The 42,385-nt window shown below is 43.5% G+C and carries 36 protein-coding genes, 4 tRNA genes and 1 pseudogene; 21 read left to right on the top strand and 20 right to left on the bottom strand.

What is annotated here, in order from left to right; genetic code table 11:
- A pseudogene (locus tag I3257_RS10035) lies at window positions 1–212 on the bottom strand (hypothetical protein); the annotation flags it as partial.
- 302 nt (window positions 213–514) lie between these two features.
- Between I3257_RS10035 and I3257_RS10030 the strand changes: the two are divergent.
- Together I3257_RS10030 and I3257_RS10025 are read left to right on the top strand one after the other, a co-directional pair.
- Window positions 515–1,162 (top strand): DNA-3-methyladenine glycosylase, encoded by a 648-nt coding sequence (locus tag I3257_RS10030; RefSeq protein WP_238049661.1) that lies wholly within the window; start codon window positions 515–517, stop codon window positions 1,160–1,162.
- Between the two features lie 53 nt (window positions 1,163–1,215).
- Complete coding sequence (locus I3257_RS10025) at window positions 1,216–1,527, top strand: YqfO family protein (protein ID WP_201552464.1); 312 nt, start codon at window positions 1,216–1,218, stop codon at window positions 1,525–1,527.
- A 9-nt stretch (window positions 1,528–1,536) separates the two neighbouring features.
- Here the strand turns inward: I3257_RS10025 and I3257_RS10020 are convergent, their stop codons facing one another.
- The 3 genes from I3257_RS10020 to I3257_RS10010 form a co-directional block, all read right to left on the bottom strand.
- Complete coding sequence (locus I3257_RS10020; protein ID WP_238049660.1) at window positions 1,537–1,908, bottom strand: hypothetical protein; 372 nt, start codon at window positions 1,906–1,908, stop codon at window positions 1,537–1,539.
- A gap of 295 nt (window positions 1,909–2,203) precedes the next feature.
- Window positions 2,204–2,866, bottom strand: coding sequence for a hypothetical protein (locus I3257_RS10015; protein WP_238049659.1), 663 nt, complete (start codon window positions 2,864–2,866; stop codon window positions 2,204–2,206).
- 758 nt (window positions 2,867–3,624) lie between these two features.
- Window positions 3,625–3,828, bottom strand: coding sequence for a CsbD family protein (locus tag I3257_RS10010; protein ID WP_045443240.1), 204 nt, complete (start codon window positions 3,826–3,828; stop codon window positions 3,625–3,627).
- 505 nt (window positions 3,829–4,333) lie between these two features.
- On the opposite strand from I3257_RS10010, the gene I3257_RS10005 reads away from it, so the two are divergent.
- On the top strand, window positions 4,334–5,023 hold the full coding sequence (locus I3257_RS10005) for a TetR/AcrR family transcriptional regulator (protein ID WP_201580759.1): 690 nt from the start codon (window positions 4,334–4,336) through the stop codon (window positions 5,021–5,023).
- A gap of 251 nt (window positions 5,024–5,274) precedes the next feature.
- Window positions 5,275–7,488 carry a molybdopterin oxidoreductase family protein gene (locus I3257_RS10000; RefSeq protein ID WP_238049658.1) on the top strand — a complete coding sequence of 738 codons (2,214 nt, stop codon included), beginning with the start codon at window positions 5,275–5,277 and terminating at the stop codon, window positions 7,486–7,488.
- Between the two features lie 83 nt (window positions 7,489–7,571).
- Here I3257_RS10000 and I3257_RS09995 read toward each other — a convergent pair whose 3' ends face one another.
- A complete protein-coding gene (locus tag I3257_RS09995) occupies window positions 7,572–8,897 on the bottom strand; it encodes a D-amino acid dehydrogenase (protein WP_238049657.1) in 1,326 nt (441 codons plus the stop codon).
- Between the two features lie 74 nt (window positions 8,898–8,971).
- A complete protein-coding gene (locus I3257_RS09990) occupies window positions 8,972–9,745 on the bottom strand; it encodes a folate-binding Fe/S cluster repair protein (protein WP_238049656.1) in 774 nt (257 codons plus the stop codon).
- A gap of 325 nt (window positions 9,746–10,070) precedes the next feature.
- On the opposite strand from I3257_RS09990, the gene I3257_RS09985 reads away from it, so the two are divergent.
- The 3 genes from I3257_RS09985 to I3257_RS09975 all read left to right on the top strand — a co-directional run bounded on the left by I3257_RS09985 (window position 10,071) and on the right by I3257_RS09975 (window position 13,857).
- Window positions 10,071–10,424 (top strand): zinc ribbon domain-containing protein YjdM, encoded by a 354-nt coding sequence (locus I3257_RS09985; protein WP_238049655.1) that lies wholly within the window; start codon window positions 10,071–10,073, stop codon window positions 10,422–10,424.
- A 111-nt stretch (window positions 10,425–10,535) separates the two neighbouring features.
- Window positions 10,536–11,837, top strand: coding sequence for a glutamate-1-semialdehyde 2,1-aminomutase (gene hemL, locus I3257_RS09980; RefSeq protein WP_045443249.1), 1,302 nt, complete (start codon window positions 10,536–10,538; stop codon window positions 11,835–11,837).
- 280 nt (window positions 11,838–12,117) lie between these two features.
- Window positions 12,118–13,857: an AMP-binding protein gene (locus I3257_RS09975; RefSeq protein WP_238049654.1), complete on the top strand. Its 1,740-nt coding sequence runs from the start codon at window positions 12,118–12,120 to the stop codon at window positions 13,855–13,857.
- 19 nt (window positions 13,858–13,876) lie between these two features.
- Here I3257_RS09975 and I3257_RS09970 read toward each other — a convergent pair whose 3' ends face one another.
- A complete protein-coding gene (locus I3257_RS09970; RefSeq protein ID WP_238049662.1) occupies window positions 13,877–14,215 on the bottom strand; it encodes a DUF962 domain-containing protein in 339 nt (112 codons plus the stop codon).
- 472 nt (window positions 14,216–14,687) lie between these two features.
- Between I3257_RS09970 and ppx the strand changes: the two genes are divergently transcribed.
- From ppx to tilS, 3 genes are all read left to right on the top strand, one after another.
- Complete coding sequence (gene ppx / locus I3257_RS09965) at window positions 14,688–16,214, top strand: exopolyphosphatase (protein ID WP_238049653.1); 1,527 nt, start codon at window positions 14,688–14,690, stop codon at window positions 16,212–16,214.
- 226 nt (window positions 16,215–16,440) lie between these two features.
- Entirely contained in the window at window positions 16,441–17,244 is an 804-nt protein-coding gene (locus I3257_RS09960; protein ID WP_238049652.1) for an acetyl-CoA carboxylase carboxyltransferase subunit alpha, read from the top strand.
- A gap of 217 nt (window positions 17,245–17,461) precedes the next feature.
- Window positions 17,462–19,051, top strand: coding sequence for a tRNA lysidine(34) synthetase TilS (gene tilS / locus I3257_RS09955; protein ID WP_238049651.1), 1,590 nt, complete (start codon window positions 17,462–17,464; stop codon window positions 19,049–19,051).
- Between the two features lie 50 nt (window positions 19,052–19,101).
- On the opposite strand, the gene I3257_RS09950 is transcribed toward tilS, so the two are convergent.
- Window positions 19,102–19,614 carry a GNAT family N-acetyltransferase gene (locus tag I3257_RS09950; RefSeq protein WP_238049650.1) on the bottom strand — a complete coding sequence of 171 codons (513 nt, stop codon included), beginning with the start codon at window positions 19,612–19,614 and terminating at the stop codon, window positions 19,102–19,104.
- A 218-nt stretch (window positions 19,615–19,832) separates the two neighbouring features.
- Here I3257_RS09950 and proC point away from each other — a divergent pair, with 218 nt between their 5' ends.
- Complete coding sequence (proC, locus tag I3257_RS09945; RefSeq protein ID WP_238049649.1) at window positions 19,833–20,666, top strand: pyrroline-5-carboxylate reductase; 834 nt, start codon at window positions 19,833–19,835, stop codon at window positions 20,664–20,666.
- 132 nt (window positions 20,667–20,798) lie between these two features.
- The gene (locus I3257_RS09940) at window positions 20,799–21,368 is read left to right on the top strand and encodes a YggT family protein (RefSeq protein WP_060490268.1); all 570 of its coding nucleotides are present in this window, start codon (window positions 20,799–20,801) and stop codon (window positions 21,366–21,368) included.
- Between the two features lie 102 nt (window positions 21,369–21,470).
- Here I3257_RS09940 and I3257_RS09935 read toward each other — a convergent pair whose 3' ends face one another.
- Window positions 21,471–22,277 (bottom strand): hydroxymethylpyrimidine/phosphomethylpyrimidine kinase, encoded by an 807-nt coding sequence (locus I3257_RS09935; RefSeq protein ID WP_238049648.1) that lies wholly within the window; start codon window positions 22,275–22,277, stop codon window positions 21,471–21,473.
- 356 nt (window positions 22,278–22,633) lie between these two features.
- On the opposite strand from I3257_RS09935, the gene I3257_RS09930 reads away from it, so the two are divergent.
- The 3 genes from I3257_RS09930 to I3257_RS09920 all read left to right on the top strand — a co-directional run bounded on the left by I3257_RS09930 (window position 22,634) and on the right by I3257_RS09920 (window position 23,882).
- A tRNA-Ser gene (locus tag I3257_RS09930) sits at window positions 22,634–22,723 on the top strand.
- Window positions 22,724–22,910: 187 nt separating this feature from the next.
- Window positions 22,911–22,987 (top strand) — tRNA-Arg (locus I3257_RS09925).
- A 241-nt stretch (window positions 22,988–23,228) separates the two neighbouring features.
- The gene (locus I3257_RS09920; protein ID WP_238049647.1) at window positions 23,229–23,882 is read left to right on the top strand and encodes an RDD family protein; all 654 of its coding nucleotides are present in this window, start codon (window positions 23,229–23,231) and stop codon (window positions 23,880–23,882) included.
- A 62-nt stretch (window positions 23,883–23,944) separates the two neighbouring features.
- Here the strand turns inward: I3257_RS09920 and I3257_RS09915 are convergent, their stop codons facing one another.
- The 10 genes from I3257_RS09915 to I3257_RS09870 form a co-directional block, all read right to left on the bottom strand.
- On the bottom strand, window positions 23,945–24,925 hold the full coding sequence (locus tag I3257_RS09915) for a calcium/sodium antiporter (protein ID WP_238049646.1): 981 nt from the start codon (window positions 24,923–24,925) through the stop codon (window positions 23,945–23,947).
- A gap of 294 nt (window positions 24,926–25,219) precedes the next feature.
- Window positions 25,220–25,600 (bottom strand): aspartate 1-decarboxylase, encoded by a 381-nt coding sequence (panD, locus tag I3257_RS09910; protein WP_045443274.1) that lies wholly within the window; start codon window positions 25,598–25,600, stop codon window positions 25,220–25,222.
- Window positions 25,601–25,700: 100 nt separating this feature from the next.
- Entirely contained in the window at window positions 25,701–26,282 is a 582-nt protein-coding gene (pth, locus tag I3257_RS09905; RefSeq protein ID WP_198330760.1) for an aminoacyl-tRNA hydrolase, read from the bottom strand.
- A 196-nt stretch (window positions 26,283–26,478) separates the two neighbouring features.
- Complete coding sequence (locus tag I3257_RS09900) at window positions 26,479–27,153, bottom strand: 50S ribosomal protein L25/general stress protein Ctc (protein ID WP_238049645.1); 675 nt, start codon at window positions 27,151–27,153, stop codon at window positions 26,479–26,481.
- Window positions 27,154–27,574: 421 nt separating this feature from the next.
- Entirely contained in the window at window positions 27,575–28,522 is a 948-nt protein-coding gene (locus I3257_RS09895) for a ribose-phosphate pyrophosphokinase (protein WP_045452669.1), read from the bottom strand.
- A gap of 110 nt (window positions 28,523–28,632) precedes the next feature.
- Window positions 28,633–28,708 (bottom strand) — tRNA-Gln (locus I3257_RS09890).
- Between the two features lie 241 nt (window positions 28,709–28,949).
- Window positions 28,950–29,025, bottom strand: a tRNA-Gln gene (locus tag I3257_RS09885).
- Window positions 29,026–29,192: 167 nt separating this feature from the next.
- On the bottom strand, window positions 29,193–30,149 hold the full coding sequence (gene ispE / locus I3257_RS09880; protein WP_238049644.1) for a 4-(cytidine 5'-diphospho)-2-C-methyl-D-erythritol kinase: 957 nt from the start codon (window positions 30,147–30,149) through the stop codon (window positions 29,193–29,195).
- Between the two features lie 66 nt (window positions 30,150–30,215).
- On the bottom strand, window positions 30,216–30,848 hold the full coding sequence (gene lolB / locus I3257_RS09875) for a lipoprotein insertase outer membrane protein LolB (RefSeq protein WP_238049643.1): 633 nt from the start codon (window positions 30,846–30,848) through the stop codon (window positions 30,216–30,218).
- 156 nt (window positions 30,849–31,004) lie between these two features.
- Entirely contained in the window at window positions 31,005–32,954 is a 1,950-nt protein-coding gene (locus tag I3257_RS09870; RefSeq protein ID WP_238049642.1) for a tetratricopeptide repeat protein, read from the bottom strand.
- Window positions 32,955–33,505: 551 nt separating this feature from the next.
- Between I3257_RS09870 and hemA the strand changes: the two genes are divergently transcribed.
- The 5 genes from hemA to I3257_RS09845 all read left to right on the top strand — a co-directional run bounded on the left by hemA (window position 33,506) and on the right by I3257_RS09845 (window position 37,753).
- A complete protein-coding gene (hemA, locus tag I3257_RS09865) occupies window positions 33,506–34,861 on the top strand; it encodes a glutamyl-tRNA reductase (protein WP_055123581.1) in 1,356 nt (451 codons plus the stop codon).
- Window positions 34,862–34,961: 100 nt separating this feature from the next.
- Window positions 34,962–35,138, top strand: coding sequence for a hypothetical protein (locus I3257_RS09860; protein ID WP_170108286.1), 177 nt, complete (start codon window positions 34,962–34,964; stop codon window positions 35,136–35,138).
- Window positions 35,139–35,526: 388 nt separating this feature from the next.
- Complete coding sequence (locus I3257_RS09855; protein WP_109591092.1) at window positions 35,527–36,660, top strand: aminotransferase class V-fold PLP-dependent enzyme; 1,134 nt, start codon at window positions 35,527–35,529, stop codon at window positions 36,658–36,660.
- 161 nt (window positions 36,661–36,821) lie between these two features.
- Window positions 36,822–37,259, top strand: a complete 438-nt coding sequence (locus I3257_RS09850; RefSeq protein ID WP_193009234.1) for a YeeE/YedE family protein — start codon at window positions 36,822–36,824, stop codon at window positions 37,257–37,259.
- A gap of 74 nt (window positions 37,260–37,333) precedes the next feature.
- Entirely contained in the window at window positions 37,334–37,753 is a 420-nt protein-coding gene (locus I3257_RS09845) for a DUF6691 family protein (RefSeq protein WP_045443289.1), read from the top strand.
- Window positions 37,754–37,880: 127 nt separating this feature from the next.
- On the opposite strand, the gene I3257_RS09840 is transcribed toward I3257_RS09845, so the two are convergent.
- A complete protein-coding gene (locus I3257_RS09840; RefSeq protein WP_238049641.1) occupies window positions 37,881–39,545 on the bottom strand; it encodes an AMP-binding protein in 1,665 nt (554 codons plus the stop codon).
- A 433-nt stretch (window positions 39,546–39,978) separates the two neighbouring features.
- On the opposite strand from I3257_RS09840, the gene I3257_RS09835 reads away from it, so the two are divergent.
- Window positions 39,979–42,114 carry an NADPH-dependent 2,4-dienoyl-CoA reductase gene (locus I3257_RS09835; protein WP_238049640.1) on the top strand — a complete coding sequence of 712 codons (2,136 nt, stop codon included), beginning with the start codon at window positions 39,979–39,981 and terminating at the stop codon, window positions 42,112–42,114.
- Window positions 42,115–42,385 lie beyond the last annotated feature (271 nt).

Below are 42,385 nucleotides of genomic sequence, written 5' to 3'. Positions count from 1 at the left end.
GGCTTAACTTCTGGCTTAACTTCTGGCTTAACTTCTGGCTTAATTTCTGGCTTAATTTCTGGCTTAATTTCTGGTTTGTTAGTGGGCGGGATTGTGACTGCTGGCTTCACCTCTGAATTGAATTCATCACTATCATTACCACATGCAGCAAGCATAGTAGATAACATTAGAATACTGATTACTTTTGTTGAACGTGTGGATATCATTTTCATAACACTCCTCTAATTAGAACAAGAGAGGAATATAACACTTATGTTTATGTTATGTTTGCTATTTGTTATACCGCTAATTTTATATTTGAATCTCATGTTCCAGATATATTTAGAAATGAGTTCAATTAAATCATTTAAATGGAAGGCATGATAGTTTTTAGGTTTAAAGTGTCAGGTGCATTCTAGAAAAATACAGTCATCGCAATAAAATATATAACAAAAATAGTTCTGAATACGTTTTCTTAATTTATGCTAACTTATTAATTATTCAATCATATAAAAAGCATAAAAGGTTATTACTAATGTCAACGCCTCAAACTTCCACGGCGCAGCCTACTATTTTAGAGTCATCATGGTTTACTCGACCAACCTGTGTGGTCGCTGCTGACTTAATAGGTAAAGTGCTATGTAGAAAGCTGTCAGATACGGATGGCACGACTAAAATATTGCGTATGCGCATCTCAGAAACTGAAGCTTACATCGGTGCGGGCGATCCCGCTTGTCACTCACATGCTGGCAGCCGAACGCCGCGCACTGAAATCATGTATGAGCAAGGTGGCGTTTTTTATGTGTATTTGACTTATGGTGTCCATCATATGCTCAATTTAATCAGTGGTGCTATCGACTCCCCTGAGTCAGTGCTGATACGCGCAGGGTTTTTAGCAGAAGATAGTGACCGTCTGCGAGATGAGCAATTATTGAGCTTAGATCAACAACTGATTCATTCCAAGCAGTTCGCTGGTCCCGGTAAGCTGACCAAGCGATTACAAATCGACCGTGACTTGTATGGCAAATCTATTCATCCAGCATCAGCCGTTTGGATAGAAGAAGACGGTTGCAAGCCGCCAGTATCGCTGCGTCCACGGATTGGCATTGATTATGCGGGCGAGGCAAAAGAGTGGTTATTGCGCTACATTTGGACAGCCCATCCTTCGTTATCCAAAAAATAGCAAGATTGATAGTTGATGGCTGTTTTTCTAAATAGACTTGAAGGAAGTAATACATGTATAAATTGACGGTTTTTATTCCAGATACAGCATTAGAGCAGGTAAAGTCCGCTTTATTTTCGGCAGGCGCTGGGACGATTGGCAATTATGAACAGTGCTGTTGGCAAGTGCAGGGGACAGGGCAATTTAGGCCACTGGCAGGCAGTAATCCGAATATTGGAGCACATGATCGACTGGAAACCGTTGAGGAATGGCGGGTAGAAATGGTAGTGGCTGATGCTGATATTAAACAAGTCGTCGAGGCGTTAAAGCAGGCGCATCCTTATGAAACACCTGCCTATGATGTGATTGAAGTATTAGACTTTTAGGGTTAGCTATCAGTCCTCTTTGATCTTAATCACGTTATAACTCGGATAGCCAAGCTCGATTTTGTAATCTTCACTGCCGTGTTTGGCTTTTACTTTTATTTTACTGTCACCTTTTTTGTATTTGACGTCTTTGACTCGATAACCCATATTGCTGGCTTTATTCGCAGCCCTTTGCTCGATAGCAGGTTGATAAAGCTCTTTATCAATGGAGTTGATGGTCTTCTTGTGCTTTTTGTAGACCTTACTGTCTTTATAAATATCTTCATAAAGGTCGCCGTAAGCATCATAACCAGGTGCGGTGACACAGCCAGTCGTTATCGTCAGCAACACTGCAGTCATACTGGCGCTAGTAGTGGTTTTTAATAAAGTATGGTGGTTCATCAAATCCTCTTATGATGTCAAAAATATTTTTGCTTCTTTTATAAAAAAGGGTCAAATAAACCAAGGGCTGGCTTATTTGACCAAAGGCATCAAGTAATAAACGATGCCAAAACTTTATTTAATAGCTTTATTTCACTACTCTCATCTTTAGCGCACTTAGATATAGTCGGTTCAATATAATTTAGATTCAAGGAAGGCAGGCGAAAGTACTATAAATAGTAGACTAAGCGAGCCTGATACCGTATCTGATTTATATAGGATTGACTATAACTATCAATTGAATGGAGGACATGCCCTAGTCTTTTTCAATCTTAATCACATTTAAGTTTGGGTAACCAAGTCGTATTTCATATTCTTGCGAGCCGCGCTTGGCTTCAATCTCGAACACGCCGCGTCCGTTCTTTTCTTCCAGCTCAATGTCGTTGACCCGATAGCCCATGCCTTGTATTTTATTGATTGCACGTTGCTTAATTGCTGGATAACGCGAGTCTCTTTTAATGCTATCTTCGATATCATCATTTTTATAGTGCTTATTATTCTTATGCTTGCCATTATTTTTATATTTGTCTTTGTTGTAATGGTCTTTGTCATATCTATCGTCTTGCCAAACATTAGACCAAGCTTTTTTATTTGAGCTAATAAGTTTTAGATCAGGATACGTGTATTTTAGCTCGTATGCTTGGTTGTTCTTTTTGGCATAAGCGGTCATTATGCGATTGCCACGGTAGTTATCGGATTTTATATCCATAACCTGATAGCCTTTACGTCGCAGATCAGCGCGTAGCTTTTGACTAATACGGTTATAGTCAGCGTTACCATAATCATCATTACCACCATATACTGGATAATTATCATATCCTGGACCGACGACGGTACACCCAACTATAGTGCCCAATAATGCAACCGCAAGACCAGTAGATATAACGGTCTTAAATGAGAAAGGCTTTAGAGTTTTCATGATCCAATATCCTATAATATTTTTAAATTACCCGTCGCATCATTGCTGGTGATAGCCGAGCACGTACGCACTCTATAAATTTTTCATATAATCGTATTCATAACTTACTGGCAAATTAATTATTACAATCGTCATTACCATTATGCGCTTTGAAATATTTTCTTACATTATCTATCATAATGGACGAAACTTGATGATTAGTGTCTTTTGCGTTAATAAGTTGTAATCAGAGCAACGAATATGAATCATGTAAGCATATGCTTACACGTAATGACGCTTACGCCACTTAACATCAGGTTAGGAATTAGGCATTATAGTCACACGGCATTAGGGAATGTGACTCAAGGATTGAGTTAACCGCATTAAGGATAATGATTCACTTATTACCATCAGGATGATAATGATAAGTGGAGTAAGGACACATACCCTTTGCTGCTATCAGTAGTTAATGCTGGTAGTTGTAGTAAAAAGGGCAGGATGCCCAGTATCACAATGTGCTGAATATTATGCAAGGATGCATGGGAAACAGTGGTGATAGGTAACATGGATGGTTAACAATAAAACCGCATAACAGTTAATTGCTATGCGGTTTTATCGTGTCTGGACTTTGAGTTATATCTCTTATAATTATGTGATATAAATCAAGTTGGTGATAAGTCCAGCATAAAAAAACCGCATTAGAAACTAATACGGTTTTCGTTTAAATAGTCTGCTTATAAAATTTTTATCTTAATACTTCTTACAAGCATGATTAACTACTAGTATTTATGTTCAGTACGCCATGCATCTACTTCACGTTCAGCATCATCTTTGCTGTGACCATAACGTTCTTGAACTTTTCCCACCAATTTATCACGGCTACCTTCAACGTGTAATAAATCATCATCAGTAAGATCAGCCCATTTTTGCTTTACTGAGCCTTTTATTTGGTTCCATTCACCTTTTAGAGTATGTTCGTTCATTTTTATGTTCCTTCTTTTATTATAAAATTGGTTATTGAGACAATTATTCCATCTGTCTTTAATCGACATTTTACTCAGCTGCTATCAGTACTTATTAATCAGCTAACTGGTGATATCTAATATAAGTGCTCACCATCGCCATGTCTGTATATGCAATGTTGAGAGTGTTGCTCCATTATGGAAATCTGCACAGCTATGTTATGCATCGTCCATTTGTGTAATGAATGAAGTGTTTTATCAGTGACATACGTAAAGAGAATCAACAAGTCTGGCGATGATTTATAAAAAATGACGTCGTAACACGCTGTAAATATAGGAATAAAAAAAGTAGCTGTCATCATAAATGTGGCGGCTGTTTTTTTTATGATTACTTTAGGACGGGTTAAAACGAATTATTAAGAATAAGTAAGGTTAAACATTTAGTGATAGACTTCTTGTTTAAATGACTATAGCCTTATAGTTGAAATAACAATTGTTTTGTAGATTAAGTTGGGGCAGATTGATAGTGAATGTACTTAACAGCGTAAGTGCTAAAAAACCGGAAACAAAACGCGAGCTGGCAAAGGCGAAAACGCGTCATACGTTACTCAAAAGTGCCTTGCAGCTGTATAGCGTAGAGGGCGCTCTTGGTATGAGCATGAATAAAATCGCGAAAGGCGCAGGTATTGCTCAGCCAAGTTTTTATAATCATTTTGATAGTTTAGATGCGTTGCAGCAGGTGTTAAGCGAGCAACTTAAAGGCAATTATTTATCTCCGATGCGCATGGCGTGGGTAGATATGCTTAAAGACTATCCAACGCTGTCTAAAGAGGATTTCAATGAGCGTTGTCAGGAATGCCTAACATTGATTTTTGATGCCGCCTTTCAAAACATCACTTTATTTCAACGTTTGCTCGAAGACAGTCTGCGCTTTGATTCAAACATAGAACGTAACGGGTTGGGAAGTCTAATCATAGAGATAAGAGACGAGTGGACTAAGATATTTATAGAGGGATTGCAGTCAGCCGAGTGCTCTTTTGACGAATCTGACGTTCATCTCTGTGTCGATATCGCTGCCGCCCAAGTACATGAATTGATATTGGGCTGTCATCAACAGCGTTATTCACGGCAGCAAGCCATTGAGATATTGTGCAAAAACTTTGATGGCGTTTTTAGCCATTTTTTCACCAAAGATAGACACAGAGTATATGGCTAGTTATTTAGCTTATTAATTTTTAGTAATGCTTAGCTTTAACTAATGCTCAATAGTTTTAAGATGAGCAAATTTAGTAACCATATTAAACTTATAAAACGGAATTTATATAGTGAAAGCGATATAGTCGATTCAATTTAAGAGTAGTACAAGGCAACCGAGTGTAGCTGTCTATTTAATACTTCAAACGAGGGTAACGCAGTAATACTTTTATAGTGGAATGACTATAGTAAAAAATAACAGGGAGCGCGACCATGGCTATTGAAAAGAGTCACACGGATGAACAAACACATTTTAGAACCTGCAATTTGTGTGAAGCAATATGCGGAATTGTCATCAAGCACGATGGAAAAAAAGTATTATCGATTAAAGGCGATAAAGACGATCCATTTTCTAAAGGGTATATTTGTCCAAAAGCGACTGCTTTGCAAGACTTGCATGAAGACAGTGATCGCCTGCGTCATCCCGTTGAGAGAACCGCTAACGGTTGGAAAGAGATTAGTTGGGCTGAGGCGTTAGATAAGGTGGCAGCTGGTATTCAGTCGGTACAGAAAAAACATGGTCAAAACGCTTTCGGGATTTATTTAGGCAATCCTAATGTCCATAATTTGGGCGGCATGTTAACCATTAAGCATCTATTAACCAGTATTAAGACGCGCAGTCGCTTTTCTGCGACTTCCATCGACCAGTTGCCGCATCACATTGTTAGCATGCATCTGTTCGGGCATATGCTGCGCATCCCTGTGCCTGACGTCAATCGTACCCAATATATGCTCATCATTGGTGGCAATCCGCTGGCGTCTAATGGCAGTATTATGACCGCACCAAATATGCGTCAAAAACTAAAAGATATCAAAGCGCGTGATGGTAAAGTGGTAGTCATTGATCCAAGACGCACCGAAACGGCAGATATTGCTAGCGAGCATCATTTTATCCGCCCAGCGACAGATGTCTTACTCTTGCTTGCCATGCTCAATGAAATCTATTTACAAGGTTATGCAGGCAAGGCACGTGCTAACAATAATAGAGCGGCAGCGCTCGCGCCAGAGATTGAGCGCATTGCAGACTTTGCCAAAGACTATAGCGCCGAGTCCGTTGCTGAGATTACTGGCATTGCGGCAAGCGAGATTAAACGACTCGTCAAAGAGTTTTGCGAAGCAGAAAGCTCGGTCTGCTACGGTCGCATGGGTGTATCGGTGCAAGAGTTTGGCTTATTAAGCCAATATCTAATTATGCTGATTAATATTGTCACAGGTCGCTTGGATGAAGTGGGTGGTCTAATGTTCCCTAATCCTGCGGTTGATGTGGTCAATAACTCTGGCCCAGGTTATTTAGGTAAGCGTCATAGCCGCGTGAGTAACTTGCCTGATTTTAACGGTGATTATCCAGTGGTGGCAATGGCGGATGAGATGCTGGTAGAAGGGGCAGGACAGTTAAAAGGATTTATGACTGTCGCGGGCAATCCTGTACTCAGCACGCCCAATGGTGAAAAGTTAGATACGGCTTTTGCCAACTTAGACTTTATGGTCGCTATTGACTACTTTGTCACAGAAACCAGCCGTCATGCGCATATTATTTTGCCGCCGGTATCGCCACTAGAGCGCGATCATTATGACGTCACCTTTAACAATTTTGCTGTCCATAACGTCGCCAAATATTCAAAGGCATTGTTTGCTAAGCAAAGAAGCGCCAAACATGACTGGCAAATCTACTTAGAGCTGGCGAAACGCTTGGATAAAAAAGCCGTACTTGCAACCAAAGTCGAACGCCTGTTAATGAAATTTTTGGGTCCGAAATTTGTGCTTAATCAAGGTCTAAAACGTGGGCCTTATAAGGGTCTCAATCTAAAGCAATTGAAGAAAAGTCCGCATGGTATTGATTTGGGATCGCTCAAAACCATGCTGCCACAAGCGTTAAAACATAAAGATAAGCAGATTCATCTCAATGTTGATTTTTATCAAGCAGATTTAGAGCGGGTACAGGAGATGATGCAAGACTATGACAGCAAGCAGATTCTATTGATTGGTCGTCGTCATGTACGCAGCAATAATTCGTGGCTACATAACAGCTATCGCTTGGTAAAAGGTAAGCCGCGCTGTACGCTCATGCTGCATCCTGAAACAGCAAAAGAGTATAGTATCGAAGACGGTCAAAACGTAAAAGTGACTTCGCGCGTTGGTAGTGTAATGATAGTTGCAGAAGTCACGGATGAGCTAATGCCAAGAGTGGTAAGTATTCCTCATGGTTGGGGTCATGGTCGTAAAGGCGTGCAGCAAAAGATTGCGCAAGCGCATGCCGGTGTTAGTGTTAATGATTTGACCGACGATACCTTAATCGATCAGCTAAGTGGTAATGCGGCAGTCAATGGCGTACCGGTACAATTGCAAGCAATCGCGCCAGAAGCGACTGATTTGGAGACGGCTGATTCTGACGTTGATTTCGATATGGAATCAGGGAGCGCTGCATAAAATAGTTCTAGAATAAAAGTCTTCCATATAAAGAAAAAAGGCGCTGACTTATATTGGTAGCGCCTTTTTTACGTTTCTTATTTTTACGATCTTAAGCCAACAAAATCAAAATCGACTGGCGGTGTCTCACCTTGTATTAATAAGCTGATCGCCTGCGCCGAACCGCAAGCATGGGTCCAACCAAGCGTACCATGACCAGTGTTGAGCCATAAGTTATCAAAACTAGCATCCATATTATGACTACCATGACGGACTTGACCCCTGTGCGCGCGCCCAATTAACGGCACATTAGAAGGGGTCATCGGACGTAGCCCTGTCCAATATTGCACAGAATTGGCAATGATACCTTTGGGAAACAACTGCTGCACACGGCGGGTAATGGCAGCACAGCGCGTGCTATTTAAATCCAAATTGTAGCCGTTAAATTCTGCCGTTCCAGCGACGCGTAACTTGTCACCAAGGCGTGATGTCACCAGCTTAAACTCATCATCAATGAGACTGACAAAGGGTGCTAGATGCGGGGCGCGGGGGTTGATTTGATAAGTAGCTGAGTAGCCTTTGGCTGGAAATATCGGCGCATGTATTCCCAAAGGTCTTAGTAATGACACACTATAGCTACCGAGGGCTAGTACATGGCTGTCTGCACTAAAGGTTTGCGCGTTTTCGCCCTTGGGTTGAATGGTAATACTATGGATATGCGGGCGAGCAGAATGGGCGTCTGCGTTTAACGCCAGAATCTCGGTATCGTATAAAAACTTCACGCCAGACTTTATGCAGCGCTCGGCTAAGCGCTGGGTAAATAAATGGGCATTACCCGATTCATCACGGCTGGTATAAGTCGCACCTTTTAGCTTATGAGCAATAGGGTAAAGCGCAGGCTCTAAGTTAACGGCATTATTGATATCGATGACATGACGCTCACAGCCTAACTCTTGCATGCGCTCCGTTGGCGCAATGGCGGCATCAAATTCCGCTTGATTGGTATAAAAATGCATAATACCACGCGTTTGCTGCTCGTAATCAATACCAATATCAGCACGCAGCTGTTGTAGTGCATCTCGTGAATACAAGCCTAAACGTACCATTTGTACCAGATTTGCATCGGCTCTATCTGCGCGGCATTCTTGCAAAAACTGCATCGCCCATTTGAGCTGTGCCTTATCAGCACGCAAGCGATACAACAGCGGTGCATCCTCACGAAACAGCCATTTAAGGGCTTTCATTGGAGCCGCTGGATTCGCCCAAGGGGTTGCGTGCGAGACAGATATCTGCCCACCATTAGCAAAGGAGGTTTGCATGCCTGCTGCTGGCTCACGCTCAATGACAGTCACATCGTAGCCTGCTTGGCGAAGATACCATGCGCTGGTCACGCCCACCACACCCGCTCCGAGTACCGCAATATGGGTCATAGATTACTCTGCTGCTTTTTTAGTAAAAATGTTTTGAAGAGTACTGCTTATTACGCGTCATTCATCATGTCACACTATTTTTGACGCGCAACATCGGCTTGCAGCGCTGGCGGTAAGTCTAATATCGTAAGCTCACTCTCGGCTAAATGCTCTGGACGGGCAACGACCAATGCTTTAAAACCATTACCATTAATAGTGCCATCGGCAATCACATTAACCACATGGATTTTTTCTAGCTTGTCACCGGCTGCTGGCACGTCACCTGCGCCGCTGACATAATGTAAAAACGCTTTTGGCGCTGCCTTAAAATAAATACGGGCAATCACTTCTTGACCAAGATAGCAGCCTTTATCATAGTCCATACCACCGCGCTGATGCAGACGCAGCTCTTGTGGCTGAAACAGACCTTGCGTGGCAGCAACTATCCAATAGTTGCCAATGGCAAGACTCGCTTGCATCCACGCTTGGGTATCGGTTGGCGTATTGTGGTCTTCCTGATGACTAAAAGTTGGCACGTCATCAAGCACGCAAGGATAAATGGGCGCGGGCGTACTGGTGTCAAACTTTGAAAAGGCACCGAACTTTTTTAAATGGGCTTGAAAAGCCTCAGCGCAATCGGCACTGATAACCACATCATAATGCTTTTCGGCTTGTTTTTTTATCCAAAGACCAAAATCAATGCGACCTTTTAAATTGCTAAGCGCCGTTGCTTGATAACTGAGTCCGAGCTTGGTGACATCAGAGGTTAGCTGACCCTGCAAGAATTTTTCTGCATCTTCACCTTGAATCGTTAGTTGAAAAAATTGTGGCAATGTTGATGAGAGGGTCGATACGTTTGATTGAGTCATTATTATTATCCTATTCATAAGTCGCTATCGTTATCAATAGCCATAGCCTCAGATATTGTGGTGAATACTGAGTTGTTAAAGTAATTACTAAAGTAAATATTGAGGTTTTACCCTCTAAAAGTACATGGTCATCAAACCAAACTTAGTTAAAGCAGAGTACCACAAAACACTGTGTGATAAAAAACGTCCGCTGTAAGACATGAGCGAATCTATCAATTAGTCACAGCACCGCATTTACAAGCGAAGCGATTGGTTAAAGCTGGCGAGTTACGGTACAATGTTAGCTCTAGAATACACCCAATTTATCACGGCTGACGAGGAAATTATGAGCTTACCCAATTGCCCAAAATGCGATGCTGAATATACGTACGAAGATGGTGCGTTACTGGTATGTCCCATGTGTGCTCATGAATGGACTGCGGCTGAAACCGATGCGGCACAAGCTGAAGAGCAAGACGCGGTCATTCGTGATGCGGTCGGTAATGAGCTGCAAGATGGCGATACCGTCACCGTGATTAAAGACTTAAAAGTCAAAGGTTCATCGACCGTTATTAAAGTCGGTACCAAAGCAAAAGGTATTCGCCTGCTGCCCGATGCCTCTGATGGTCATAATATTGATTGTAAACTTGATGGTTTTGGCCCGATGAAGCTTAAATCTTCTGTGGTCAAAAAAGCATAATTTATTAAATGTGCTTTAAAAATCTGCTAAGTATTAACAACAAGCAGCAAAGTTATTTTTAATAAAATAAGACAGAACCAATATTAAAGAAATAATAAGTAGAGAATAATGATGAGCACTAAAAACGAACAGCTATTTGCGCAAGCCCGCAAACATATTCCTGGCGGCGTAAACTCGCCCGTCCGTGCCTTTGCTGGTGTCGGTGGCACGCCTATTTTTATGCACCGTGCTAACGGTAGCAAAATTTATGACACCGAAGACAATGCGTATATCGATTATGTCGGCTCTTGGGGTCCAATGATTTTGGGTCATGCGCACCCTAAAGTGATTGATGCCGTTAAAAAAGCGGCTGATGATGGTTTAAGCTTTGGTACGCCTACACCGTTTGAAACAACCGTTGCAGATAAGATTTGCGAAATTGTCCCAAGCGTTGAGATGATTCGCATGACTAGCTCCGGTACAGAAGCGACCATGAGTGCAATTCGTTTGGCTCGTGGCTATACCCAACGTGACAAAATCGTTAAATTTGAAGGCTGCTATCATGGTCATTCAGATAGCTTGTTAGTAAAAGCAGGTTCGGGCATGCTTGATATTGGCGAGCCAACATCAAAAGGCGTGCCAGCAGATTTTGCTAAGCACACCATTACCATTCCTTATAATGACCCACAAGCGATCAAAGATTGCTTTGAGAAATGGGGCGAAGAAGTCGCTTGCGTGATCTTAGAGCCGATCGCCGGCAACATGAATATGGTCATTCCAACCCAAGAATTCCATGATACGTTGCGTGCAGAGTGTACTGCCAACGGTTCAGTGCTTATTTTTGATGAAGTCATGACCGGCTTTCGCGTTGGACTTGGCGGTGCACAAGCACATTTCGGCATTGATCCTGATTTGACGTGCTTTGGTAAAATCATCGGTGCAGGTCTGCCAGTTGGTGCTTTCGGTGGTAAAAAAGAAGTGATGTCTTGCATTGCGCCACTCGGCGGCGTCTACCAAGCTGGCACATTGTCAGGTAATCCACTGGCAATGCGTGCGGGTATCGCGATGTTTGAAGACTTAACCGTAGATGGGTTTTATGCTGAGTTAGCAGCGAAAGTTGATCGTCTAGTAGACGGTTTTCAAGCGGCAGCTGACAAACACGGCATCAACATGCGTACCAATAAATTGGGCGGTATGTTTGGCATGTTCTTTGTTAAAGACAATGAAACTGACACGCCAAAGAACTTCGATGACGTGACAGAGTGCGATATGACGGTGTTTAATACGTTTTTCCATGGCATGCTCGATCGCGGTATTTATTTGGCACCGTCTGCTTATGAAGCAGGCTTTATGTCAATCAAACACAGCAATGAAGATATTGATGCGTCGATTAAAGCCGCTGACGAGATTTTTGCAGAAATGGCAAAAGCGTAACTGTTTATTCAAGACCTTATTTATTCAGAGCCTTGTTTATTTAAGACCTGTTCAAAATGTATGTACTTACAAGAACCAGTATGAGAAATCATGCTGGTTTTTTTGTGCCCAATATTTATCCTTTTGTGATTTTTACTATAAGAGATAAAGATTTTCTGACGATGACTGCATAAATTAAAAAATAAAACTAAGACAGTTCCTTCTTTGGGTGATTGCAAAATAAACAATAAATTATGGTATTCTGAGATGAATCAAGACAACTGAGCAAGGATGCCAACTGATGACTACAAGCACTAATGATATGCCCAGCAGTAATACGCCACCGCTATGGCAAGCCTCGTATGAGAAATATGGAATAAGAAATAATTTAGATGTATTAGAGAACAAGCACAACCTGCTAGATTTGTTGCAACCCAAGATAGATCAGCATAGTGATTCTGTAGCTTTTAGTATGGGGTCTGCCGTCCTTACCTTTGCACAATTGGATATTGCCAGCCGCCGCTTTGCTGCTTTTTTAGAAGCACAAGGCATCAGTAAAGGCGACCGTGTTGCTGTGCAATTACCCAATATATTGCAGTATGCCGTGGTGTTACTTGGTTGTCTGCGAGCAGGCGCGGTATTGGTGAATGTCAATCCGATGTATACCCATTATGAATTGGCGCATCAGCTGACGGATGCTCAAGCTAGCGTGCTGATTGTCCTCGATGGTATGACCTCTGCTTACGATCAGTTAGATGATGCAGTCAAAGCGCAACTGTCATTGGTTGTACATTGTTCCGTCAATCCGAATGCTGCACCTGCTGACAACGATATTGCCTTGCTTACCCAACTTGAGCCGTCGACCGATACTACTCGTCAATTCAATCAAACCACAGCCGATAATGCTGCAAAAAATATCTCAGAGCAGAGTGTAAGCTTTGCCCATATTATGAGTGCATACCACGCTGAGCAATATCAGCCTGTTACTATCGAGCGTGAAGATTTAGCTTTATTGCAATATACGGGTGGCACGACCGGCAAGCCAAAAGGCGCGATGCTCACGCATTACAATGTCATGGCCAATGTCTGTCAGTGTTATGCGATGTTTGGCCATGCGATTGAAGCGGGTCGTAGCGAGCAGATCAAAATACTCAATCCGTTGCCGCTCTATCATATCTTCTCATTTACCGTTTGCGGCTTACTAGGCATTTATGGCGGCTGGGAAGACATACTGGTCACCAATCCGCGTGATATCGATGGACTAGTCAATACCATCGAGCAGCATCGTCCGCATGTCATTCCTTCGGTTAATACCTTATTTATTGGTATGCTGCATCATCCAAAGTTTGCCAACCTTGATTTTAGTCGCTTGGCACTATCTATAGGTGGCGGCACCGCAATCATCAAAGCCGTATCTGATCAGTGGCAACAAGTCACTGGTATGATTATCAATGAAGGTTACGGCATGTCCGAAACTGCACCAGTTATCTCTTTTAATCCACCTGGTATAGATCATTTCAACGGTAGCGTTGGTCTACCACTTGCGATGATGGATATTAAAATCATTGATGAACAAGGTGCAACTTGTGCAATAGGTACACGGGGCGAGGTTTGTATTAAAGGCCCGCAGGTCATGTGTGGTTACTGGCAACGAGACAATGCAGATACTTTTACAAAGGATGGCTACTTTAAATCAGGTGATATTGGTGTGCTAGATGAACATGGATTTTTGACGCTGGTGGATCGCAAAAAAGACATGATACTGGTTTCAGGATTTAACGTCTATCCAAACGAAGTGGAAGCGGCATTGACAGAGCATCCGAAAGTACTTGAAGTCGCGGTGGTTGGTATTGCAGATGAGCACAGCGGCGAGGTACCCAAAGCGTTTGTGGTTAAAAAGGAGTTGAGCCTAACGGTAGAAGAGTTACAAAGCTTCGCAAGCGAACGTTTAACAGGTTATAAACGCCCGCAGTCATACGAGTTTATCGATGAATTGCCCAAAACGGCGGTAGGAAAAATATTACGTAAGTCTTTACGTTAGTTGGGCTAGTGGCGAGTTATTATCGTCCGATTTTATCAAATTTACGGTCTTGTAAGCTGAGTCTACCGCGTAGGACATCACTGTACATACGAAAGTCGCTAGCAAAGCTTTTTAGCGGGAATTTGAACGAGGCAGGTTTGTTTTTTTCAAAGAAAAAATGACCGACCCAAGCGCAAGCATATCCAGCAGCGATGCCTTTAAGTAATGGTTTTGGCGAAGCGGTTTTGACCGACTTTGCGAGTCCCAATAAGCCAAAGCTACTACCAGCGAAATGTAAGCGGCGGCAAGCCATGTTTTGATGTTCAGCTAAATAGAAGTCATAAAATTTCTGCTTTGTTGGACTGACGGTTGTCATCATGCTTTTTTTAGCATTGCTGACCGCTTGAGCATCGGCGTTTTTGGTAGTGTTTTGTGTGGTCGTTTGATTCATTTGTTTAGCTTCCTTGCTAATCGTTTATTGAGTATAGATATTAGGGCGAGTCATTAGGGGGCTTTCTTTTTTGCTAAAACGGCTAGGCGGTCATTAAGTGACTGTTATTTATTATAATATTGGTCGTTTTTAATGTAGCAAAACGCTATCCTTAACACAAGCAATGGATGTTTATGGCGCATTTGTTATTTTGTGAATGATGTGCTTGCTGCTTAATTAGCATTTGGGTCACTTGCCAGTGTTTGGCATAAATGCTTTAATGGCGAAAATTACGTCAAATACGTGAGCCGCTTTGCGTAAATGGCACTATTTGGTGCAGCTACGATGTTTATATGACTCAATCGTCTAATTTTTAGCCCATATCCTCTCCCTTTTATCCAACACGGTAACGATTCCTCTTATGCCTATTGACTACCTTACAAATCCGCCGCTTGCTGATGATGAAATGATGGCAGCCATTGATATCGGTTCCAATAGTTTTCATCTGGCCATTGCGCGTCTTGACCATGGTGAGGTGCGAAAAGTCGTTTCTATGTCTGAAAAAGTCCAGCTCGCCGCAGGCTTGGACGAAAATAATATCTTAAGTGCGGCAGCTGCACAGCGAGGTCTCGACTGTTTGAGCCGATTTGTGGCGCGTTTGGATTCGGTACCACCCGAACGCATTCGCGTGGTTGCGACCAACGCTTTACGCCAAGCTAAAAATGCCAATGACTTTATTGCCCGTGCCAATAAAATATTGCCGAAACCCATTGAGATTATCGCGGGACGAGAAGAGGCGCGCTTGATTTATTTGGGCGTCTCACACACCAATGCCAGTAGTGACAAGCGTTTGGTCATCGATATTGGTGGTGGTTCGACAGAGTTTATCATTGGTCAAGAGTTCGATCCGCTATTGACCGAGAGTTTGCAGATGGGCTGTGTCGCCTTTACCCAGAAGTACTTTGCCGATGGTCAAATCACGAAAGAAGCCTTTAATAATGCGATATCAGCCGCTCGCAAAGAAGTGTTAGCGATTCAGGGTCGTTATCAAAAATTGGGCTGGAGTAGTGTGGTTGGCTCGAGTGGGACGATTAAAGCGGTACGTAATGTGCTGGTCTCTAAGGGCTGGGCTGATGAGCAAGAGCGCATCACTTATAAAGGTGTCAAAAAGTTAGAGAAGCTGTTGCTTAAAATTGGCAACGTCGATGACATCGATTTAGAAGGCGTTAAGGAACATCGCAAAGCCGTCTTCCCAGCAGGCGTTGCGGTACTGCGTGCAGTCATGAAAGTGCTGGGTGTAGATACCATTACTTACTCAGATGGTGCACTACGTGAAGGTGTGATGTACGACATGCTTGGACGCTTTGCTAGCGAAGATGTTCGTGACCGCAGTGTGCTGGCGCTGATCAAGCGTTATTCAGGGGATAAAAAACAAGCCAAACAAGTGGTAAAAACCAGTCGCCATTTATTTGAGCAAGTGAAGGATAAGCTCGCCCTTACCAATGATGATTGTGATTTACTCAGACGTGCGGCTTTTTTGCATGAGATAGGATTGGCCATCAGTCATAGTAGTTATCATAAGCATAGCGCGTATTTGCTTGAGTATTCTGATATTCCAGGATTCTCGCAAGTCGATCAAAAGCGCATGGCACAGCTGATGCTCAATCATCGTCGTAAGCTCAAGGCTGATATGTTAGAGCAGACCTGTACTATCGGTGGTAATCAGCTCGTTTATCTTTGTCTGCTGCTACGTTTGGCTGTACTGGCGCATCACAGCCGCAGCGATTATGAATTACCAGAATTACAGTTACAAGCCATGGATGATCATTGCTGGCAAATCACCGTTGCCAATAACAGTGAGCATTATGCTTTCTTATTGCCCGATTTGCATACTGAGATTGAGCAGTTTGCCAAATGGGGCGTGACGCTGAGCGTGGTTGAGGGCTAGGCAGCGCTGCTTTGCACTGACAATCAACATGATGCCGTTACTATTGTAATGAGTATGCTATAGATTAACGTAACAAAAGCGGCTTTGTCAGTAATGTCATGCCATTTAAGATGTGCTACTATAGCTTCTATTGAGTTTACAACTGTACTTTCATTATCTAAAAATCGATAACGATATTATTCTTAAACATAAATACATTAAGTATAATTATTAAAGGGAAGCGTCTATGAGCACTGTCTGGGATAGTGTGCAGCTTGCACGGCACGCCAAGCGTCCATTATTTATGGACTATGTTAATCAGCTGTTTACCGAATTCGATGAGCTGCACGGTGACCGTGCTTTTGCCGATGACAAAGCCATTCTTGGTGGTCTGGCGCGTTTTGATGGTCAGCCTGTGATGGTGATTGGTCAACATCGCGGTCGCAGCACCCGTGAGCGTATTGCTCATAACTTTGGCATGGCCAATCCTGAAGGCTACCGCAAAGTGATTCGTTTGGTCAAAATGGCTGAGCGTTTTAATATCCCTGTGATGACCTTTGTCGATACCCAAGGCGCTTATCCGGGTATTGGTGCTGAAGAGCGCGGACAAGCGCAAGCCATTGCCGAAAGTATCGCCGTTTTCTCTAGCCTAAAAGTGCCTATTATCGTGACTATCATCGGTGAAGGCGGCTCAGGTGGGGCGTTGGCAATTGGTGTTGGTGACAAAGTCAATATGCTACAAAATAGTATTTATTCGGTTATCTCTCCGGAAGGTTGTGCTTCTATCCTGTGGAAAACAGCTGAAAAAGCACAAGACGCTAGTGAAGCCTTGAAATTAAATGCGATTAATTTATATCAAATGGGGCTGATTGATGCCGTCATTGAAGAAGGTGAAGGCGCACATATCAAGCCGCAACCAGTCATGATCGCCTTGAAAGCACTTATTGCTGAGCAGTTAGATGAGATTACAGATTTAGACGCACACGCGCGTTGTGAGCTGCGTTATGAGAAGCTGAAAACCTTTAACTCAGAAGTGATGTTGCCTGCTTAATGGTCGCTATCACACCTCTGTTACTAAGCCTCTATGCATGGACACAAAGCTTTTCATATTAGAGACTGAGTCTTAATGCTAAAATAAAAACGTGTCATTTTATGGCGCGTTTTTTTGTGGCTGTTAATATAGGCAGTAACTGATGTCGTAGCTGACGTATAAGCAGATTCATTTATATGTCAATTCATGTATGCATGCTAAATAAATAAGGCTGATTATGACCAGCAGTGCAATCCTTTCGCATCCTATGAAGCCAATCGCAGACTTGCCTGTCGATGCCGATCTGGCACAAGCATTATTGAGCAGTATGGCTGAATATGGTGAACAGTTGCACGGTCGACGACTTTGGCTGGCGTGTAGTGGTGGTCGTGATTCATTAGCATTGGCTGCGCTGTGTGTGCAGCTCTATCGCCAAGGTAAGTTGCCATTTTTGCCGCAATTGCTGCATGTGAATCATGGTTTGCAAGCGGATAGTGACACTTGGGCGACACATGTTGCTAACTGGGCAGCAGTGCAGCAGATACCGTGTCGGATTTTACGTGCGCAAGTGAATGGTCATGATGAGCAAGCCGCAAGGCAGGCTCGTTATGATGTCATGCGAGCGCAACTCAATCAAGATGATGTATTGCTCTTAGCGCATCATGCCGATGACCAAGCAGAGACGGTGCTGATGCGGCTGATACAAGGCGCTGGGGTGAATGGTTTGTCGGGTATGCAGCCGTGGCGTATCCAAACGCAGGGCGCACAACGTATGGCATTATGGCGACCTTGGCTGACGGTCAAACGCGCCAACATCAGCAATTATGCTCAGCGCCTAAAGCTCCCTTATATCGATGACCCAACCAATGATGCTGGCGAGAATGTACGTAGTGGGCTACGCCTTGACATCATGCCCGTATTGGCAACCTATAATTCCAATGTCATTGACAATATCGCCCGTAGCGCACAGCTATTGCGTGATGCCCAATTAATAATCAATGCACAAGCGGCAGAAGATTTACAGCAGATAGAGGTAGCATCATTACAGCTATCGTCTGCCCAGCGTGTGCTAAATATAGACAAGCTACAAGCATTACCCATTTATCGTCAGCGCCAACTATTGCATCATTGGCTCGGTCAATATGAACCGTTACCGCCTGCTAAGCAGCTGGTAGATGATGTATTTATGCTAAGCCAACGTGAAGATCCTGATCACCAAACGGCGCTTTTTTGGCAAGCTCGCAAGCAGTCCTATACGATTTGCCGCTACCGTCAGCAGCTTTATCGTTTAAGCAGTGAGTGGCGCAAGTGGTTAGCATTGCCGCTTACCAAACAGATTCAACCCTTATCTAATCTTGTGGTAGCTGATGCGTATTCAGCGGCTGCTCAGCCTGTATCAGTTATCTTACGTAGTGATGATAAATTTACTTGGCAAGTGCAAATGATGCCAAATGCCTTGGCAGAGCTATTAGACAGCGATCAGGATGATGAGAAGTTTGAGATTACCTTCGCACCATTAGGTCGTCAGCAGCGTGTGCAAACTGCATTGGCATCACGTCCACAAGCGGGCAAGAAACTATATCAAACGCTTGGCGTGCCTGTATGGTTGCGCGAGAATTTGGTGGTGGTCAGTGCCGTATCCGTACAGCAGGATAAAGAGTGGCCATTATTGCTGGTTTCACCTTTTGAGCGCTGGATACTACTAGGGACGAGTAGATCGCTAACAGACACGACAGACAATATTGGCATTTTAGACAGTGCTATTAGAAGCAATGTTATTACAAACCATGTTATTAGAAACAGTCTAAGCATCAATAACGCTTTTTAATATTTGTAACCTAAACCTTCTAGGAGGTCAGGTTATCTAGGGCTAGGTCATCAAGTCATCAGGTCATCAAGTTTTCTGACCATTTTGGTATCTATTATTTGCGTGCTTTTGTAGCATTCTTCACTCTTTTCGCCATTAGCTACAAAGCCAAATTTTTGATAGAAATCAATAGCAGCCACATTATTTTCTAATACCCATAAATAAAAATGGCCATGGATATGAGATTCTAAGAGAGCTTGTAATGATGCTGTCATTAATTGAGTACCTATACCCAATCCTTGGTAGTCGGGCAAAACATACAACGTGGTAATTTCATAATTTTTATTATTAACGAAGTACCCAATAAACCCCAAATTATGATGATGAGCATCATATGCTATCCAGACAATAACATCAGGATGCGCCATTAACTTTTGCCACATTTTTGTCTTATTACATAAGTTGTTTTTATCATTGATATAGGACACTGGTAGCAAATCTAAATAGGCGGCATGCCAACTTTTGAAATGAATGTTAGCAATATCTACATAATCCTCAGGGTTGGCTTTACGAATGAAAAACATAGTACTCTCCGTCACTGATTTTATATAATGCCCTTGTTAATTTAACCGTTTGGTTGTGCAATAGTCCATGGCAATTCAGTGGTTCAACGGAGCTTACAACCGGGTTAGATGCCGTCAATTTATCAAACGATGCCAGTAGCAGTATGGTAAACTGAGTGTCATTTTACCTATCATTATGTTAGTTTGAATACCTTTGGATTTTTGAATAGGAGACATGTATGTCAGTATTAGATAATAAGAAAATCAGCTTTATCGGTGGCGGTAATATGGCGCAGGCTTTGATTAGCGGGCTTGTCAGCTGCGGTGTCAAACCGAGTTTAATTACCGTTGCTGATCCTAGCAGTGAAGCGCGCGAGCAATTGGTTGCTAAAGGATTGAACACGGTTGATCCAACTGCTGATGCAAAAGCTGCCGTTATCGATGCTGACATTGTGGTGCTGGCGGTCAAACCGCAAGTGATGAAAGCGGTGGTCAGTAGCTTTGCGGATGTCTTAGACAAGCAGCTGGTGATTTCAGTGGCAGCAGGTTTGTCAACTGAGCTTCTATCTGACATGTTGCATGGCTATGACAATATCGTCCGTGCGATGCCAAATACACCTGCAATGATTCAAATGGGCGCAACGGGTCTGTACGGTACTGATAATATTTCTGCTGAACAAAAGCAGTTAGCAACGGCGGTGATGGAAGCATCAGGATTGGTCATGTGGGTCGATAATGAAGAACATATGCATGCGGTAACCGCCGTATCAGGATCAGCGCCAGCGTATATGTTTTACTTCATTGAATCCATGATTGACGGGGCAGTGGCTTTAGGTTTGGATAAAGAGCAGGCTTCAGCGCTCGCTATGCAAACCATGCTAGGCGCGGCAAAGATGGCGATGAATAGTGAGGATGCACCTGCTGAATTGCGTCGCAAGGTCACCTCGCCAAATGGGACAACCCAAGCCGCCGTTGAGTCAATGCAAGCCAATGATATCGGTGGTCAAATCGTTGAGGCTATGCAGGCCTGCTATGACCGTAGCCAAGCCTTGAGTGAAGAGATGAGTAAATAATCATCCATGTATCAGGCGCGTTATTTGCTAAAAGCGAATGACGCGCCTGAGCTGTAATACCAAGCACCACTACCAAGTAATGACAGTCGTCATCCCAAAACCTGTTAATAATGTCACATTGAGTAGCACTTCATGAACAACATGTTATTTCAAATCTTTGATTTGGTCACCACCTTCGCCATGATGTTGGTGTTTATTCGCTTTATGCTGCAATTTGCAGGGATGGATGCCAGCAACCCCATGATTGCGCCTGCCTATAAAGCAACGCACATTGTCGATGTGTTTGGGCGTATTTTTCCAACCGTTGGGCAAGGGCGTATCAGTATTGCGGCTATCGTCCTGATGTTTTTGATTCGTTTAATCGATATCTCTGGAAAAGCAGCACTGACACATAAAGGTATCGCTCCTGTACCGTTATTTTTCACAGGTACTATCAGCTTGGTATTAGACTTTTTACGTATGTGTCGCTATCTCGTCATTGGTTCCATCATTGTCAGCTGGATTGTGGTATTTACCCAATCTCAGCATCCGATTATTGGTATCATTGTCAATTTAGCGGAGCCAATCTTGGCACCATTTCGTCGAATCACGCCAAACTTGGGCATGATTGATTTATCACCAATGGTCGCATTCATTGCTTTTATTTTGCTTGAGATGTTTATTGGTGGCTTTGCCGCGAGCTTCATGCCGATGTTGGGTTGAGCTGGATTAATGGTCACTTGAAAGCCGCTATCTAAAATTACCAATAGCTATCTAAAAAAGGGCGCTCTACGAGATATAGAGCGCCCTTTTTTTATTGATTATTTAGAGGTTATGCTGAAAGTCTATAAAACGATTGGGTATTAATTGGGCTTGGTCATTGTTAGGGTGCGGTGCATCAGCGGCTCGCAGCGTCTGGGTAATCCAGCTGTCTGCTGCTCTTACTGCATCGATAAGCGCATCACCCATTGCTAAGCGTCCAGCGATAAAGCTGGCAAGTGAACAGCCAGAGCCATGAAATTCGCCCGTTAAGCGCGGCAAGGTGCTTTTATGTACCATCTCACCCTTTATATACAAATACTGCTCTATATCGCCGCTATCAAAGTCGTGTGAGGTTTTTACCAATACGGCATAGGTGCCTTGAGCGCATAATTTTTGCGCGCCAATATGTAAGTCTTGCTCACCGCTTAATGCGCGTAGCTCATGAGTATTCGGTGTGATGAGGGTCGCGTATGGTAACAGCTCTCTAAATGCGCTAACGAGCGTCTTTTCATCGCCCAAACTGCCACCACTATTGGCGACCAATACGGGATCTAATACAAATGGCGTATCAGCGGCGATAAGGCGCTCGGCAAACAATTGAGTCAGCATAGCGATATTATCAGTCGTACCCAACATACCTGACTTAATAGCTGCAACAGGCAAATCATCGAGCACTGCGGTGGCCTGATCCTTTACCAAACTTGCTGCACAAGCTTCAAAACCAAAGACTTGCTGCGAGTTTTGTATGGTAATAGCTGTACAAGCAATGGCAGCATGCGCACCTGCTTGACCGATGGCTTCTATATCCGCTTGTAATCCAGCGCCGCCTGAGGGGTCTAATCCTGAAAAACACAGTACCACTGGTCGCATAAAAATTCCTTTGACATAATCTAAAATGAGTAACAAATACTATAGACACCCACTGCTAAAAAAGCCATAGTAGGTTGGAGATGGTATATAGACAATTCATCCATTAATTAATCAATTAACAACAACCCAGAGCGTGCTGACTAACTTAAACATCGTTTTTACTGGTTTTTATTGATATTTGAGCTGATCAAGAGGCTATGAGACCATATAAACAAATAAATATGATAAAAACTGCATTAAATTTGTAGACAGTGCTTGCAATTCGTTTTGGCTTTGCTATAATACTCGCCCACGGGATAAGACGTATTATCAGCAATAATACTATTTTTTAGAACTTAAAAAGTCTTACGTCGTTTGGTGAAGTGGGTGAGTGGCTGAAACCAGTTCCCTGCTAAGGAACCATACGTTTGCGCGTATCGAGGGTTCGAATCCCTCCTTCACCTCCATTTATTCGGTTTTTAGTAGAGTAGTGACGCGATATAAAAGCGTTAATAATCTTCTGTTTTATTAAAGCAAAAAATAATTTGATTTTAATAAAAAAAGATGTTGACACAAGCGAAATTATCTATATAATAACCAACCTAATTTGCTGCAATTGTTTCTTAACAACGCAGTAAATGATGTGCAAAGTACGCGCTTGTAGCTCAGTTGGATAGAGCACTTGGCTACGAACTAAGGGGTCGGGAGTTCGAATCTCTCCAAGCGCACCATTTGCATCATCACTTCTTTAACCCAGTTAGAGAAACCTTAAAATAATCGCCTGTCTTATGACAATTTGGCGATTTTTTTATGTCTGCAATTTCTGTGTGATAGTCTTATGAGCTGATGAGTCATACGACATGGTTATACCACATTGTTATATGACTTACGGCATCTTAGGATAATGTACGATAAGACCGTGAATTACGGTACAATAGAGCCACTATTCACTGCTTGCTATGAGCTTGTACCATGTCAAAGAGTTTACCTAAACGACCTACCAAATCTGCTGCTCAAACTAAAGCATCAGCATATCATGCCGCTGAAAGTGAAGAGCTAACGATTGCTAAACCTGGCACCCGTATGGCAGCCATTCTCTATGATGGTATGTTAATTTTAGCGTTGTTGTTTTTGGTCGGTACCCTGCTAACCGTGATTGGTACACTTATCACGATGGAGACGGGTAGCGAGTCGTCACAAGCGCAGTCGCTGCCAACGTGGTATCAAAACGTGATTATGACGCCGTCTTTTATACTGACGTTAGTAGGATTCTATGGGATATTTTGGCGTCGCGGTGGACAGACATTAGGTATGCAGACTTGGCGGTTAAAGACGGTCAATAGTAATGGTCATTTGCTAACGTGGGGACAGTCATTTAAGCGGATTTTAGCGGCCAGTATTATGCCACTTATATTTGGTATCATTGGTAGTGTCATTGATGGCTCGCGTGCTGTTTTATTGACCAGTGCCTTTTTGGGCTTTGTCTTTAACTATGCTTTTTGCCTCTTTAACCCACGTGGTCTCGCAGTGCAAGATATGCTATCGAATACCATTACCTTAAAAATGCCAAAAACAGAGAATGAAGGACTATGGCGGGTGATTAGAAATCGCAAGCAAGGAAAATAAACCACATTATCATCGCCATAGTCTGTTCATACATTTTAAGGTCTGTTAATACAATTTAAGCGTTACAGGTTGACGGTTTGTATCAGCCATAAAGTATAGCCGACAAAGAATAAGACCAAAGTCGACCCAGAAGTGCGACCGAATGGACGCTTACTCATAAAGGCAAACCCGCACAATACTAAGAGTAATAAGGTGACCAATCCCATAGCCACTATATCGCGCGATAAGATGATTGGACTGACTGTGATTGGCGCTATAAGCGCTGCGAGACCAACGACGCCCAAGGTGTTAAATATATTAGAGCCAATAATATTACCCAGTGCCATGTCGTGTTCGCCTTTACGGGCAGCTGATAAGCTCGATACCAGCTCAGGTAACGAGGTCCCCACAGCAACAATCGTCAATCCAATCACCAGTTCGCTAACGCCCCACAGCGTTGCCAATTCTACTGCACCCCAAACTATAGCCCGCGAGCTAATGACCAGTAAAAGCATGCCGATAACTAAGCTGATGAGTCCCCGTGTTAGGGTTTGCTCGATATGTTCAGCATCGATGCTTTCTGCTATGGGTTCTCCTTCGTGCTCATGGTTGCCTTCACGTAAGCTTAGTACAATCTGAATGCCTAAAGTCACGACCAGCAGCGCTATCAACACAATCGCATCTGCTTGGTCTAATTGCCCATCACGCAGCTGCCATGCGGCGACCATAGTAATCAATACCAATAGAGGTAAATCACGCTTGATGATGCCCTTACGAATGATAATAGGGCTAATCAATACGGTTGCACCCAATACCAGCGCAATATTGATGATGTTTGAGCCATAAGCGTTGCCTAATGCCAAATCAGGGCTGCCTTCTAGTGCCGCCAATACTGACACGACCATCTCAGGGGCGGATGTACCGACACCCAAAATCAACACACCTATTAAGAAACTGGGAACGTTGAATTTTTGTGCTAAGGCAGTGGCGCCATCAACAAAAAGGTCTGCACTCCAAACAAGAATAGCTAGTCCGATCAATACTGCAATAACTGCCAACCACATCAGTCTGTTTCCTTATTAGTGTTAATACCAAACCTAAAAATACGCTTAGCCGTGTCAAATTCATTTAGCCTAAAAACATAGCGCTGACATTTATTTTTCTGACGACTTCATCTTTTAAGAGTGGTATAAAATGTGAATTTGCCATATAAAAATGGCATAAAAAAAGCTGAATCAGAATGGAGATTCAGCTCTCATATTAGCATAGCGGTTTTGGTTGGATAATAAGAATAACTTCAACAGCTTAGTCGATTATTTATCCTTGCTTTATCCAAAAATCTTCGGTGTTCCGGTGCTTTAAGCCACTTGTACCGGAATGATGTTTGCCGTGTCTTTTACGGTATTGTCTTCGTTGCAATACACCAGTTTTGGCTGGTAGGTTGCCGCTTCTACTTCATCAAAATGAGCATAGGCACAGATGATAACGATGTCGCCTAAATCTGCCATGTGAGCCGCCGCACCATTTAGCGAGATGATACCAGAACCTGCTTCAGCGCGGATAGCGTAGGTGCGAAAGCGCTTGCCATTGGTCACATTGTAGATATCGATAGACTCATTTTCGCGCAGACCAGCAAGATCCAATAAATCACCATCGATACCGCATGAGCCTTCGTAATGAAGTTCGGCATGGGTGACGCGAGCACGGTGTAATTTGCATTTAAGCATATTAAGTAGCATAGGTTGCTTCCTTAGCGTAACTGAGATTAATGATTCAAATCAAAAGGTTAATGGGGGATAACTTGCTAAAATAAAAGGCTATTATAGTTAAAGCATGATTTTATTCTGGCAGTTTGAAGCCATTAATTTGTGAACGTGCTTTTTCAATATCGCCATTTAGTAATAATGGAAGCGCTTCAAATGCTGCTGTCAGAGCGCTATCAATGGCAATCTGTTCATCGGGCGCAGCTTTTGAGAGCACATGACCACTAACTTTAGACTTATGACCAGGATGACCAATACCAATACGCAAACGATGGAAGTCGTTGCCGATATGAGGGGTGATATCGCGCAGACCATTATGACCGCCATGACCACCATTCGTCTTAAGTTTGATACTGCCAGCTGGAATATCGAGCTCATCATGAGCAATCAGTAACTCATCATTTTCAATGCCATAAAATTTCACCATCGGCACCACTGACTGACCAGACTTATTCATAAAGGTGAGCGGCATCAATAGACGTACGTCATGCCCATGAATCTGCCCACGTCCTGTTACTCCATGAAACTTTTTATCATGGGAGAGGGTAATGTTGAACTGCTGAGCCAAGTGATGGACAAACCAAAACCCTGCATTATGACGTGTAAACATATACTGCTGACCAGGATTACCAAGACCGACAATAAGCTTTATGGCCATAAAAACACCCTGCTTAAATTGAATAAATGGGGCATAAGGTTTGCGATTATGCTATTTATTCATAGCATATCTATTATTTTTCAAACCTTACTTACAAAAACAGCAGGAGATATTTATCACCTGCTGTTTTTTGACTAAACAAACCTTGTATTACATAGCAGACGCTAGATTGCGTGCTCTATGTAACCGTGGTTTATTATTCGCCGTCTTTGTCTTCAGTGCCTTGCTCAGTAGCAGGTACGTCAGCAGCATCAACTTCTTCAGCGTCTGCGTCAACTTCTTCAACCGTTGGTGGCTGCATGTTAACGATAGTACGGTCGTGAGCATCTTCCATGTCAAGATCAAAGATGATAACGCCTTCAGGTAGTTTGATGTCTGATAGACGGAACAAATCACCGATTTCCATGCCTGATACGTCAATTTCTAGATACTCAGGTAATTGTGATGGTAGGCAAACGATTTCGATATCAGATACTAGCGTTGATAGAACACCACCAGCTTTAGTACCAGGCGCTTCTTCACGACCAGAAAAATGCACAGGAACGTTCATGTTGATTTTCTGACCTTTCACAACGCGCTGGAAATCAGCATGCATTGGGAAGCCTTTAGCTGGATGGCGTTGCAAGTCTTTGATAACCGCTTGATGCTCTACGCCATCAACATTGATTGTCAAAATGTGTGAGAAGAAAGCTTCGAATTCAAGTGACTTTACTAGCTCGTTGATCTTGATAGAGATAGACGTTGGCTCTTCGTTACCACCATAGATGATAGCAGGAACTAGATTCTGCTTACGTAGGCGGCGGCTCGCACCTTTACCTTGTTGCTCAGCAGAACGATCAACAGCGTTTAGTTCAAAATGATTAATGCTCATGGATATAATCCTATAAAAAGAATGATGAAGTGTCTGGTCATAAAAAAGTGGATTTGCGACCAATCCACTAATACGTGATGATAGCTAACATTTATGATTGCTAATAAAATTCACAATTGATAAATGTAGCCATTTGCTCGTCATAACGATTTTTTGGATAGTCATTATCATGACAATCGTTACTTTTGGGCATGATCAGCACTTTTGAGAATGCCAACCTAATTAAATCGAACAAATGGTTGGCACAGGCGCGCATTATACGTGATTTTGTAGTAATAATAAAGACCTACGCAAAATGACTGTGCAGCACCAATAGGCAAAAAAAGCGTCAAGTAAAGATACTTGACGCTTTTTTTAAACTTAAGCAGTGTTTTATAACGAGCATTGCCAACAGAAAGTAGAGCGAGTACTCATTAAAAATCTAAGCGTCAAACATGGCGCTGATAGATTCTTCGTTATTGATACGGCGTAAGCTTTCAGCAAGCATCGGTGCGATACTCACTTGGCGGATTTTGCTACAGGCTTTTGCCGCTTCAGACAATGGAATCGTATCGGTAACAACGACTTCGTCTAGCGCAGATTCACTGATATTTTGTAGTGCGTTGCCTGATAGGACAGGGTGCGTAATATAAGCCAATACGCGACGTGCACCGTTTGCTTTCAATGCTTCAGCTGCTTTACATAGCGTACCTGCGGTATCAACCATATCATCAACGATGACGCAATCACGGTCACGCACGTCACCGATGATGTGCATGACTTGCGACTCATTGGCACGGGCACGGCGTTTATCGATAATCGCCATGTCAGTATCGCCCAACTGTTTAGCCATAGCGCGTGCACGCACCACGCCGCCCACATCAGGTGAAACAACCATGATGTTGTCGTAATCTTGTTTTTGTAGGTCGTTAAGCAATACAGGTGTGCCGTAGATATTGTCTACAGGAATGTCAAAGAAGCCTTGAATCTGATCTGAGTGCAAATCAACCGTCATCACGCGATCGATACTCACGATGTTTAGCATGTCAGCGACGACTTTAGCAGAGATAGGCACACGAGCTGAACGAGGGCGACGGTCTTGACGGGCATAACCGAAGTAGGGCATGACTGCTGTGATACGACCCGCACTAGAGCGACGCAAAGCGTCAGCCATCATCATGATTTCCATCAAATTGTCGTTGGTCGGTGCACAAGTTGGCTGCATGATAAACACGTCTTTACCGCGCACGTGTTCTTTGATTTCTACGGCGATTTCGCCATCAGAAAAACGCGTGATGTCAGCTTTACCAAGAGGTATATGGAGATGATCGGCTACGGTTTTTGCTAATTCAGGGTGGGCATTACCCGTAAAAATCGCCAAATAAGGCATGACAGAAGTCCTATTGATTGACTCAAGCAGCGACCGCTAAGCAGTGTCAAACTGCTCAAATTCAGAAAAGAGTGGTGAAAAGTTTTGATGACTACTATTACAGTAAAAAATGGCAGGGGTAGCTGGACTCGAACCAACGGATGTCAGGATCAAAACCTGATGCCTTACCAACTTGGCTATACCCCTGTAATGTCTAGGCTGTGTACGTCGATATCTAATAGCAACTTTTAACAGTTATTCTTAAAATAGCGTCACGACCTGTTCGTTATCTGATAAACGGATAAACCGTCTACAACATAACTGTTCCCTAGCGGTGTCCATTGCGAACTATACCGAAACTGGGATAACGTTGTCAATGTCAATAAGATAAGCGGCTATTTATAAACCACCTATGATCACTGCATATCAAACGCTTCGTACTAAAAAATGGCAGGGGTAGCTGGACTCGAACCAACGGATGTCAGGATCAAAACCTGATGCCTTACCAACTTGGCTATACCCCTATTGAGGCGACCTATTATAATTAAATTTTCAGATTTTGCAAGTCATTTGCACCTTTTTATGGCTTTTTTTGAAAAATAGGTCAAAAACAAAATGAATATTGGGTCAAGAAAACGCTTTACGCTGTATTTATAATCATTTTATCTTCGTACTACAGCTCAAATCTAACTCATAGATTACGAACTAAATAGGCAGGACAAGGCGCCTCTTCAATCCACTTTGCCAACCGCTTTCTATCAGTGATAACGCTTGCATCCAAAGGTAAAAACACTGCGCTACCAGAGCCGGTCATTCGTGCTGTGCCGAGTGCTTGCGCCTCTAATCCTTGCAAATAATTCAAAGCATCTTCAACAGCAGGGGCAAGGCTCGTTACTACTGGGGTAAAGACATTATGATAGGGCGCGGTGAGCGTTTGTACATAGTCATTGAACTGGTTTTTGATGGTTTCAATTGACAGCTCGGCGATATCTCGTTGTAGTTTCAGATGCGCGAACAGCTGGGCAGTATTAACGTGAGCATTGGGCGTCAATACTAAATATTGCTGGTCATGCAACTTGATTGCGGTCAACTGCTCCCCAATACCCATCGCAATAGCATCTTGCCCAAAGATAAATATTGGTACATCGGCGCCTACTTTAGCACCAATTTTTATTAGCTCATCTTGCGTCAATTTAAGCTGCCAAATTTCATTAAGTGTCATCAATGTCGTTGCGGCATTGGATGAGCCGCCACCCAAGCCTGCACCCATTGGCAAATGCTTATCTAAAGCGATATGCACTTGTGCTAACTGCTCAGGTAGAGTGTTTGACTGTATGGCAGACGCTAGCAATGCACGTGCTGCTTTAAATATTAAGTTGTCTTCTATATTGACAGTTATAGTCTCTGCACCAGCCAATATTACAAGTTGGTAACAGAGCTCATTGGCATCTAAGGCATTATCTACCGTAGAAATCACGATGTCATCCGTGACCGCAAAATGCAAATAATCGCCCCAATTGAGCAAGCGAAAAAGAGTTTGCAAATTATGATAGCTGTCAGCACGTTTGCCAGTAATGTGCAAAAACAAGTTGATTTTTGCTGGTGATAAGCGACTGATAGTAGAAGGTGTGGCTATGTTTTTAATCATAATGTTTGGTTGTAGACGGCTATGGTAATAAGTAATCAGCAATTTTTATCGTATTTACGTGACTAATCAATGATTGATCGTCATTACTACCTTATTGCCTTGTGGCAGTACGGCACTGATTTTATTTGGTAACTTATCAGACCCTTTATAGGTAAAGCTTGCGCTCCATTCACCATTGACTGAGCTGATTAAACGATTTTGATCATCGAGCTGTGGTGCGCTATCGGAAGGCGCCGGGCGACCAGATATCCAATAGGGCATTTGTGAAATAGGCGCTTGCCATCCTGTGGCCTTTTTGAGCAAAGTCTCAGGATCATCAGCAGTTAAGGTACCTGTTTTTTCGCTGACTAAAGTGGCGGTTTGACCATTATACTCGATGTTGGTTTTACCAATACCGAGCGCGCCGATCAGCTCAATGGCAAAGCGATCATTCTGCTGCCCCCATGCATAGAACGCACTACCACCTTGAGTGCCTGTGGTGTCATTGGCGGGCATCGTTACACCGATTTTGCCAGTGATATTAAAGTTCTCAAGCTTTTGCGGTGGCTCAGCGTTTTGACCTTGTAAGGTCGCGCTGGGTTGGTTAGTAGCGTTGGCTGTTTTTAGTGATTGACAACCAGACGTGATGACGAGCGCGGTTGTCACGGCAGCGAATAGCGCCAATTTATTAGGCTTATTAGCATGGACCAATACTGACATGATGTTTCCTCAAAGATAGACAAATTTACGAAATCATTGTTTCGAAAATAGATTAGCTTAATGGTTGTATGTTACTCAGTTATGCGTGGCTGTTAGTATCTTATGAGTGCCTTGTAATCATAGCACGCCACGATTTGTCCACTGTAAAACGGCGGGTCAGTAAAGCTGTATGCGGTCATTGATATTGTGTTGCCCAAATGAGAAGCGCTGCTGCAAGTCTGCGAGTAATGCCTCGACTTTTTCATTGTTACCTAAACCTTGATAAGCGCGCAGCAGTAAGCTGCCAGAGCGCAAGGTAGGAAACACATCGTAAGGGGTTTGCAGGTAGTCGATGACTTGTTGGTAGTTTTCATTGGCCAATGCATTGCCAGCCAGCACATTCAGCGCTTGCAGGTGCAGCTCATTGTCATAACGTGGGTCATCATAGCGAATTTGAATGATGGCGGTAGCCAATGCCAATCCTTGTTCAGAGCTGCGTTCATTGGCTAGCAATAACTGCGCGTAACTGAGCTGGTAGGAGAGGTTGGTTGGGTCAAGTGCTTGCAGATGATTGAGCAAGGTACGCTTAACGATATAGTCGTCTTTGTCGTCAAGGAGCTGGGCGCGTGCAAACAAGAGCATCTCATTATCAGGATACTTGCGAGCAGCTTTGGTTAGTAGGCGCAGGGCTTCTTCGGACTCATTTTGCTGCCATAAAATATCGGCTTGTAGCACAAAGGTATCTGGCGCAAAGACGTTAAAGTCTTTACGCAATTTTTCTAAAGTAGCAATCGCCGCATCTACATCGCCGTTGAGCAATTCAAAAGCCACTACTTTTCTACGAGCCTCTAATACCAAGTCTTCTTGCATGACACCGTTGAGATAGTATTTGGCTTGGTCAAAGTGCTGCTGACGCTCGGCACTGATACCAAGATAATAATAAGCTTGATCGAGGTAAGCGGGGTTTTTTGCGAGCATGTTGAGTAGCTCATCGGCACTGTTATATTCTTCGATGTCTAAGCTCACCAACGCAGCCAACAGAGTAATCTCGGCATCATCAGCAAAGCGACTATGGGCATCCAGCAATAACTGCCACGCTTCTTGGCTTTGCTTTAAGTCAAGTAAGTAGCGAATCTCGTACAGATAGAGACTTTTACTATCGGGATTACGCAGGCGCGCTTGGCTCACATAATTGACGACGGTTTCAGCCGTGACGATTTTGCGCAGTATGTCTGCCTTTAGCGTAATAAAAGGTACATAGTCAGGCTGACGTTCTAGCGCCCGATTGATATGGACAATGGCAATCTCAGGCTCGTTAAATTGGTAAAGCAACCCTGCTTTCAGTACCGACAATGAGGCATTCTGCTCGCTATCTAGTGGTTGCAAAGCGGCAAGTAATTCACGTTTGTCTTCATCATTGTTTGGATAGATACCGATAAGGATTTCGCTTAAGTCCGCTCGAGGATCATAAAGCAGAATACGATTCAAGGTTTCGCCAGCTAACAGATAATCGTGAGCTCGCAGGGCCAAATGCGCCACATAAAACCAAGCAGGCACGTGATCCGGATTTTGGTCTTGCCATGACTTGGCAAATTGTAAGGATTTCTCAACCCTTTCAGTGCGTAAAGAAAGGCTGAGTGCTCTTTCAAACACGGCAGTTGCATCTTCTTTAAATGCTTGCTGCTTATAGATGGTAATCGCTCGTTGTCTATCACCGCGATCTGCTGCGAATTCTGCATCAAGCAGCGCATACAGGCTAGGCTCTTTGAGCTCAGGTTGCCATAAGGTAGTTGGCGCTAACCCATTAATATTGGCGACATTTTCTATTGGTTGTGTATTGGCAGGAGCAATTGCTGGTAGCGTTGAGCGGCTATTATCAATACCGTCGCTACGGACTGCCTTGTCGTTCTTATCAGCAATGGATAGTTTGGGTACATGGGCTTCGAGCGAGATATCAGGATGACTGGCATGAACGGAAGACGATCCTAAGCATAGGCAAAAGGCCAACGACAAGGTTAGCTTATAACGCTGGCACAGACGTTCGATAACCGCATGCAATAGAGCACGCAGATTAGATTGGTCGTCATGCGCAAGTTGTGATCGAAATAATGACCCAAAAAAAATCATAGATAACCGTATTCGCCCATTGTTCATCTATATCGATAAGACAATTTTATTTTAATCATTTCAAACTAACTATTGGTAACGAGTACCCATGCCTGACATTATAAAAGCAGACTGATGGGATAAACAATAGTGCCCGTGTTACTCCGTTATTAATAGCCGCCGCTCTACCAAGTCTTTGCTAACAAAGTAGGATTGGCCGATAACCTGTATCAACGAGGTATTTCATTGGTTGTAAGTCTTAGCCTAAATATTGTGAAAATATAACAAGTTAACGTCAAGTAAGCGAATGATTTCTATCCATTTCTATAAGCACTCGCTAAAACATAGATATTGGTTTTAACAATCGTATCGGTAGTTGATTTGTTACTCATGTGCCCAGATACAAGCAAATAGCTATCATCGATAGCTGAGTGTTAATTAAAGCTGGCAATAATGATATAATAAGCGGCTTTTAGAGTCTTCCTTTCAGCGCTGTCGTCTACAACTGTCTTTTAAAAATAATGAGATAGCGTGGGCTGGCAGGTGAGCGTCATGTTTATGGTCTATCAATAATGAGATTAGTGGTCATTGGGGTCAATCACAAAACTGCACCAGTCGCTCTGAGAGAGCGTTTGGCGCTTGTGGGTGACGATGTGAATATCGCGCTCAAACAATTAGAGGCCTTTACTGATGGCAGTGTGATTGTTTCGACTTGCAATCGTACGGAAATCTATGCGCTTGTGCCGCAGCTAGCAGAGCCGCAAGATGTCCCCTCTATGTCTGCTAATGGCGCGGTTGGTGCTCAGACATCTTCGGCGGCCATTAGTGCTCATATCTTAAAAATTAAAGCGTGGCTTGCTGACTTTAAGCAGTTGTCACTGTCTGAGATTGATCCCTATCTTTATGTACACCGTGACACTCACGCGCTGACCCATTGGCTTAGGGTCGCCGCAGGGCTTGACTCTATGATATTGGGTGAGCCGCAGATACTCGGTCAAATCAAGCGCTCAGTACAGCTCGCGCAAGAACAAAAAGCCCTGAGTAATCAGCTTGGCTGGATTATCGATCAAGTATTTGCTGCTGCCAAACGCGTACGTAATGAGACCCAAGTGGGTGCTCAAGCGGTATCGCTTAGCTATGCGGCCGCCAAATTGGTGACGCAAATATTTGATGATTTACCCAGTCGCACATTGCTGGTGGTCGCGGCAGGTGAGATGAACCGTTTGGTTGCCACCCACATTGCTGGGCTTGGCGTCGGTCGCGTGATTATTTGCAACCGCAACCCTGAGCGCGCTGAAGCGCTGGCAGTGGAGCTGCGCCGCGCAGGTCACTTGGTAGAAGTCAGACCTTTGCAAGAGTTACCACAAGTTTTAGCAGAAGCCGATATCGTTAGTAGCTGTAGCGGTAGTATGGATGTGTTGATCGATAAAACCATGACTTTGCGGGCGCTGAAACATCGTCGTTATCAGCCCATGTTGATGATTGACTTAGCCGTACCGCGCGATATTGACTCGACCATTAGTCGTATCGATGATGTTTATCTCTACTCTGTCGATGATTTACAACACGTGATCGCTGGAAATATTGAACAGCGGAGGCAAGCAGCAGTTGATGCAGAATTGCTCGTTAGCCAATTAGTCGTTGAGATGGATCGCAGCTTTCAAGTGCGCCAAGTCGGTAAAGACATTCAGCAGTATCGCGCGCATACGCAGGATCAAGTAGATAAACTCCTGCATGAATCCATTGCCAAGCTACAACAGGATAATGCCAGTCCTGAAGATATTATCATTGAGCTGTCACGCCGCCTGACGCAGACGCTAACCCACGCACCATCGAAGCTTATGCGCAAGGCTGCCCGTGAAGGGGATAGTGAGTTGCTAGACTTTGTGGTGTCTGGGCTGCAAGAGGCTCATCGCGGACGTCGATAGCCATTATGGACTGAGCAAAAAAACATAAGTGGCGCAAACGTTATTATTGCGCAAACATATCGTTGTCAACCTGCATTATCAGTGCTAATATCAAGCTGTTATGAGTATATTAAGCGATGATAATCTTTTGTTATATGCGAGCGGTTATTCTCCAAAAACCTTAGTGTATATGTTCTCGCTTGATGCCTATTCATCTCATCAGTTGTTAGTGACCATTATTAGCCTACCACCGCGTAGCCCCTATAGTGGCGCACCTGTTCTGTACGACTTTGTCTAAAATCAATAAAAACACGGCGTGCAAAACACAATCACCAACGGCAATAGCGCTAGGATAAAGTGCTATATCGTCAACCCTGCGTCATGCTCTCGACTATTACCCCATATTAATATTCAGTTAATACTACCCATAGTAGTATCTAGCTGCTATGCAATCTAACAACTATACTATTGGTCAGCAATGCTATTTGACAGCCATATTATTTAACAAAGACGTTATTTAACAACCATGTTATCTAATAGAAGCATTATTTGGCTAAGTTGGCGAACAGTAGGTTTCTAGATTGGTTAGCGTTATTAAGGCAGGTTGGTTTAAGAGAGTATCTGGATTTTGCTATAGCCAATGCTTGAGAAAATTAAACTATCTAACTATAAACTAGGAGCTTCCTATGACTGCATTACGTCAAGATATTGATCCAAACGGCTTATTAGAATACTCAGTGGTCTATACTGACCGCGCCTTAAACCACATGTCAAAAGTCTTTCAACAAGTGATGAATGACTTATCTAGCGACCTAAAATCTGTATATAACGCCGAAGCAGTGGTCATTGTACCCGGTGCTGGTACTTATGGAATGGAAGCCGTTGCGCGCCAATTGGCCAATGATGAAGATTGCCTCATTATTCGTAACGGTTGGTTTAGCTATCGCTGGACGCAAATTTTAGAAAAAGGCAAAATCGCCAAGTCGTCTACGGTATTGACGGCACATCGTGAAGAGGGTGAGTCACCAAAACCATTTGCCCCCGTTGATATCGATGAAGCGGTTGCTAAAATTAAAGCAGAGAAACCAGCAGTGGTCTTTGCGCCGCACGTCGAAACCTCATCGGGTATTATTTTATCATCAGACTATATCAAAGCGATAAGCGCGGCTGTACATAGCGTTGGCGGTTTGTTGGTCATTGATTGTATCGCTTCAGGTTGTGTGTGGTTGGACATGAAAGACTTGGGTATTGATGTTCTCATCAGCGCCCCGCAAAAAGGGTGGAGCAGCACTCCGTGTGCGGGCTTAGTCATGCTAAGCGCTGCGGCAATCGAAAAAGTAGACAATACAGAATCAGACAGCTTTAGCTTAGACTTAAAGCAGTGGTTAAATGTCATGCGTGCCTATGAGAATGGCGGTCACGCTTATCATGCCACCATGCCAACTGACAGCTTACGTCAATTCCGCGATACTATTTTAGAATCAAAAGAGATTGGCTTTGATAAATTGCGTGATGCGCAGTGGCAATTGGGCAACCGTATTCGTGAAGTATTAGCCGCTAAAGGCATTGAAAGCGTTGCGGCAAAAGGTTTTGAAGCGCCAGGCGTCGTGGTTGCTTATACCGATCGCGATGATATGCATAAAGGCAGTGCGTTTGCCGAAACAGGCATGCAAATCGCTGCTGGTGTACCGCTAAAAGTTGGTGAGCCGGATAACTTTAAAACGTTCCGCTTAGGTTTATTTGGTCTAGATAAATTGACTGATGTAGATGGAGCGGTACAGCGTTTTGAAACTGCACTTGATGAAGTATTGGCGAAATAATATCTTTATCTCGTAAGATGTTTTTTAAGTAAAAAGAATACTGAGCCCTTGTAACGAAGGTTCAGTATTTTTTTACCTATTTATTATATTTTATAATATAATGTATTTATATAAATCGATATCCAAAACTGTTTTGATAAAAATTGGCTTAGGTAAATATTATGAGTATACAAATAGATTGGCAGGCCTTTACGCCAATTTCCTTGGTAGGTGGTCTGATGCTAGGCGTTGCAACGGTCATCTTGCTATTGGGCATTGGTCGTATTGCGGGTATTAGTGGTATTTTCTCAAGTCTTCTTAAACCCAAGCGCGTCGAGATGTGGCAGGTGTTATTTATACTTGGTCTTGTTATCTCGCCATTATTTTATGGTCTGGTAAAACCGTTGCCCGATATAGAGATTAGTAGCTCTTTGCCACTGCTTATTGGGGCAGGATTACTGGTTGGTTTTGGGACACGTTTGGGTTCAGGTTGCACCAGTGGACATGGTATCTGCGGTAATGCGCGACTGTCACCACGATCGATGGCGGCGACGGTGACCTTTATGTTGTTTGGTATTGTGACGGTTTATATTGGTCGTCATGTCTTGGGTTTGATTTAAAAATCACGTAGACAGTACGTTGCGAAGACAGATTTTAGTACTATTATGAAAAAATAAAGACAGCGAGAAAAAACATGCTAAAAAATATAATTGGATTACTGGCAGGGTTATTATTTGGCTTTGGACTGCTGATATCAGGCATGACTGATCCTGTTAAAGTACAAGGCTTTTTGGACGTCTTTGGTGCATGGGATATTTCTCTGGCACTGGTAATGGGTGGCGGTCTAATGGTGGCGATAGTTGGCGTGCAGTTGGCTAAGCGTCAAAAAACCAGTTGGATTGGGTCATCAATTGAGATGCCAACCAAAACTACCATTAATAAAAAACTACTGATTGGCGCGATGCTATTCGGTATCGGTTGGGGCTTAGTCGGTATTTGCCCAGGTCCCGGTATTGTGCTGCTTGGTACAGGACAATGGCAGGCTTATGTCTTTATCCCAGCGATGATAGTCGGGATGTTGGTGTATCAGTGGCTAGAACCTAAGCTTAATTAACATTGGCTTGGTTTTTTTAGCGCAATAAAAGGGTCAGTCTAATTCAATTAGGCTGACCTTTTTTTATCAATGATGTTTCATTAATATTAATGATACTTCCGTATTATTAAGGCTTAATGATAAAGTCTTACTTGGCGCTAGCCGTTACTTTTGGCGTTTCGTGTGCCAATGATTTAGCCGCTTGACGCAGCTCAAATTTCTGCACTTTACCGGTGCTGGTTTTTGGAATTTCAGCAAAGATAATATATTTGGGCACTTTAAAACCCGCCAAATGCTGCTTGCAGTGCTCCATCACATGGTCGCGCTGCAAGGTGCTGCCTTCGTGAATCTCGATAAAGGCGACAGGTACTTCGCCCCATTTATCATGCGGCGCGGCGACGACCGCACAGCTTTGGATTTCTGGCATTTTATATAAGACGTTTTCGACTTCGATACTAGAGATGTTTTCGCCACCTGAAATGATGATGTCTTTGAGCCTGTCCATGATTTTTATATAACCATCAGGATATTTAATGCCTAAATCACCAGTACGGAACCAACCATCAGCAAAGGCTTCTTCGGTGGCTTTACGGCTTTTTAGATAACCTTTCATCACCATATTGCCGCGCAATGCTAGCTCGCCCATTTCTTCGCCATCCGCGGCAACTGGCTCCGTGGTGCCTTGTTTAAATAGCTCAAAGCCAGTCATCAAATGTGACGTTACGCCCTGACGTGATTTCTTTTGTGCACGAGTAGCGACATCCAGTTCATCCCATTCTGCTTGTTCCGCGCAGACGGTGACTGGACCATAGACTTCGGTAAGACCGTAAACGTGCGAGATATGAAAGCCCATAGCTTCCATGGCGGCGAGCATGGTTTCAGACGGCGGCGCACCAGCGACCCAGCCCTTTACGTCATGATTGATGGCGTCTTTATATTCTGGTTTGCCGCCAGCAATCATATTGTGCACCACGGGTGCTGAGCAATAATGACTGACTTTATACTTGGCAATCAGCTGCAAAATCAAATCAGCGTCAATCTTACGCAAGCAGACATTGACGCCCGCACGTTCGGCAATCGTCCACGGAAAGCACCAACCATTACAGTGAAATAATGGCAGCGTCCATAGATACATCGGATGCTTGGGCATATCCCAATCTAAAATATTGGAGACGGCGTTAAGCGTCGCACCGCGATGATGATAGACCACGCCTTTAGGCTTACCCGTGGTGCCAGAGGTATAGTTGAGGGCGATAGCATCCCATTCATCGAGTGGCTTTTCCCAATTATCCAAACTGTCTGAGCTGGCGATTAATGCTTCGTAGCTCATTTGTCCAAAACGTTCGATATCAAGCGCTTTATCTGTCGCATGAATCACGATGAGATTGGGAAAGGCTTCATCGATAATCTCGGCATGCTCAGCAAACTCGCTGTCTAGAATTAATACTTTGGCTTCTGAGTGTTGCAGACAAAAGGTAAGGGCATTGATGTCGAGGCGGGTGTTCAGTGTACAAAGTACGCCACCTGACATCGGTACACCAAAAGCGCACTCGATCATCGCTGGGGTGTTTGGCATCATGACTGCAACTGTGTCGTTCTTATCGATGCCTAATTTGCGTAGCCCATCCGCCAATTGACGACAGCGATCGTAAGTCTGTTGCCACGTTTGCGTCAGATTATTATGTGTTAAATCGTCATAAATGATGGCAGTTTTGTCGGGATAGACCTGTGCGCTACGGATAATAAAGTCGATAGGGGTAAGCGGTTGATGGTTGGCAGCATTTTTGCCGAGACCTGTGTGGAAGTCTGTCATGGGGATAGTCCTTTATCTTGCTGTTATAATTCGGTGAATACGCTACAAACTTGCTATAAAGTTGGCTTCGTTATTTATCACTGCTTGCTAAGCTATTAATATTTTTGCTGACCTTCCTTGTAGCAACTCGCCGATAGGTGACTCACGGTAAATATTTGTTCGTCCATTATAGACAATGCTCTGTGAAAAGCGAGTATGTTTTTAGCGCTTTCTTATATTGAATCACATGATCAATTACCCTAATTCACATAGTGTTCACTCATCAGTCGCTTGTCTGCATAGCTGATGATAATGGCGGTGTGTTACGATACCAGTGATGTTAAATCCTATCGCTTAACTATTTCTAAAAGCCTCATTTTTAAAAATCTTAACTTTTAAAAAGCCCAGCCAGCTTTAACAAGCATTTCCACAAACCATTCATAAGGAAAATGATATGTCCGCCAGCCGCACTCCCAATACCATCGAGACTGCTAGCACCAATGAACACTACCCACATTTATTTGAGCCATTAGATTTGGGCTTTACGACGCTTAAAAACCGCATGGTGATGGGCTCAATGCACACAGGGCTTGAAGACCGTTTTTATAATTACGGCAAACTAGCGGCGTATTTTGCTGAACGTGCCAAAGGCGGCGTGGCGATGATGATTACGGGCGGTATTTCGCCCAATCGCGAAGGGTGGTTACTCCCTGCTGGTGGTACCATGAATACGCGCGCTGACGTGATTAATCATCAACGAGTGACCCGTGCGGCGCATAAATATGACAGCAAAATCATCATGCAAATCTTACACAGTGGTCGTTACGGCTATCATCCGTTTGTCGTATCCTCTAGTCCAATAAAATCACCAATTTCACCCTTTAAGCCGCGTAAGATGAGCATTAAAAACATCGAACAAACGGTAAAAGATTATGCCCGTTCAGCTAAACTTGCCAAGCAAGCGGGTTATGACGGTGTGGAAATCATGGGCTCAGAAGGTTATTTGCTCAATCAGTTTTTATCGCGTCATGTGAATCAACGTACCGACGAATACGGCGGTGATATTCAAGGGCGTATGAAGCTGGCGGTTGATGTCGTCAAAGCCGTACGCGAAGCTGCCGGTGAAGATTTCATTATCTTATTCCGCTTGTCAGTGATTGATCTGGTCAAAGACGGTAATGTGATGGAGGAAGTTATCACCGTTGCCAAAGCGCTAGAAGAAGCGGGCGTGACCATCATGAATACGGGTATCGGCTGGCATGAAGCGCGTGTACCGACGATTGTCACCAGCGTACCGCGTGCCGCTTTTGTAGATTTTACCGCTGAAATTAAAAAGCATATTAATATTCCAATGATGGCGGCCAACCGTATCAATATGCCAGAAACTGCTGAAGAGATCGTCGCCAGTGGTCGGGCGGATATGATTCAAATGGCGCGTCCATTCTTAGCCGACGCCCATTGGGTCAATAAAGCTAAAAATGGTCAAGCCGAACGCATCAATACCTGTATTGCATGTAACCAAGCTTGTCTCGACCATACTTTTGAAAATAAACGCTCAACTTGTCTGGTCAATCCACAAGCGTGTTATGAGACAGAATTGGTTTATAAGAAGACCAAAAAACCTAAAAAAGTCGCCGTTATCGGTGGCGGTGTTGCTGGTATGTCAGCCGCTCATGTTGCCGCCTTGCGTGGTCATGAAGTGACACTATTTGAAGCAAAAGACATCTTAGGCGGGCAGTTTAATTACGCCAAAGTCATCCCTGGTAAAGAAGAATTCTTTGAAACCATTCGCTACTATATCAATGAGCTTGAGCACTTAGGCGTTGAGATTAAACTCAATACCAAAGTCGATAAAGCCATGCTCGAGAAAGCCAAGTTCCATCATGTCATCGTCGCTACAGGCGTTGTACCTAGAAGCTTAGCTGGCAAACTGGAAGGCGCGGATTTGCCGCAAGTAATGAGCTATGCTGAATTACTCTCTGGCGAAAAATCTGTCGGTAATACCGTTGCTGTCATCGGTGCTGGCGGTATCGGTTTTGACGTCAGTGAATATCTGACCGCCAAACATGGTCAGCCATTAGATGAGCTAGGTCCTGAACTTTTAAAAGATCCAAGCTATCGTCCAAAAGCACAGTCTATCGAAGAGTGGCGTGAAGAGTGGGGCGTGACTAATGATACTAATTATCAAACTGAGGGTGGACTGATTAAGCCTGAAGCCATCAAACCTATCCGCCAAGTGTACTTGATGCAGCGTACCAAAGGTCGCTTGGGCAGTGGGCTGAATAAAACCTCGGGCTGGGTACATCGTGCCCACGTCAAATCACACGGTGTCATCCAAGTATCAGGTGCGCAGTACGATAAGATCACCAATGAAGGTATTTGGATTACCAACAATCAAGGTCAAAGCCAGTTGCTACGTGTCGATAGCGTCGTGGTCTGTGCCGGTCAAGAGTCTGTGGTTGAGCTGATGCCAAATGTTGGTGATGCACCTGACGCGCAATATCACTTGATTGGTGGAGCTAAGCTTGCTGCTGAGCTAGATGCCAAACGCGCCATTCGTGATGGTGCAGAGGTTGCGGCTGCGATTTAGGGTTTAGTTCAGAAGTAATGAGAGCGGCAAGATAGATTATCTTGCCGCTTTTTTTTGTATCCGCTCATCTAGTCGAGTAGGATACCTTTAAGAATTCTTATTTAAAGAAGCTCTCCTTGCGAGCCTAACAAGGTATACCATTTTTTTACGGCTCTCACGTCAGGGCTAGCGGTAAGATCTGTTTTCTTGCAGGTAATGTTTATTTTTTTTAGATTTACTAGGGCGTGTTGAACATTGGGAATAAAACGATGGCAAAAAAATAGCAAACGGT

This window comes from Psychrobacter sp. Ps7 (assembly GCF_022129225.1).
GTDB classification, from domain to species: domain Bacteria; phylum Pseudomonadota; class Gammaproteobacteria; order Pseudomonadales; family Moraxellaceae; genus Psychrobacter; species Psychrobacter immobilis_A.
The sequence above is the reverse complement of the archived record's forward strand: the minus strand, read 5'-3'. Positions and strand labels throughout refer to the sequence as shown.

Excerpts from the sequence above, each read along its gene's own strand:
- ppx (WP_238049653.1), top strand. The coding sequence starts at position 14,688 with ATGCCTATTGACTACCTTACAAATCCGCCGCTTGCTGATGATGAAATG.
- hemA (WP_055123581.1), top strand. The coding sequence starts at position 33,506 with ATGAGATTAGTGGTCATTGGGGTCAATCACAAAACTGCACCAGTCGCT.
- pth (WP_198330760.1), bottom strand. The coding sequence starts at position 26,282 with ATGGCCATAAAGCTTATTGTCGGTCTTGGTAATCCTGGTCAGCAGTAT.
- I3257_RS10000 (WP_238049658.1), top strand. The coding sequence starts at position 5,275 with ATGGCTATTGAAAAGAGTCACACGGATGAACAAACACATTTTAGAACC.
- I3257_RS10030 (WP_238049661.1), top strand. The coding sequence starts at position 515 with ATGTCAACGCCTCAAACTTCCACGGCGCAGCCTACTATTTTAGAGTCA.
- I3257_RS09950 (WP_238049650.1), bottom strand. The coding sequence starts at position 19,614 with ATGTTTTTCATTCGTAAAGCCAACCCTGAGGATTATGTAGATATTGCT.
- I3257_RS09970 (WP_238049662.1), bottom strand. The coding sequence starts at position 14,215 with ATGATGACAACCGTCAGTCCAACAAAGCAGAAATTTTATGACTTCTAT.
- hemL (WP_045443249.1), top strand. The coding sequence starts at position 10,536 with ATGAGCACTAAAAACGAACAGCTATTTGCGCAAGCCCGCAAACATATT.
- tilS (WP_238049651.1), top strand. The coding sequence starts at position 17,462 with ATGACCAGCAGTGCAATCCTTTCGCATCCTATGAAGCCAATCGCAGAC.
- I3257_RS09835 (WP_238049640.1), top strand. The coding sequence starts at position 39,979 with ATGTCCGCCAGCCGCACTCCCAATACCATCGAGACTGCTAGCACCAAT.
- I3257_RS09935 (WP_238049648.1), bottom strand. The coding sequence starts at position 22,277 with ATGCGACCAGTGGTACTGTGTTTTTCAGGATTAGACCCCTCAGGCGGC.
- I3257_RS09985 (WP_238049655.1), top strand. The coding sequence starts at position 10,071 with ATGAGCTTACCCAATTGCCCAAAATGCGATGCTGAATATACGTACGAA.
- I3257_RS09895 (WP_045452669.1), bottom strand. The coding sequence starts at position 28,522 with ATGCCTTATTTGGCGATTTTTACGGGTAATGCCCACCCTGAATTAGCA.
- panD (WP_045443274.1), bottom strand. The coding sequence starts at position 25,600 with ATGCTACTTAATATGCTTAAATGCAAATTACACCGTGCTCGCGTCACC.
- I3257_RS09995 (WP_238049657.1), bottom strand. The coding sequence starts at position 8,897 with ATGACCCATATTGCGGTACTCGGAGCGGGTGTGGTGGGCGTGACCAGC.
- I3257_RS10020 (WP_238049660.1), bottom strand. The coding sequence starts at position 1,908 with ATGAACCACCATACTTTATTAAAAACCACTACTAGCGCCAGTATGACT.
- I3257_RS10010 (WP_045443240.1), bottom strand. The coding sequence starts at position 3,828 with ATGAACGAACATACTCTAAAAGGTGAATGGAACCAAATAAAAGGCTCA.
- I3257_RS09920 (WP_238049647.1), top strand. The coding sequence starts at position 23,229 with ATGTCAAAGAGTTTACCTAAACGACCTACCAAATCTGCTGCTCAAACT.
- I3257_RS09975 (WP_238049654.1), top strand. The coding sequence starts at position 12,118 with ATGACTACAAGCACTAATGATATGCCCAGCAGTAATACGCCACCGCTA.
- lolB (WP_238049643.1), bottom strand. The coding sequence starts at position 30,848 with ATGTCAGTATTGGTCCATGCTAATAAGCCTAATAAATTGGCGCTATTC.
- I3257_RS09860 (WP_170108286.1), top strand. The coding sequence starts at position 34,962 with ATGAGTATATTAAGCGATGATAATCTTTTGTTATATGCGAGCGGTTAT.
- proC (WP_238049649.1), top strand. The coding sequence starts at position 19,833 with ATGTCAGTATTAGATAATAAGAAAATCAGCTTTATCGGTGGCGGTAAT.
- I3257_RS09845 (WP_045443289.1), top strand. The coding sequence starts at position 37,334 with ATGCTAAAAAATATAATTGGATTACTGGCAGGGTTATTATTTGGCTTT.
- I3257_RS09850 (WP_193009234.1), top strand. The coding sequence starts at position 36,822 with ATGAGTATACAAATAGATTGGCAGGCCTTTACGCCAATTTCCTTGGTA.
- I3257_RS09940 (WP_060490268.1), top strand. The coding sequence starts at position 20,799 with ATGAACAACATGTTATTTCAAATCTTTGATTTGGTCACCACCTTCGCC.
- I3257_RS09855 (WP_109591092.1), top strand. The coding sequence starts at position 35,527 with ATGACTGCATTACGTCAAGATATTGATCCAAACGGCTTATTAGAATAC.
- I3257_RS09900 (WP_238049645.1), bottom strand. The coding sequence starts at position 27,153 with ATGAGCATTAATCATTTTGAACTAAACGCTGTTGATCGTTCTGCTGAG.
- ispE (WP_238049644.1), bottom strand. The coding sequence starts at position 30,149 with ATGATTAAAAACATAGCCACACCTTCTACTATCAGTCGCTTATCACCA.
- I3257_RS10025 (WP_201552464.1), top strand. The coding sequence starts at position 1,216 with ATGTATAAATTGACGGTTTTTATTCCAGATACAGCATTAGAGCAGGTA.
- I3257_RS09915 (WP_238049646.1), bottom strand. The coding sequence starts at position 24,925 with ATGTGGTTGGCAGTTATTGCAGTATTGATCGGACTAGCTATTCTTGTT.
- I3257_RS10015 (WP_238049659.1), bottom strand. The coding sequence starts at position 2,866 with ATGAAAACTCTAAAGCCTTTCTCATTTAAGACCGTTATATCTACTGGT.
- I3257_RS09960 (WP_238049652.1), top strand. The coding sequence starts at position 16,441 with ATGAGCACTGTCTGGGATAGTGTGCAGCTTGCACGGCACGCCAAGCGT.
- I3257_RS09870 (WP_238049642.1), bottom strand. The coding sequence starts at position 32,954 with ATGATTTTTTTTGGGTCATTATTTCGATCACAACTTGCGCATGACGAC.
- I3257_RS09840 (WP_238049641.1), bottom strand. The coding sequence starts at position 39,545 with ATGACAGACTTCCACACAGGTCTCGGCAAAAATGCTGCCAACCATCAA.
- I3257_RS09990 (WP_238049656.1), bottom strand. The coding sequence starts at position 9,745 with ATGACTCAATCAAACGTATCGACCCTCTCATCAACATTGCCACAATTT.